This window comes from Polaribacter butkevichii, from assembly GCF_038024105.1.
Lineage (GTDB): Bacteria > Bacteroidota > Bacteroidia > Flavobacteriales > Flavobacteriaceae > Polaribacter > Polaribacter butkevichii.
Genome location: NZ_CP150661.1, coordinates 3,817,231 through 3,874,901, shown reverse-complemented (window position 1 = coordinate 3,874,901; position 57,671 = coordinate 3,817,231). Strand labels below are relative to the sequence as shown.

General features: G+C 29.9%; 56 protein-coding genes (2 of these 56 only partly in view). 20 read left to right on the top strand and 36 right to left on the bottom strand.

Annotation, left to right across the window (positions count from 1 at the left end; translation table 11 throughout):
- Both purL and WG951_RS16410 read left to right on the top strand, forming a co-directional pair.
- Window positions 1-2,990, top strand: partial view of a phosphoribosylformylglycinamidine synthase gene (gene purL, locus WG951_RS16415; protein ID WP_105048016.1) — the 3' portion only. The gene continues 682 nt to the left of window position 1, outside the view; only the last 2,990 of its 3,672 coding nucleotides appear in the window; its start codon lies off the left edge, out of view; the stop codon is at window positions 2,988-2,990.
- Window positions 2,991-3,080: 90 nt separating this feature from the next.
- Window positions 3,081-4,292: a threonine/serine ThrE exporter family protein gene (locus WG951_RS16410; RefSeq protein ID WP_105048015.1), complete on the top strand. Its 1,212-nt coding sequence runs from the start codon at window positions 3,081-3,083 to the stop codon at window positions 4,290-4,292.
- A gap of 14 nt (window positions 4,293-4,306) precedes the next feature.
- On the opposite strand, the gene WG951_RS16405 is transcribed toward WG951_RS16410, so the two are convergent.
- The 7 genes from WG951_RS16405 to WG951_RS16375 all read right to left on the bottom strand — a co-directional run bounded on the left by WG951_RS16405 (window position 4,307) and on the right by WG951_RS16375 (window position 10,985).
- Window positions 4,307-5,263 (bottom strand): hypothetical protein, encoded by a 957-nt coding sequence (locus WG951_RS16405; RefSeq protein WP_146105246.1) that lies wholly within the window; start codon window positions 5,261-5,263, stop codon window positions 4,307-4,309.
- Window positions 5,264-5,331: 68 nt separating this feature from the next.
- Window positions 5,332-6,480 (bottom strand): hypothetical protein, encoded by a 1,149-nt coding sequence (locus WG951_RS16400; protein WP_146105245.1) that lies wholly within the window; start codon window positions 6,478-6,480, stop codon window positions 5,332-5,334.
- 295 nt (window positions 6,481-6,775) lie between these two features.
- Entirely contained in the window at window positions 6,776-7,147 is a 372-nt protein-coding gene (locus WG951_RS16395) for a glyoxalase (RefSeq protein WP_105048012.1), read from the bottom strand.
- Window positions 7,140-7,619, bottom strand: coding sequence for a hypothetical protein (locus tag WG951_RS16390; protein ID WP_105048011.1), 480 nt, complete (start codon window positions 7,617-7,619; stop codon window positions 7,140-7,142). The genes WG951_RS16395 and WG951_RS16390 overlap by 8 nt, the downstream gene beginning before the upstream one ends.
- 95 nt (window positions 7,620-7,714) lie before the next feature.
- A complete protein-coding gene (gene fabV / locus WG951_RS16385; protein WP_105048010.1) occupies window positions 7,715-8,902 on the bottom strand; it encodes an enoyl-ACP reductase FabV in 1,188 nt (395 codons plus the stop codon).
- Window positions 8,903-9,023: 121 nt separating this feature from the next.
- Entirely contained in the window at window positions 9,024-9,968 is a 945-nt protein-coding gene (locus tag WG951_RS16380) for a phosphoribosylaminoimidazolesuccinocarboxamide synthase (protein ID WP_105048009.1), read from the bottom strand.
- 63 nt (window positions 9,969-10,031) lie between these two features.
- Window positions 10,032-10,985 carry a PhoH family protein gene (locus tag WG951_RS16375; protein WP_105048008.1) on the bottom strand — a complete coding sequence of 318 codons (954 nt, stop codon included), beginning with the start codon at window positions 10,983-10,985 and terminating at the stop codon, window positions 10,032-10,034.
- 129 nt (window positions 10,986-11,114) lie between these two features.
- On the opposite strand from WG951_RS16375, the gene WG951_RS16370 reads away from it, so the two are divergent.
- The 5 genes from WG951_RS16370 to gldG all read left to right on the top strand — a co-directional run bounded on the left by WG951_RS16370 (window position 11,115) and on the right by gldG (window position 15,316).
- Window positions 11,115-11,975 carry an SAM hydrolase/SAM-dependent halogenase family protein gene (locus WG951_RS16370; RefSeq protein ID WP_105048007.1) on the top strand — a complete coding sequence of 287 codons (861 nt, stop codon included), beginning with the start codon at window positions 11,115-11,117 and terminating at the stop codon, window positions 11,973-11,975.
- A gap of 4 nt (window positions 11,976-11,979) precedes the next feature.
- Entirely contained in the window at window positions 11,980-12,276 is a 297-nt protein-coding gene (locus WG951_RS16365; RefSeq protein ID WP_105048006.1) for a putative quinol monooxygenase, read from the top strand.
- A 27-nt stretch (window positions 12,277-12,303) separates the two neighbouring features.
- Entirely contained in the window at window positions 12,304-12,831 is a 528-nt protein-coding gene (locus WG951_RS16360) for a GNAT family N-acetyltransferase (RefSeq protein WP_105048005.1), read from the top strand.
- 135 nt (window positions 12,832-12,966) lie between these two features.
- On the top strand, window positions 12,967-13,683 hold the full coding sequence (gene gldF, locus WG951_RS16355; protein ID WP_105048004.1) for a gliding motility-associated ABC transporter permease subunit GldF: 717 nt from the start codon (window positions 12,967-12,969) through the stop codon (window positions 13,681-13,683).
- Window positions 13,676-15,316 (top strand): gliding motility-associated ABC transporter substrate-binding protein GldG, encoded by a 1,641-nt coding sequence (gene gldG / locus WG951_RS16350; protein WP_105048003.1) that lies wholly within the window; start codon window positions 13,676-13,678, stop codon window positions 15,314-15,316. The genes gldF and gldG overlap by 8 nt, the downstream gene beginning before the upstream one ends.
- A gap of 107 nt (window positions 15,317-15,423) precedes the next feature.
- Here gldG and WG951_RS16345 read toward each other — a convergent pair whose 3' ends face one another.
- Window positions 15,424-16,185, bottom strand: coding sequence for an NAD(P)-binding domain-containing protein (locus WG951_RS16345; RefSeq protein ID WP_105048002.1), 762 nt, complete (start codon window positions 16,183-16,185; stop codon window positions 15,424-15,426).
- A gap of 114 nt (window positions 16,186-16,299) precedes the next feature.
- Here WG951_RS16345 and WG951_RS16340 point away from each other — a divergent pair, with 114 nt between their 5' ends.
- Together WG951_RS16340 and WG951_RS16335 are read left to right on the top strand one after the other, a co-directional pair.
- Window positions 16,300-17,148, top strand: a complete 849-nt coding sequence (locus WG951_RS16340) for a DUF2911 domain-containing protein (RefSeq protein WP_105048001.1) — start codon at window positions 16,300-16,302, stop codon at window positions 17,146-17,148.
- Between the two features lie 116 nt (window positions 17,149-17,264).
- Window positions 17,265-18,530: a chloride channel protein gene (locus WG951_RS16335; RefSeq protein WP_105048000.1), complete on the top strand. Its 1,266-nt coding sequence runs from the start codon at window positions 17,265-17,267 to the stop codon at window positions 18,528-18,530.
- Between the two features lie 17 nt (window positions 18,531-18,547).
- Here the strand turns inward: WG951_RS16335 and WG951_RS16330 are convergent, their stop codons facing one another.
- Window positions 18,548-18,952 carry a DUF2721 domain-containing protein gene (locus WG951_RS16330; RefSeq protein ID WP_105047999.1) on the bottom strand — a complete coding sequence of 135 codons (405 nt, stop codon included), beginning with the start codon at window positions 18,950-18,952 and terminating at the stop codon, window positions 18,548-18,550.
- A gap of 120 nt (window positions 18,953-19,072) precedes the next feature.
- On the opposite strand from WG951_RS16330, the gene trmD reads away from it, so the two are divergent.
- Window positions 19,073-19,759, top strand: a complete 687-nt coding sequence (gene trmD / locus WG951_RS16325) for a tRNA (guanosine(37)-N1)-methyltransferase TrmD (RefSeq protein ID WP_105047998.1) — start codon at window positions 19,073-19,075, stop codon at window positions 19,757-19,759.
- Window positions 19,760-19,792: 33 nt separating this feature from the next.
- Window positions 19,793-21,286, top strand: coding sequence for a glycosyltransferase family 39 protein (locus tag WG951_RS16320; protein ID WP_105047997.1), 1,494 nt, complete (start codon window positions 19,793-19,795; stop codon window positions 21,284-21,286).
- Here WG951_RS16320 and WG951_RS16315 read toward each other — a convergent pair.
- Window positions 21,261-22,760: an ArnT family glycosyltransferase gene (locus WG951_RS16315; protein WP_105047996.1), complete on the bottom strand. Its 1,500-nt coding sequence runs from the start codon at window positions 22,758-22,760 to the stop codon at window positions 21,261-21,263. The two genes, WG951_RS16320 and WG951_RS16315, sit on opposite strands and share 26 nt — an antisense overlap.
- On the bottom strand, window positions 22,760-23,461 hold the full coding sequence (locus WG951_RS16310) for a phosphatase PAP2 family protein (RefSeq protein WP_105047995.1): 702 nt from the start codon (window positions 23,459-23,461) through the stop codon (window positions 22,760-22,762). The genes WG951_RS16315 and WG951_RS16310 overlap by 1 nt, the downstream gene beginning before the upstream one ends.
- 263 nt (window positions 23,462-23,724) lie before the next feature.
- Here WG951_RS16310 and rplS point away from each other — a divergent pair, with 263 nt between their 5' ends.
- The 7 genes from rplS to WG951_RS16275 all read left to right on the top strand — a co-directional run bounded on the left by rplS (window position 23,725) and on the right by WG951_RS16275 (window position 32,652).
- On the top strand, window positions 23,725-24,075 hold the full coding sequence (rplS, locus tag WG951_RS16305; protein WP_105047994.1) for a 50S ribosomal protein L19: 351 nt from the start codon (window positions 23,725-23,727) through the stop codon (window positions 24,073-24,075).
- Window positions 24,076-24,818: 743 nt separating this feature from the next.
- The gene (locus tag WG951_RS16300) at window positions 24,819-27,044 is read left to right on the top strand and encodes an NADP-dependent isocitrate dehydrogenase (RefSeq protein WP_105047993.1); all 2,226 of its coding nucleotides are present in this window, start codon (window positions 24,819-24,821) and stop codon (window positions 27,042-27,044) included.
- A gap of 160 nt (window positions 27,045-27,204) precedes the next feature.
- Window positions 27,205-29,583 carry a TonB-dependent receptor gene (locus WG951_RS16295; protein WP_105047992.1) on the top strand — a complete coding sequence of 793 codons (2,379 nt, stop codon included), beginning with the start codon at window positions 27,205-27,207 and terminating at the stop codon, window positions 29,581-29,583.
- A gap of 4 nt (window positions 29,584-29,587) precedes the next feature.
- Entirely contained in the window at window positions 29,588-30,418 is an 831-nt protein-coding gene (locus WG951_RS16290; protein ID WP_105047991.1) for a DUF4249 family protein, read from the top strand.
- 181 nt (window positions 30,419-30,599) lie between these two features.
- Window positions 30,600-31,412, top strand: a complete 813-nt coding sequence (gene murQ / locus WG951_RS16285; protein WP_105047990.1) for an N-acetylmuramic acid 6-phosphate etherase — start codon at window positions 30,600-30,602, stop codon at window positions 31,410-31,412.
- Window positions 31,409-31,651, top strand: coding sequence for a DUF6095 family protein (locus WG951_RS16280; protein WP_105047989.1), 243 nt, complete (start codon window positions 31,409-31,411; stop codon window positions 31,649-31,651). Before murQ ends, WG951_RS16280 begins: the two co-directional genes overlap by 4 nt.
- The gene (locus tag WG951_RS16275; RefSeq protein WP_105047988.1) at window positions 31,651-32,652 is read left to right on the top strand and encodes a DUF6695 family protein; all 1,002 of its coding nucleotides are present in this window, start codon (window positions 31,651-31,653) and stop codon (window positions 32,650-32,652) included. The genes WG951_RS16280 and WG951_RS16275 overlap by 1 nt, the downstream gene beginning before the upstream one ends.
- Here the strand turns inward: WG951_RS16275 and WG951_RS16270 are convergent.
- Entirely contained in the window at window positions 32,649-33,149 is a 501-nt protein-coding gene (locus tag WG951_RS16270; protein WP_105047987.1) for a DinB family protein, read from the bottom strand. The two genes, WG951_RS16275 and WG951_RS16270, sit on opposite strands and share 4 nt — an antisense overlap.
- A gap of 238 nt (window positions 33,150-33,387) precedes the next feature.
- On the opposite strand from WG951_RS16270, the gene WG951_RS16265 reads away from it, so the two are divergent.
- Complete coding sequence (locus WG951_RS16265; RefSeq protein ID WP_146105244.1) at window positions 33,388-34,332, top strand: hypothetical protein; 945 nt, start codon at window positions 33,388-33,390, stop codon at window positions 34,330-34,332.
- A 161-nt stretch (window positions 34,333-34,493) separates the two neighbouring features.
- Here the strand turns inward: WG951_RS16265 and WG951_RS16260 are convergent, their stop codons facing one another.
- From WG951_RS16260 to WG951_RS16245, 4 genes are all read right to left on the bottom strand, one after another.
- A complete protein-coding gene (locus WG951_RS16260) occupies window positions 34,494-34,721 on the bottom strand; it encodes a hypothetical protein (RefSeq protein WP_105047985.1) in 228 nt (75 codons plus the stop codon).
- 195 nt (window positions 34,722-34,916) lie between these two features.
- Window positions 34,917-35,585, bottom strand: a complete 669-nt coding sequence (locus WG951_RS16255; protein WP_105047984.1) for a response regulator — start codon at window positions 35,583-35,585, stop codon at window positions 34,917-34,919.
- Window positions 35,586-35,587: 2 nt separating this feature from the next.
- A complete protein-coding gene (locus WG951_RS16250) occupies window positions 35,588-37,387 on the bottom strand; it encodes a tetratricopeptide repeat-containing sensor histidine kinase (protein ID WP_105047983.1) in 1,800 nt (599 codons plus the stop codon).
- 36 nt (window positions 37,388-37,423) lie between these two features.
- Window positions 37,424-37,612, bottom strand: coding sequence for a hypothetical protein (locus WG951_RS16245; RefSeq protein WP_105047982.1), 189 nt, complete (start codon window positions 37,610-37,612; stop codon window positions 37,424-37,426).
- Between the two features lie 418 nt (window positions 37,613-38,030).
- Between WG951_RS16245 and WG951_RS16240 the strand changes: the two genes are divergently transcribed.
- The gene (locus WG951_RS16240; RefSeq protein WP_146105243.1) at window positions 38,031-38,726 is read left to right on the top strand and encodes a hypothetical protein; all 696 of its coding nucleotides are present in this window, start codon (window positions 38,031-38,033) and stop codon (window positions 38,724-38,726) included.
- 52 nt (window positions 38,727-38,778) lie between these two features.
- On the opposite strand, the gene ettA is transcribed toward WG951_RS16240, so the two are convergent.
- The 20 genes from ettA to WG951_RS16140 form a co-directional block, all read right to left on the bottom strand.
- Entirely contained in the window at window positions 38,779-40,470 is a 1,692-nt protein-coding gene (ettA, locus tag WG951_RS16235; RefSeq protein WP_105047980.1) for an energy-dependent translational throttle protein EttA, read from the bottom strand.
- Window positions 40,471-40,518: 48 nt separating this feature from the next.
- Window positions 40,519-40,701, bottom strand: coding sequence for a CAL67264 family membrane protein (locus WG951_RS16230; protein ID WP_105047979.1), 183 nt, complete (start codon window positions 40,699-40,701; stop codon window positions 40,519-40,521).
- A gap of 112 nt (window positions 40,702-40,813) precedes the next feature.
- Window positions 40,814-41,806 (bottom strand): UDP-3-O-(3-hydroxymyristoyl)glucosamine N-acyltransferase, encoded by a 993-nt coding sequence (gene lpxD / locus WG951_RS16225; protein ID WP_105047978.1) that lies wholly within the window; start codon window positions 41,804-41,806, stop codon window positions 40,814-40,816.
- A gap of 81 nt (window positions 41,807-41,887) precedes the next feature.
- Window positions 41,888-42,460 carry a hypothetical protein gene (locus WG951_RS16220; RefSeq protein WP_105047977.1) on the bottom strand — a complete coding sequence of 191 codons (573 nt, stop codon included), beginning with the start codon at window positions 42,458-42,460 and terminating at the stop codon, window positions 41,888-41,890.
- A 108-nt stretch (window positions 42,461-42,568) separates the two neighbouring features.
- On the bottom strand, window positions 42,569-44,593 hold the full coding sequence (locus WG951_RS16215) for an NADPH-dependent 2,4-dienoyl-CoA reductase (RefSeq protein WP_105049333.1): 2,025 nt from the start codon (window positions 44,591-44,593) through the stop codon (window positions 42,569-42,571).
- A gap of 119 nt (window positions 44,594-44,712) precedes the next feature.
- Window positions 44,713-45,420: a pirin family protein gene (locus WG951_RS16210; RefSeq protein WP_105047976.1), complete on the bottom strand. Its 708-nt coding sequence runs from the start codon at window positions 45,418-45,420 to the stop codon at window positions 44,713-44,715.
- A gap of 333 nt (window positions 45,421-45,753) precedes the next feature.
- Window positions 45,754-46,191: a MarR family winged helix-turn-helix transcriptional regulator gene (locus WG951_RS16205; RefSeq protein ID WP_105047975.1), complete on the bottom strand. Its 438-nt coding sequence runs from the start codon at window positions 46,189-46,191 to the stop codon at window positions 45,754-45,756.
- 311 nt (window positions 46,192-46,502) lie between these two features.
- Window positions 46,503-46,751 carry a glutaredoxin family protein gene (locus tag WG951_RS16200; RefSeq protein WP_105047974.1) on the bottom strand — a complete coding sequence of 83 codons (249 nt, stop codon included), beginning with the start codon at window positions 46,749-46,751 and terminating at the stop codon, window positions 46,503-46,505.
- 2 nt (window positions 46,752-46,753) lie between these two features.
- The gene (locus WG951_RS16195; RefSeq protein ID WP_105047973.1) at window positions 46,754-47,287 is read right to left on the bottom strand and encodes an NADPH-dependent FMN reductase; all 534 of its coding nucleotides are present in this window, start codon (window positions 47,285-47,287) and stop codon (window positions 46,754-46,756) included.
- A gap of 103 nt (window positions 47,288-47,390) precedes the next feature.
- Window positions 47,391-47,786, bottom strand: coding sequence for an OsmC family protein (locus tag WG951_RS16190; protein ID WP_105047972.1), 396 nt, complete (start codon window positions 47,784-47,786; stop codon window positions 47,391-47,393).
- On the bottom strand, window positions 47,773-48,138 hold the full coding sequence (locus WG951_RS16185) for a DoxX family protein (protein WP_105047971.1): 366 nt from the start codon (window positions 48,136-48,138) through the stop codon (window positions 47,773-47,775). Before WG951_RS16185 ends, WG951_RS16190 begins: the two co-directional genes overlap by 14 nt.
- A gap of 123 nt (window positions 48,139-48,261) precedes the next feature.
- Entirely contained in the window at window positions 48,262-49,260 is a 999-nt protein-coding gene (locus WG951_RS16180) for a lipoate--protein ligase (protein ID WP_105047970.1), read from the bottom strand.
- A 232-nt stretch (window positions 49,261-49,492) separates the two neighbouring features.
- Window positions 49,493-51,229, bottom strand: a complete 1,737-nt coding sequence (locus WG951_RS16175) for a hypothetical protein (RefSeq protein ID WP_105047969.1) — start codon at window positions 51,227-51,229, stop codon at window positions 49,493-49,495.
- Window positions 51,230-51,339: 110 nt separating this feature from the next.
- Window positions 51,340-51,852, bottom strand: a complete 513-nt coding sequence (locus WG951_RS16170; RefSeq protein WP_105047968.1) for a hypothetical protein — start codon at window positions 51,850-51,852, stop codon at window positions 51,340-51,342.
- 174 nt (window positions 51,853-52,026) lie between these two features.
- Window positions 52,027-53,268, bottom strand: a complete 1,242-nt coding sequence (locus WG951_RS16165; protein ID WP_105047967.1) for a DUF6638 family protein — start codon at window positions 53,266-53,268, stop codon at window positions 52,027-52,029.
- A 79-nt stretch (window positions 53,269-53,347) separates the two neighbouring features.
- Entirely contained in the window at window positions 53,348-53,932 is a 585-nt protein-coding gene (locus WG951_RS16160) for an NUDIX domain-containing protein (protein ID WP_105047966.1), read from the bottom strand.
- Window positions 53,925-55,883 (bottom strand): AAA family ATPase, encoded by a 1,959-nt coding sequence (locus WG951_RS16155; protein ID WP_105047965.1) that lies wholly within the window; start codon window positions 55,881-55,883, stop codon window positions 53,925-53,927. Before WG951_RS16155 ends, WG951_RS16160 begins: the two co-directional genes overlap by 8 nt.
- Before the next feature lie 154 nt (window positions 55,884-56,037).
- Window positions 56,038-56,397, bottom strand: coding sequence for a four helix bundle protein (locus WG951_RS16150; protein ID WP_105047964.1), 360 nt, complete (start codon window positions 56,395-56,397; stop codon window positions 56,038-56,040).
- A 119-nt stretch (window positions 56,398-56,516) separates the two neighbouring features.
- Complete coding sequence (locus tag WG951_RS16145; RefSeq protein ID WP_105047963.1) at window positions 56,517-57,542, bottom strand: hypothetical protein; 1,026 nt, start codon at window positions 57,540-57,542, stop codon at window positions 56,517-56,519.
- 2 nt (window positions 57,543-57,544) lie between these two features.
- Window positions 57,545-57,671, bottom strand: partial view of a type II toxin-antitoxin system PemK/MazF family toxin gene (locus WG951_RS16140; RefSeq protein WP_068449889.1) — the end only. The gene runs 206 nt beyond the window's last position; 127 of the gene's 333 nt are visible here — the last part of the coding sequence; the start codon falls outside the window, past its right edge; its stop codon occupies window positions 57,545-57,547.

Sequence of the window (57,671 nt, the reverse complement as noted above, 5' to 3'; positions counted from 1 at the left end):
ACAAACCAGACTTTTATCAAACAGAAGAATTTGAATCTGTAATCTCTTTAAAAGCCGAAACACACAATTTCCCTACAACAGTTGAGCCTTTTAACGGAGCAGCAACCGGTTCTGGAGGAGAAATTAGAGATAGACTTGCTGGAGGAAAAGGTTCTTTACCTTTAGCGGGTACAGCTGTTTATATGACTTCTTATTCTCGTTTAGAAGAAAACAGATATTGGGAACATAAATTTGAAGCTAGAGATTGGTTGTACCAAACACCTATCGATATTTTAATAAAAGCATCAAATGGTGCCTCTGATTTTGGTAACAAATTTGGACAACCCTTAATTACGGGTTCTGTATTAACTTTTGAGCATGAAGAAAATTCATCTTCTAGCTCTTCTAAACCTAGAAAATTAGGTTTTGATAAAGTAATTATGCAAGCTGGTGGAATTGGTTACGGAAAAGCAGAACAAGCTTTAAAAGAAACGCCAAAAGAAGGAGATAAAATTGTAATTCTTGGTGGTGAAAACTACAGAATTGGTATGGGTGGAGCTGCAGTTTCATCTTCAGATACAGGAGAATTTGCTTCTGGTATTGAGTTAAACGCTGTTCAACGTTCTAATCCAGAAATGCAAAAACGTGCTGCTAATGCAGTTCGTGGTATGGTAGAAAGCAATGAAAACTTTATTGTTTCTATTCATGATCATGGGGCTGGTGGACATTTAAATTGTTTATCAGAATTGGTAGAAGATACTGGTGGTAAAATCGACTTAGACAAATTACCTGTAGGAGACCCAACTTTATCTGCAAAAGAAATTATTGGTAACGAATCTCAAGAAAGAATGGGATTAGTAATTGCTGAAAAACATTTAGAAACTTTACATAAAATTGCAGATAGAGAACGTTCTCCTATTTATGATGTTGGTGAAGTTACAGGAAACGACCGTTTTACTTTTGAATCTAAATCTACAGGTAAGAAACCAATGGATTTAGCTTTAGAAGATATGTTTGGTTCTTCTCCTAAAACGGTTTTAACAGATACAACTGTTACTAGAAATTATAAAAATTCGAGATATAAAATTAAAAATTTACAAGTATATTTAGAACAAGTTTTGCAATTAGAAGCTGTTGCTTGTAAAGATTGGTTAACAAATAAAGTAGACAGATGTGTTGGTGGTAAAGTTGCCAAACAACAATGTGTTGGTCCATTACAAATTCCGTTAAACAACGTTGGTGTAATGGCTTTAGATTACAAAGGTAAAGAAGGTGTAGCCACTTCTATTGGCCACTCTCCTATTGCTGCATTAATAGATCCTGCTGCCGGTAGTAGAAATGCCATTACAGAATCTCTTACAAACTTAATCTGGGCACCATTAAAAGAAAATTTAACAAGCGTATCGCTTTCTGCAAACTGGATGTGGCCTTGTAAAAACGAAGGTGAAGATGCTCGTTTATACAAAGCTGTAAAAGCTGTCTCTGACTTTTCTATCGATTTAGGAATCAATATACCTACCGGAAAAGATTCTTTATCAATGAAGCAAAAATATGCTAATGATGAAGTAATTGCTCCAGGAACGGTTATTATTTCTGCTGCAGGAAACTGTAACGCTATTAGTAAAGTTGTAGAACCTCTTTTAAAAGTTGATGGAGGAAACATCTATTATATTAATATTTCTCAGGATGACTTTAAATTAGGAGGAAGTTCTTTTCACCAAGTGTTAAATACTATTGGAAATGAAGCTCCAGATGTAAAAGATACAACTTTTGTTAAAAATACTTTTAACACCATTCAAAACTTAATTAAAGCTGATAAAATTACTGCAGGACACGATGTTGCTTCTGGAGGATTGATTACAACTTTATTAGAAATGTGTTTTGCTGATGTTAATTTAGGGGCCAATTTTAATATCTCTGCATTAAATGAAGAGGATTCTATAAAAGTATTATTCTCAGAAAACTCTGGAATTGTTTTTCAAGCAGATGCTTCTGTAGAAACAATTTTATCAGAAAATAATATTGAATTTTTCAATATTGGTACTGCTAACAATTCAGAAACTGTAAATATTCAAAATAGTGAAGATAACTTTACGTTTGATGTTGCTGAAATGAGAGATGTTTGGTATAAAACTTCTTTCTTATTAGATCAAAAACAAACCGCTAATAATTTAGCTCAAGATCGTTTTGATAACTATAAAAAGCAACCTTTAACCTATAAATTCCCAGAGAACTTTACAGGAAAGTTACCTGTAATAGGAAAAGACAAACCTAAAGCTGCTATCATTCGTGAAAAAGGTTCAAACTCAGAGCGAGAAATGGCAAATGCCATGTATTTAGCTGGTTTTGATGTAAAAGATGTACACATGACAGATTTAATTTCTGGTCGTGAAACATTAGAAGACATTCAATTTATTGGTGCTGTAGGTGGTTTCTCTAATTCTGATGTTTTAGGTTCTGCTAAAGGTTGGGCTGGAGCATTTAAATACAACGAAAAAGCAAACACTGCTTTAAAGAATTTCTTTAAAAGAGAAGATACTTTATCTGTTGGTATTTGTAATGGTGCACAATTATGGATGGAATTAGAATTGATTAATCCAGAGCATAAAGTACATGGAAAATTAGGTCATAATGATTCTCAAAAGCACGAAAGTTCTTTTACCTCTGTAAAAGTACAAGAAAACAACTCTGTAATGTTATCTAGTTTAGCAGGCACAGAATTAGGTGTTTGGATTTCTCATGGAGAAGGTAAATTTAACTTACCTGAAGCTGAAGAAAATTATAATATTGTTGCTAAATATGGTTATGAAGGATACCCAAATAACCCAAATGGTTCAGATTTTAACACAGCTATGATGTGTGATACATCTGGAAGACATTTAGTTACAATGCCACATATAGAACGTTCTACTTTTCAATGGAATTGGGCAAACTATCCTGACGGAAGAAAAGATGAAGTTACACCTTGGTTAGAAGCATTTGTAAATGCTAAAAATTGGTTGACTAAATAATTTAATAAAAAAGTATATCTAAAAGGGCTTTTTTAAAGCCCTTTTTTTGGCGCTAATAATACATAAAATAGCCCTCTTTAATTAGTACAAATGAAAGTTCCAGAAAAATATTATTTTATAATTGAGCTTGGAAAAGCGTTACATATTTACGGTATTCCTTCCTATAAAATCCAAACCTACCTAACAGAAGTTGCTAAAACACAAGGTTTTACGGGTAGCTTTATGGACTCCCCTACATGGATTAATTATGTTTTTTATGAGGATGAAAATTCTTATAATTATATAGAATGTATTCCTCCTGGATCATTAAATTTAGGGGCATTTTCTAGAATAGCAGAGTTAACCAATAAGGTTATCGATTTAAAAATTGATAACGACTCCATAAGTAATGAATTAAAAATTATTCACTCTAAAACTAAAATAGTAAATCATTATTACTTAACGTTGGCCTATGCTTTTGGAGCAGGTTCTTTTAGTATTATGATTGGTACCAATTGGATTTCTTTTGCTTTTTCTATTTTATTAGGAGGGTTAATATACCTTTTGGTTTATTTAGCTACAAAATCTAAATATATAGAAAATGTATTCGAATCTTTAAGCGCATTAGTGGTAACCATTATTTGCTGCCTTTTAACTCTAGTTTTTCCTACCTTTAACTTAGGTTTAACCATTATTGCTTCCATTATTATTTTTATTCCTGGTTTAGCAATTACAACCGCTTTAGAAGAAATAACATCTAAAAGTTTAGTTTCTGGAGGTGCAAAACTTTTCGACTCTATCCTCTTACTATTTAAACAATTTTTTGGTGTATTACTAGGCTTAGCATTAATGACCTCTTTGGTAGATATCGATTTAACCTATCATGTATCTTCGATGCCAAAATGGACTATATTTTGTGCTGTTCCTATATTTTCAATTGCTCTTTTACCAATCTTTCAAGTACGAAAAAAAGACATGCTTTTTGGAGTACTTACAGGAGCATCTGCCTTTTTTACAACTGTTTTATTATCTGGATACGGAGTTTTAGTAAGTACTTTTTTTGGAACATTGGTTGTTGTAGGAGTCAGTCGTTTATTTGGTAGAATTTCTAAAACACCAAAAACGGTCTATTTAATTCAAGGTGTTATTATGCTTGTTCCTGGAAGTAAATCTTTTATGGGATTAAGTAACTCCTTTTTTAACCCATCTACCACTACTGGTTCTGCAAATTTATTTGAACAAGTAGCTTTTATTTTAATGGGTATTATTGGAGGACTTCTTTTTGCGGGAACATTTAGAGAAAGAAAACCTAGAAAAAACTAGTTGAAAACTAATCGTTATTTCTTTAATGTTATATGATACAATTTCTCAAAATCTTTTAGGATAATCGTGTCCTTGCTTTCATATAAAATATTTACACCATTCCCATTGTTTGAGTTTTTTGCTTTAAACTTTGTTTTTTCGTTATGTAATGAAAGTTCTACATAATTGTAGCCATAAGGAGTATAACCACCAACGTAATGATTTCCAGAGAATGAATTACCTAAAACAACCTTGTCAAATGATTTTGGACTTTTTTCTAAATTTAAAATAGGATTTAATCCATTAAGGCGTGTTTTTTCTATCACATCCTTAAACTCACCTGTATGATCATACCTTGTATATAAAGCGAATTCTTTGTCTTTGAATTTTAAAACACTTACTGAATTTGATAATGGATAAATTGAAACTAGATTCGGTTTTAATTTTTTTATTTTATCAGAAACTAAATTATTTTCTTTTTGATAAACAACATGAACTAAACTATCTATATGACTCTTAATTTTAGTATTGTATTTATCATTTATTTTACGCTTATAAACAACATTTAAAGAATCTCTGATTGTAAATGGTTCTCTAGAATTGATGATGAAATTCTTTAATTTTTCTTTTTTGAAATTATTTTCAATAGACATTTTATAAACCTCAATGAATTCAGGTTTTTCATTAGGTTGCATAAAATAAATAGTTCCATCTTTACTAATGTAATTATTAGGAACCTTTAATTCTTTTATTATATTAAATTTTCTATCTAAAATTATCAAATCACCATTTTCGTTATTGGCAAATAAATTTTTCTCATTGTATTTAATATCAATTAAATTAATAGCGAATTGTTTAATAGATATCTTATTGTTTGTATGCTCTGGAAAAATTGGAATTTCGGGATGTTTATCTTCCTCCGTTTTTTGATATCCACAAGAAATAAATATCAAAATAAAGAGTAGAGATGTTATTTTTAGAGCGTGATTCATTTGGTAATTATAGTAAATGTGTTTATGTTTTGGGAAATTGCGTCTTTTGTACTCCGAGTTAGATCTAATTATTTCAAGTTTTTTTCAAATTTAAATGACTCTTTTCCATTTGTTACTACAATTTCATAAATTCCTTTTTTTAAACCTAGATTACATTTTTCTGTTTTTTCTTGAACTTCGGTTATGTCAACCGGAACAGCTAAATCTATATTTTCTCCTTTCTTAAAAGCTAAAACCATCACAGGAAATTCAATTTTTATATCTGTTAAATCAATTGAAACATTTTCATTACCGTTTTTAAATAACCAACCAGGTCTATTATTAACGTATTTTGTATTCGGATGAAAAACAGCGATATCAGTCCACGTTTCTCTACGTTCATATCTAAACGGATTATTATCTTTATCAATTAAAACGGACGATTCTTTAATCTTTAAAGCTTTTAACAAAGGATTATTAAATTCAGATTTACTTTTCTCACTATAAACGACCTGATTAATAGTTAAAGGATTTATGTTTGTATATTCTGTAAATCTTCCCGCCATCGCTTTTTCCCAATAGCTATGCATTCCTTCTGAAGCATGATCAAAACCACAATGAATTAAAAATTTCTCATTCGGCTTCGCATTTATTACTTTTTCAATATTTTTTGCTTGCTCAATTTCTCTAAGTTTTCCATTTACATCCTCTACACTTTCATATGCGAATAAATTATATCCAATCTCTAAAGCATCTCTAACCAAATTCCCAAATTGTGGGTCTTTTATATAATGACCTGTTTTAAGAATAGGATATTTTCTATTATTAAGTAATGTGTCTAAATACTTTCCATTTCCTAATGCCTCTAAACCTAAATTTTTATATCCATTATCGAATAGCCCCTGAAGAAGTGACTTTGTAAATACTCGATGATAAGAATTGTGATGCGCTTCGTTTATAATTATCACTTGATTTTTCTTTGCAAGTTCAAAAATATAATCTGTTGCTTTAACTTTGGAGTACTTTTTATTTATAGAATCTACTTGATTTTCTGTGAATTTTCGATCCTTTGTTCCCATAGCCAAGTCCCATTGAATTAAAGCATTTCTATAATCACCTTTTGTTGCATAATCAGAAGCCGAAATTTGATATTTCCAAGATATAGTGTCTTTTGCTACTTTAGTCTCTATTTCCTTAGAAAATTTATATTCTGTTGTAAAATCAATTTTCTCAATCATTCTTTTTTCTTTTTTACAAGAGCTTACTAAAAGAATAATTGTTATTATGTATAATGCTTTATTCATAATTATTGCTAAGGTGTTTATCTTCTGGGAGATAGTGGTTTATGAGATCAACTATTTTTTTTAAGGAAATTGAAGTAAGTAAATTTGAAAAAGTCTTTACCAAATTCTAATTTTTGAAACCCTAAACTCAATAAATATGAGTTTGCTATTTTTTCGTCATCATTCACAATTTCCTCTAATTATTACTAATTAACATTATGATAAAAAATTAATTAGTCACTGTAATCTTTTATACAACCTCCAAAATACTATCTTTAATTCTTTGAGCCGTTATTTGTAAAATTCTTTTATTAATTTCTGATGAATTATCACTATAAAAAGCAAATTCATCCGTAGAAAAATGACCAATAATTACACCCAAAGTAAAGTTTTTATAATTATTGTCTGTTTTATAAATAGCCGTTACTTTACTTCTCTTTTTCTTATCTGGTAAAACAGCAAAATCAACTTTTCTTTTTAGAAGATAGTTTTTAAATGAACTAATTAACAAAGCATGTTGCATCTTTATAACTGGCCTTAAAACTTCGTTTTGAAACTTTTCCATCTCAGAAGTTCCTGCGTTTACTAAATCCGATAAAATGGGTCTTTCTTTCTTATTCATCTAATAATTCGTTTAGTTCTAATTGATAATCATACTGTAAATCTTCGTGAAAAGTAGCTATTGCTTTTTTTATTAAAAGCACCTGCCTATCAAAAGTTGCCAACAACCTTGCACTCTGCCTCATAGAAGGTTTAAATTCTTTTAAAAGACGGCAAAAGTGAAGCAGTAATGCCACTTCTGTTTCTTTCTTTTTAGAATACCTAATAAACTTTTTAGTGAGTGTTAAAATCTTTCTCACACTTTTTCTGATATAAAAATAACTCTTGGTATTTATTTCAGAAAAAAGCACCTCCATTTGGTCTTTTACACTTTGTATATATCGCTCTTCATTATCAGATTCAAACAACAAATACGTAAGTAATTCTTTATTCTCTTTCTTAAATTTAGACAAGTGTAAACACAATTCTTTTAACTCATCTGCAGATTTATAAGAGAGCTCATCTTTTAATTGTTTTAAAGTAACAGCCTTCATTTAGGATATTTTTTTTACAAGATAAAAAAGAAAACCTCACAAAGTAAAATCTGTGAGGTTTATATTTAAAATTCCGCTATCGCGGGATAAAATTCTTACTGAATACTAGGTACGTTTACCACTTCATTTACATCAGCATCATAATCTACTCCATCAACTTTAAAACCAAAAAGGTTATAAAAATCGTTGCTATATCCTTCTAAATCTCCTATTTCAGATAAATTTTCTGTAGTTGCTGTTTTCCAAAGTTTGTTAACTTCTGCTTGAACATCTTCTCTCATTTCCCAATCGTCAACTCTAATTCTTCCTTTTTCATCCAAGGCTAAATCTCCGCCAAATAAACGCTCACTATACAAACGCTGAATTTGTTCGATACATCCTTCATGAATCCCTTTTGCTTTCATCACTTTATACAATAAAGAAATATATAAAGGAATTACAGGAATTGCAGAACTTGCTTGGGTAACTAACGCTTTATTTACAGAAACAAATGCTTTACCACCGATCGATTTTAAATCGTCTGCAATTGTAAAAGCTGTTGCTTCTAAATGATCTTTTGCAGCACCAATGGTTCCGTTTCTATATACTGGTTTTGTTACTTCTGGGCCAATATAAGAATAAGCAACTGTGGTAGCTCCTTCTGCTAATAAGTTTTCAGATTGTAACGCGTCCATCCACATTTTCCAATCTTCACCACCCATTACGTTTATGGTGTTTTCTACATCTTCTCCTTCTGCCGGATTGATAGAAATTTCTGATACTTTACCTGTATGAAAATCTACTGTTTTGTTAGAAAAAACATCGCCAATTGGCTTTAAAACAGATTTATATCTTTTTCCTGTTACAGGATGTGTTCTTACTGGTGAGGCTAAACTGTAAATTACTAAATCTACTTGACCTAAATCTTCTTTAATTAAGTTTACAACTTGCTCTTTTATTTCGTTAGAAAAAGCATCTCCATTAATACTTTTTGCATATAAACCTGCTGCAATTGCTTGTTTTTCAAAAGCTGCTGTATTGTAAAAACCTGGTGAACCTGGTCTTCCTTCGGTTGCTGGTTTATCAAAGAAAACTCCAATTGTAGCTGCATCAGAACCAAAAGCACTCGATATTCTTGAAGCCAACCCAAACCCTGTTGAAGCTCCTATGACGAGTACTTTTTTAGCGCCTTCTATTTTTCCTTTTGATTTTACATATTCTATCTGATTGATCACATTTTGCTCACAACCTACTGGATGCGATGTTAAACAGATAAATCCTCTTGTTCTTGGTTCTATAATCATGGTTGTTTATTTTGTTTACTTCGTCATTACTAGGAAGTATGACGAAGTAATCTATTGATTTTTAACTAATATTGATAAGATTGCCGCGTCGTTCCTCCTCGCAATGACACAAACAAATATATTATTTTAAGAATTGAAGTACATTCTCTTCAATTCTTTGTAATACATTTTCTGTAGAAGCCTTTACAAAAGCTTCTCCAGTAATTTGTTCGTATAATTCTATATATCTATTAGAAATTTCGATGATTTTTTCATCATTCATTTCTGGAACTTGCTGCCCGTCTTTTCCTTGAAAACCGTTTTCAATTAACCACTGGCGTACAAATTCTTTAGATAGTTGTTTTTGACTTTCGCCTTTGTCTTGTCTTTCTTGATAGCCTTCTGCATAAAAATAACGAGAAGAATCTGGAGTATGAATTTCATCAATCAATACTATTTTTCCTTCTTTAGTTTTACCAAATTCATATTTAGTATCTACTAAAATCAACCCTCTTTTTGCTGCAATTTCGGTACCTCTAGCAAATAATTTACGTGTATAATCTTCTAAAACTAAATAATCTGCTTCAGAAACAATTCCTTTTGATAAAATGTCTTCACGAGAAATATCTTCATCATGATCGCCATTATCTGCCTTGGTAGAAGGTGTTATTAAAGGTTCTGGAAATTTATCGTTTTCCTTTAATCCTTCTGGCATTTCAACACCACATAAAGTTCTTTTACCTAATTTATATTCACGCGCTGCGTGACCAGACATATAACCACGAATAACCATTTCTACTTTAAATGGTTCACACAAATGCCCTACAGCTACATTTTCATCTGGGTTTGCAATTAACCAATTAGGAACAATATCTGCGGTATCATTCATCATTTTTGTGGCAATCTGATTTAAAATCTGACCTTTAAACGGAATCTGACGCGGTAAAACAACGTCGAACGCAGACAATCTATCTGTTGCAATCATCACCAAAAGTTCATCATTAATATTATAAACTTCTCTTACTTTCCCTATATAAACAGACTTCTGATTCGGAAATTTAAAATTCGTATCGTTAATTGTATTCATTATATGTTATGTTGTTGTGGGCGCAAAAATAAACTAAAGACTAGTTACTAACAACTAAAATTTTTATTCTGTTTCTATACTTTTATAAGCACTAATAATTTTTCTTACCAAACGATGTCTTACCACATCTTTATCGTCTAAATAAACTTGGGCAATTCCATCAATATCTTTTAGCGCTAATAAAGACTCTTTTAAACCAGAAACCTGCTTTCTAGGTAAATCTATCTGTCCAGGATCTCCTGTAATAATAAACTTAGCACTTTTACCCATTCTTGTTAAAAACATCTTCATTTGATTATGGGTAGTATTTTGCGCTTCGTCTAAAATAACAAAGGCATTGTCTAAAGTTCTACCACGCATAAATGCCAAAGGTGCAATTTGTATGACTCCTTTTTCTATATGAGATTCTAATTTTTCATGCGGAATCATATCTCTTAAAGCATCATATAAAGGTTGCATATAAGGATCTAATTTTTCTTTTAAATCTCCAGGTAGAAACCCTAAATTTTCACCAGATTCTACCGCAGGTCTTGTTAAAATAATTCTTCTAACTTCTCTTTCTTTTAATGCTTTTACCGCTAATGCAACAGCGGTATAAGTTTTTCCTGTTCCTGCTGGCCCTACGGCAAACAACATGTCATTTTTATTCATTAAGGTAACCATCTTACGTTGGTTATCTGTTTGGGGTTTAATTAACCTACCACCAACACCATGTACTAAAACTTCTCTCGCATTTTTTGCCGAAGCTGTTTTTTCATCATTTCCGTTAGAAGTTAAAATACGTTCAATACTATTTTCATCTAACTTATTGTAGGTATTAAAATACTTTATTAAGCGTTCTAATCTAGTTTCAAACTCATCTAAAATTTCTGGGTCTCCATAAACTTTAAGTTTAGATCCGCGAGCTACGATTTTAATTTTAGGAAAATACTTTTTTAATTGCTCTATAGTACTGTTTTGTGCTCCAAAAAAATCTTTCGGATTGATTTCTGTAAGCTCTATAATGCGTTCGTTCAAATGATTAATTTTTATTAATAGATTACATTTATATTTCAACTAAAAATAACCAATAATTTTTTTAAAATGATTAGATTTGCGTTAAATAGTTAACAACTTTTACACAATTAATTAACAGCCCATTTTTTAATGTCTATAATCACTTTAACAACAGATTTTGGAACAAAAGACCACTTTGTTGGCGCTGTAAAAGGAGCTATTTACTCAGAACTTCCGGATGCTAAAATTGTTGATATTACACACGAAATTTCTCCTTTTAACATTACAGAAACGGCTTATATTTTAAAAAACTCTTACAAAAGTTTTCCTGATGGCACCATACACATTGTTGGTGTAGACTCTGAATTAAGTAACGACAATAAACATATTACCATAGAATTAGACAATCATTTTTTTGTTTGTCCGGATAATGGCTTAATCTCTATGATTGCTTCTGAAATTAATCCTACAAAAATTGTAGAAATTAATATTCATGACAGAATAGAAAGTAGTTTTCCTGTTTTAGATGTTTTTGTACAAGTTGCTTGTTTTATCGCCAGAGGCGGAAATTTAACAGTGATTGGTAAAGAAATTAAGGATTATAAAAAATTAATTGAAATTCAACCTAAGGTAAATCAAGAAAAAAATAAAATTATTGGAGGCGTTGTTTATATTGATAATTATGGAAACGTAATTAGTAATATCAGTAAAAAAATGTTTAACTCCATTGGTAGAGGACGTCGTTTTAAAGTAAGTGCTAGTCGTTATTTTTTTACAAAAATATTTGCAAAATACAATGAAGTAACCGGAGATAATGCTCACGATAGCATACAATATGACGGCAGTAGATTGGCTATTTTTAATTCTGCCGGATATTTAGAAATTGCTATTTATAGAAGTAATTTAGAAACCGTTGGAGGGGCATCTACTCTATTAGGTTTAAACTATAGAGACTCTATAACCATAGATTTTATTAATGACTCACAGCCAGATTTTTCACCTTTAACTTAAAAATATGTTTGTAAGAATCGTAAAAATGAGCTTTCACAAAGAACATATCGAATCATTTTTATCAATATTTGAAGAGAAAAAAACATTAATTAGAGCTTCTAAAGGATGCACCTTATTAGAACTATATCAAGACAAAACAACCCCTGAAATCTTTTTTACTTATTCTTACTGGGAAAAAGAAGAAGATTTAGAAACATATAGAAACTCGCTACTTTTTAAAGAAGTTTGGGCAAAAACAAAGGCGCTTTTTAATGATAAACCTTTGGCTTGGAGCGTAGACAAAAAAGTGAGTTTACAATAAAAATTAAGACAAATAATAAACATAAAAATGGATTTCGACTTTACTACTTTCCCTGTTTTAGAAACAGAAAGATTAACATTAAGAGCAATAAACTTAGAGGATGCAAAAGCAATTTTTGGTTTAAGAGCAAACAAGGAGGTGAATGAATTTATAAGCAGAGTACCACCAAAAAATTTATCGGAATCTAGAGCTTTTATCGATGAAATTTCTAATTTAGTAGCCGAAAACAAAGGGATTTTTTGGGTATTACAATCTAATAATAGTTCTGAATTATTAGGAACCATTGGATTACGTAATTTTGATGTTGCAGATAATTATGCAGAAATTGGGTACGAAATTCATCCTGATTATCAAGAAAGAGGTTACATGACAGAAGCTTTTGAAGAGGTTTTAGAATTTGGTTTCGAAAAAATGGGATTAAAAACCATAGAAGCTTTTACACATAAAAATAATACGGCTTCTATTGCGTTATTAGACAAACTAGATTTTGATTTGCAAACAGAAAGAACAGACGAAAATTTTGAAGACAACAGAATTTACAAGTTAGAAAAATAGAAAATCTGAAAAAAATTAAAACATCAATTGTCATTTCGAATGAGGAACGAAGAGAAATCTATATTCTATACGTTTTTTAGTAAAATTTGAAATGACAATTGTTTGTATACTTTTAGAATCATAAAAATTTAACATTTGATAGCAATCCTAAAAAAAGAATTCAACTCATTTTTCGCAAGTACCATTGCCTATTTGGTTATTGGTGTTTTTTTATTGATAAACGGTTTATTTTTATGGGTTTTTAAAAGTGATTTTAATATTTTAAATGCAGGTTTTGCAGATTTAAATTCATTTTTCTTTTTTGCTCCTTGGGTCTTTTTATTTCTGATTCCGGCTATTACCATGAAAAGTTTTGCCGACGAATTTAACAGCGGAACCATAGAACTCTTAAAAACAAAACCAATTTCTGATTGGCAAATTGTTTTAGGTAAGTTTTCGGCTTCACTCCTATTAGTTATCGTTGCACTAATACCCACTTTAACCTATGTTTACACCGTTACTCAATTAGGAAACCCTGTTGGAAACATCGATTTTGGCAGCACTATTGGTTCTTATATTGGTTTATTATTTTTAGCAGCAGCCTATACTGCGATTGGTTTATTTACATCTACAATTTCTAAAAACCAAATTGTAGCTTTTATATTAGGCGTTTTTATCACCTTATTTTTATACTACGGTTTTGATGCCATTTCAGACTCACTTGGTAATGATTTAACCGTTAAACAATTGGGATTTAATGAACATTTTAAAAGTATTTCTAGAGGTGTAATTGACACACGAGATATTATTTACTTTTTAAGCATAACAGTATTCTTTTTATTCATCACTAAAACACGTTTAGATAATGAATAGGAAAATAAAAAACATCGCAATTCTAATTGTAGGCTTAATCGTTTTAAACATCCTTAGCCAATCATTTTATAAACGATTAGATTTAACAGCAGACAAACGTTACACACTTTCTAAAACTACAGAAAACATTGTTTCTAAAGTTGATGAACTTCTATTTATCACCGTTTATTTAGAAGGAGATTTTCCTTCAGAATTTAAAAGGTTACAAGTAGAAACCCGTCAGTATTTAGAAGAATTAGCAGCAACAAATACAAATATAAAAATCAATTTCGAAGCACCAGATAATCAGCGAGAAGCGTTAATAAAACGAGGTATGTTGCCAAGTCAATTAACTGTAGAAGAAGAAGGAAAATTGTCTGAAGCTATTATTTTTCCTTGGGTAGAAGTATCTTATGGTAAAAAAGCAACCATCGTTTCTTTGTTACCCAATGCCATTGTAGCATCACAAGATGAGCAATTACAAAAAGCCATCGAAAATTTAGAATATAGTTTTTCTAATGCTATTAATTCTGTTATTCAAAAGAAGCAAAAAAGAGTTGCTGTAATTACAGGAAACGGAGAATTACAAGACATTTACCAATATAGTTTTTTAAGTGAAGTTGCTAAAAAATACAGATTAGCCAAATTCACGTTAGATTCTGTAGCAACAAAACCACAACAAACGTTAAAAGATTTAACGTCTTTAGATTTGGCAATTATTGCAAAACCTACGCAAAAATTTACAGAGAAAGAAAAGCTTACTTTAGATCAGTTTATCGCCAATGGCGGAAAAACATTGTGGATGATAGACAATGTGCAAGCAGATCAAGACAGTTTATTTACAAACGGTAAAATGTTGGCCTATCCAAGAGATTTAAATTTAACCGATTTATTATTCTCTTACGGAGTAAGAATAAACACCACATTGATTAAAGATTTATATGCCGCTCAAATTCCGTTAGCAACCGGAAAAGTAGGCAATCAAACGCAGTTTAAAAATTTAGATTGGTATTTTCACCCGTTAGTTGGTGGCAATCCAAATCATCCCATAACAAAAAATGTTTCTCCGGTAAGATTACAATTTGCAAACCAGATTGATACGTTAAAAAACAACATCAAGAAAACACCTTTATTGATGAGTTCTTTATTGACCAAAAAAGTTGGAACACCTAGTTTTATAGAATTACAGTCTATTGCTGATGAAGTTGTTGAAGAAGATTATAATAATGGTCATCAACTATTTGCAGTTTTATTAGAAGGTAATTTTAAATCGGCATATAAAAACCGAGTAAAACCTTTTGAAACTCCTCTTTTTAAAGAGAACGCTATCGATAATAAAATGGTTATTATTTCTGATGGTGATGTTGGAAAAAATCAAATTTTAAAAGAACAACCTTTCGATTTAAATAGAGATAAATGGACAAACCAACAGTTTGGAAATAAAGATTTTCTTTTAAATACGGTTGATTATTTATTAGATGATGAAGGCTTAATTCAACTAAGAAACAAAACATTACAGATAAGAACACTAGACAAGCAAAAAGCCTTTAAAGAGCGTACTTTCTGGCAGTTTTTAAATATTGTTTTACCGTTAATTCTATTATTTTCTTTTGGATTTGTTTTTAACTACTTAAGAAAGAGGAAGTATTCTTAGCAGTTAGCAGTTAGCAGTTAGCAGTTAGCAGTTAGCAGTTAGCAAAAATAAAAAAATTGAAACTTTTTAACTTTAAACTTTGAACTTTGAACTTTAAACCTTAAACCTTAAATAGAAAGTAAATCATCATGAATAAGAGTATATCCTAACACTTCTTGTACTTTTTTAGAACTGATAATTTTCCATTCATACACTTCGTTCTCTTCAAATTCAGGCACCTCAAAATCGTTACTTAATTTTGCTATTGTATAAAACTCTCTTCTTGTTGGGTGATGATTAGAACAGGCATTAAACGTTTCATTCCAACAGTTTTGATCAATAATTTCATGTATAATTTCGATACAGTCTTCTTTATGAATCATGTTTACAAATCCTTTTGGCTGCGGAATTTTTCGTCCGTTTTTAAACCAATTACTAGGTTGTCTTACATCGCCAAATAAACCCGCAAAGCGAATAATTGTTGTCTCAAAAAAAGTGTTTTCTCTAAATAAGTTTTCAATTTCTGTTAACGGAGTTTTTAAAACAGCATCCTCTTCTGTCATCACTTTATTTAATCTTCCGTAAACAGATGTAGAACTGATAAAAATTACTTTTTGAATCTCAGAATTTTCTATTTGCGAAATTAAGTTTTCGAAACCATCCACATCTTTAGAGGTAATAGCTATAATTAAAATATCCGCAGATAAGAAATCATCAAACTCCTCAAATTCAGAAATATTAACAATATAAGGATCAATATTATTCATTTCTAACAACTCTAATTTATCTTCTGAAGTAGTAGAACCTTTTACAGAATACCCTTCATCTAATAATGAAATTGCTAATGATTTACCCAACCAGCCACAACCTAAAACACTTACTCTCTTCATAAAAAATGTATCAATAAAAACAAAGATACATCAGTTTATTTTAAGGTTTTGTTAACGTTATACGTTTTTTGAAATCGTAATTTTGAAAATAACTAAAACTAAAAACCAATTAGAATGAAAAAAATTATATTATCCTTATTTGTTGCGGCATGTACACTTACTTCAAATGCACAAATTAAAACACCAGCACCTAGTCCTTCTCAAAAAATAGAACAAACAGTAGGATTAACAGATGTTACTTTAGAATACTCTAGACCAGGAATGAGAGGTAGAACTATTTTTGGAGATTTGGTACCTTTTAATGAAGTTTGGAGAACTGGAGCAAACTCAAATACAAAAATTACTTTTTCTACAGATGTTACCATTGATGGTAAAGAGTTAAAAAAAGGGACATATGCTTTATACACAAAACCAGGAAAAGAATCTTGGGATGTAATTTTTTATGCTGATGCAACAAACTGGGGAAATCCAAAAAACTGGGATGACACTAAAGTGGCTTTACAAGCAAAAGCAGCGGTACAAACGATGCCTGTGAAAATTGAAACTTTTACCATGATGTTTGATGATCTAACAAATAGTTCTGCTGTTTTAGGTATTTTATGGGAAAACACGTATGTTGGTTTAAAGTTTGAAACACCAACAGAGGCAATGGTTGCCAAACAAATTAACGCCGTTATGAGTGGTCCTTCTGCAAACGATTATTACGCATCTGCTTCTTATTATTTAGAAGCTGGAAAAGATATTAAAAAAGCACAAACTTGGATTGACAAGGCTGTAGAAATGAGTTCTGACGATCCAAAATTCTATTTTTTACGCAAACAATCTTTAATTCATGCTAAAGCAGGAGACAAAAAAGGCGCAATTAAAGCCGCTAAAGAGTCTTTAAAATATGCTGAAAAAGCAGGAAATGCAGGTTATGTAAAAATGAACAAAGCCTCTTTAAAGGAATGGGGAGCAATGTAAATTGTAATCCTTTTTAAAAATATAAAAATCTCAAGCCGAAAGCTTGAGATTTTTTTGTTTCTGTATTATTTTCATCTAATTTCGCTGTTTACTGATACTTAAAAAATACATCAAAAGTGAAACTTAAAAGGAGAAGAAAATTAGTATCATATTCTAGTATACTAGACCAACCTATAAAATTTAATCCATTTGTTGTTAATCGTACTTTTTTACTTTGGGCACTGCTTGGTTTAATTGGTGGAGTTATTGCAGGAGCTTATTGGATTGTATTAGAATTTTTAATTCATAAAATTGCTTTTTTTGATGGTTGGTTGGTAATACCAACCATGGCTATTTGTGGTTTATTGGCAGGTTACATTATTCATTTTATTGGCGATCCTGGGGAAATTCATTTAATTGTAGATAATATTCGTTTTAATAAAGGAAAGCTAGACCCAAAGAACAATCCATCAATGATACTTTCGTCTTTGCTTTGTGTTGCTTCTGGAGGAAGTTTAGGCCCTGAAGCTCCTTTAGTACAAATAACAGGATCTACAGGTACTTGGTTAGGTAAAATATTTCGATTAAAAGGAGAAGAATTACGCTCTTTAAGTATTGCAGGTATGGCATCTGGTTTTACCGCCTTATTTGGCGCCCCATTAGGTGGAAGTTTATTTTCTTTAGAAATATTACATCACAAACATGCCGTAGAATATTATAAAGCCATTATACCTGCATTAGTAGCGAGTTGTTTTAGTTATATTGTATTTGCGCTAATTATTCATTTAGGATTAGGAGCAACTTGGAGTTTACCCACTTATGAGTATTCTGGTACTTTTGATTTTGGAATTGCTGTTTTATTAGCAATCGTAGCAACAATGGTAGGTTGGCTATTTATTTATTGTACAAAATTTTTAAAATCTCTTTTTAAAAAAATCAATACTCCTATTTACATTAAAACCTTACTAGGCGGAATAGTACTTGGTGTAATTTCTTATTACTTTCCTTTAACAAGGTATTTTGGGCACGAAGAAATTAACGCTTTATTAAATAATGATTTTTCTATTAACACTTTATTTTTAATCCTAATTTTTAAGCTTCTAGCTATTTCTGTTACTGTAACTTCTGGCTGGCGAGGTGGTTTTATTATTCCTTTATTTTTTATAGGGACTACACTTGGTTTAATTATACATCATTTTTTTCCGGCTATAAATGTTTCTTTAGCAATCATTAGCTGTATGGCAGCTATAAATGCCTGTGTAACAAGAACACCAATGAGCACCACCATTTTACTAGCAACACTAACAGGTTTTTCTTATTTTATCCCTATTTTATTTGCGAGTTTAACAGGTTATTTTTTAGCTCCTAAAACAGCCTTTATTGGTTCTCAAATGGATAAATAAAAAATAATTATAAATACTTATTTCTCTAAATGTTCTTCAATATCAGCAATATGATGCTGTAAAGCTTGCGTAGAAATCTGTATTTCTTTTATCAACAGAGAAAGAGAAATAATTAGTAAAATTAAGGCTAAACCAAATACCCAAACTGCCATTGTGTTTAAATGTACATAGATTAAAAACATAGTTACCACACAAAACAACAAACTAGATATTCCGAATATTTGCATCCATCTTGTTAGGTTTAGACGTAATTTTAAATTCTTAATTTGTCTTAGTAAAGAATGGTCTTGTCTTTCTAAATAAATATCATGTAAATTTCTAATTACAGCTGCATACGCTAAAAATCGATTTGTATATGCTAACATAATTAAAGAGATTGCAGAAAATAAAACGGCGGGTGTTGTTAATGTTAATTCTTCCATATAGGTATCAAATTTAAGGAATAATCAGCGGCAAGTAAAGGAAATAATTTTTAATTTTAATCGCTTAGATATCTAAAATCAAGTATTTCGAATACCCAACAAAAACATTACATTTGCCACATGCGAATAGATATTATTTCAGTTGCCCCAGATTTATTAGAGAGTCCGTTTAATCACTCAATTATTAAACGTGCAAAAGACAAAGGTTTGGCAGAAATTAAAATTCACGATTTACGTGAATATGGTTTGGGAAATTACAAACAAATAGACGACACCCAATTTGGTGGTGGTGCTGGTATGGTTATGATGATTGAGCCTATTGCAAATTGCATTAAAAAACTACAATCAGAGAGAACGTATGATGAAGTTATTTATATGACTCCAGATGCCAAAACACTAAACCAATCTACTGCAAATACACTCTCTTTAAAAGAAAACATATTAATTTTAACGGGGCATTATAAAGGTGTAGATCAAAGAATTCGTGATAAATATATTACCAAAGAAATTTCTATTGGAGATTATGTTTTAACAGGAGGCGAACTAGCGGCAGCCGTTTTAGTAGATGCTGTTGTACGGTTAATACCTGGCGTTATTGGCGATGAACAATCTGCACTTACAGATTCTTTTCAGGATAACTTATTATCTCCGCCTGTATACACAAGACCCTCTGAATTTGAAGGAATGAAGGTGCCAGAAATATTGTTATCTGGTAATTTTCCTAAAATTGATGATTGGAGAAGCGACCAAGCCTACAAAAGAACAGAAGAAATTAGACCCGATTTATTAGACGACGAAACCTCTTAGTGGTTTTTAAGTATAAATTTAAGAACCAATACTTTGAATAAAATAAAAACACTCATAACAAACAATAAAGCCATTTCTTGGGTTTTAGGTTTTCAAATCTTTAGATTGCTATTACTCCCATTTATGGGGTTAATGCCACAAGACGCTTATTACTATTTATACGGACAAAACTTATCGCTTTCTTATTTTGATCATCCAGGAATGATTGGATACATTTTAAGAATTTTTACAGAAATTTTTGGACACTCTATTTTTACCATAAAATTTGCAGATTTTGTAATTACATCATTAACTATATTCAGTTTTTATAAACTGGCTTCTTATTTTTTATCAAAACAAAAACTGCAAAGAGCCATTGTTTTATTAGCCTCAACCATTTTTGTTTCCATTTTATCTTTTAATTCTACTCCAGACGTTCCGTTATTATTATTCTGGACACTGAGTTTAATTTGTTTATACAAAGCAATATTTGAAGAAAAAAAGTGGTTTTGGATTTTAGGCGGAATTGCAATGGGACTGGCATTCGACAGTAAATACACTGCATTATTACTACAAATAGGACTAATTGCCTTTCTAGTATTTTCTAACAAATACAGAAAACTATTACTATCTCCTTGGGTTTGGATTTCTTTAATTATTTCTGCTGCTGTTACATTTCCGGTTTGGTATTGGAACTACCAAAATGACTTTGCATCATTTATGTTTCAATCATCAGACAGAACAAATTCTATTTCAGAATTTAAAATATCTCCTAAAAACTTCTTTGGCGCTATTGGTCATCAAATGTTTTTATTAGTACCTGTTTTATTTTTAGTCTTTATTACGTTTACCTATAAATATATAAAAAGAGCCTTATTAAAATTTAAAATTCCTACCGCTAAAACATTATTTTTATTAGCGTTTTTTATCCCAACTTTTGTTGGATTTTTTAGCCTTACTCCTATTTATTGGGTAAAACTAAATTGGATGATGCCTTCTTATATTACAGGAATCATTTTAGCGGGTATGTTTATCAACAAGAAATTATTAAAAATTCAAGTTGTTATTTCAATCGTTTTTCATGTACTTTTTAGCTTGCAAATTTTATTTTATTTAGTACCTATTAAAAGTGATGATACTTGGGTTGGATGGAAAGAATTGGCTTTAGAAACCAAAAAACTACAAGAAACACATCCAAATACGTTTGTTTTTTCTGATGATAATTATAAAACATCTGCTTGTTTAAACTTTTTTATGGACGAAAAAGTGTATGCACAAAACATTATCGGTTTACCTGCCTTACATTTTGATTATTTAGGAGATGATTTATCAACTTTAAACACTAAAAACGCTTTATTTATAGATTCAGACAAGCGTTTTAAAAACAGTAATAAAAAAGGCGATTATTCTACTTTATTAGATAATTATTTCGAAAAAGTAACAGAATTAACACCAATCATTATTAAAATTAACGGAAAAGAATCTCGTAAATTCTGGGTGTTTTATTGCGAAAATTACCAACCTAATCCCTTATCAACAGATAAATAAAAACATATTTTACTGTTTCTTTATTTCTAAGAATTGGTATGGTTTCTATTAATTTAAACTGATTGTATTTTTTACTATAAACTTTTGCAGGGTTTCTAAAGTTTCTGCTGTCTGTTATATACAAAACTTTATGATTTGTTAATGCTCTATTTTGACTATTAATCCAATAATATTTATGAATTTTAGTCAATGCTCCTACTCCATATACTAACATATTATTAGGTTTTGCTATATAATAATCTATATGTGCAGCAGGATACCATTGATCGGAAATTATTGGTAAATTGGTTAAATTATGAGCCTGTAAAACTTTTGTTACTTTTTTAGAAGCTTGTTGCCAACCATACAAATCCATTAACGCATCTTTTCTTCCTAAAATTTCTTTTGTTTCTGTAATTTGAACTGGTAAAACCCATCCATTATTAATTTCTAAAGCAACACCACTTAACAAAATCATTAAAAAAGCACAACCTATTATTAAATTTCTTCGAATATTTTTATTTGTGGATATATATACTGCCAATAACGGTAGTAAGGTTAAATAGGATACACTAGACCAGTGCGGTAACGTATCTCTAGATAAAGATAAGTAAATAGTTGTTGCCATTAACGGAATAGAAAACAACAAAAAGAAACGTACTATTTTTTTATCAAAAAAGAAATTTTTCTTAATAAAAGCAACAATCATTAAAATAATAGTTACAAAAATATATGGATTGTTATAGATAATTTGCCCAACAATTTCTCTAAGAAATGAAGCTTGACGGAACTTTAAATTAAAAAAAGAAACTCTTTCATTATGGAATTTGTAACTTATAAAATCATTTTGATAATTCCAATAAACAATAAGTCCAACTGCTACAAAAGGAAAAATAAAAGCAACATAAAATTGCCATTTAAGCAACCACTTTCTATTAAAAAACAATACATACAAACCAACACCTAACAATAAATAAATTGCTTGGTATTTAGAGTAGATAGCTAAACCAATACATAAAAACCCTAAAAATAGTTTTAGCAAATTCTCTTTTTTAGGTTGATATGGAACTACCTGAATCAGAAAATAAAAAGCCAACAACCAAAACAAAACCATGGGTGCATCGGGTAAAATAAATGTTCCAGAAATAATTAATCCATAAATACTAATATTATAAAGTAAAACACTTAAAAGACCTACAAAATCATTTTTTAGATACCTTCCTATCAAAAAAACAACATACATAGCAATACTTGTAGGTAAAATTGCAGCTAACCGAATGGCTAATTCTGAATCGAAATATAAATTCGCTGTAAAAAACTGAATAAAAAAACCAACCATACTCGGATGATCAAAATGACTTAAATCTGGGTATTTTGCATACAACCAGTAATACACCTCGTCGTTACCAAACTCTAACTGACTAGCCCAAAAGAGCCTAAAAATGGTGCTTATTATTATTACAAAAAAAGCAGTTTTTTTATAAGGTATGTGCATTAAACAATATTTTTGTGCTCTTTAAAAATTGCCATACTAACAATCCCTATTAAAATACCTATAAAAGAACCTACAAAAATATCAATCAAAAAATGTTGCGATAAATAAACTCTAGATAAACTCGCTATAATTGCTAAAGAAATCCATATATATTGCGATTTACATTTTGAGAAATACAAACATAAAATTGTAAAAATTGCAAAAGCAGTTGTAGTATGACCAGACGGAAAAGAGTTCATCATTGCCATTTTTACTCCCTCAATTAAATGTAAACTTTCTTCTCCCAAAGCACCTACTGGTCTTAATATTCCTTTAAATAATATCTTTTTAAAAAGATGTGTAATTAATAAAGTTAAAACACCACTTACAAGAAACACATAAGTCATTTTTCTTTTGATAAAAAAGAAGACAACGCCTAAAATAGCAAATAGAACTCCATCTCCTAAAAAAGTACTATATTTAAAAAGTAGATCAAAAAAAGAAGAATGAAATTGATTAATTTTTAAATGCAATGTAAATTTATTAAAAAGCAATACAAAAGTTAATAGCAATAAGAAAAACAAGCTATAAATAATAACTATTTCTTGTTTGATATCTAACAAAATTATAGACAGATTATCTTTTACTTTTAAAAAATTTCTTAATACTTTTTTACTTCTTTTTTTATTTAATCGTCTATTTAGAGTAATTACTTGTTCCATATTATATTGGTTAGTTGATGCCTCAAAACTATTTTACCTATATAACAATAACATTAATATATCTTTAAGCCTATATAAACGATTAGAAGACAATTATTTGAAAGACAATGTTTTCTTAATTTTAAGCGAATAAAAATTAATATAAAATAAATCTAATTTTAAGTTTTCAAATAAAAAAAATATTATAAATTTGCAACCGCTAAATTAACCTCTGACGAAGAAATCGTGAATGTTGCTTTACAAAACCAATTAAATTAAAAGATATGGAATCTTTAGTAAAATTTGTACAAGACGAATTTGTAACAAGAAAAGAATTTGCAGAATTTGCAGCAGGTGATACAATCACTGTTTATTACGAAATTAAAGAGGGAGAAAAAGTACGTACTCAGTTTTTTAGAGGTGTAGTTATTCAAAGAAGAGGAGTTGCAGCTTCTGAAACATTTACAATCAGAAAAATGTCTGGTACTGTAGGTGTAGAAAGAATTTTCCCTGTAAACTTACCTTCTATTCAAAAAATTGAAGTTAACAAAAGAGGTAAAGTACGTAGAGCTCGTATTTTCTACTTTAGAGGTCTTACTGGTAAAAAAGCTAGAATTACTGAAAAAAGAAGATAATCTCTTTTACATAAAAGTATTTAAAAAGCGTTGTGAGAAATCACAACGCTTTTTTAGTTAACAAATGTTTACAACTAAAGTTTATAACATGTTAACAACAAATATGTTATAAAAACATATATCCATTATAAAAATAATATATTTATAGTATAATTTATAATTAATTAAACCTATTGATATATAAATACCAATAAAAAGATTACATATAAATTATATAAAGTAACGTTCTTTATACCTGTTAATTTAAAAACATAACCAAAATTTCCTTTTATTAAAAAATAAAACTGAAACTAAAAATTACTGATTGTCTAAATAATTAGCAATTTAAAAAAGGTTTAATTTTTAAGATTAACAACAGAAACATTAATAAAAATTCTAAAAAAGTAAAATGCTTGATTAAAATTAAGGATGTTTCAAAAACCAGAAATAGTAGTAAGTAATTTCTTTATTAAAAAAGAAATATAAAAGGTAACTTTTATTTGATATTGTAGTAATACAAACAGTACAAAAACACTATTTTTAAGAAGCCATATCACCACAAGAGATTGTATGATATGGCTTTTATTTTAAAATACACTAACATTCACATCAATACTCATAATTTATTATTAAAAACACATAAAAACAACCTAATTAATAATAATTAATCAACAAAAGTGTCGCTTTTAATTCATAAATTTGTTCCACTTTTTTACGAAAAGCATTTCGTACAAAAAAAATAATATCTAAAATAATATCTCAAAATGAGTAAAATAGCAAAAATTGTTTATACAAAAACTGATGAAGCTCCTGCTTTAGCAACACGCTCTTTCTTACCTATCGTAAAGGCTTTTACAAAATCTTCTAACATAGAAATAGAAGTAAAAGATATCTCTTTATCTTCGAGGATACTTGCCAATTTTTCAGCTTATTTAACCCCAGAGCAAAAAGTAGAAGATGCTTTAGCTTTTTTGGGTGACTATGCTAAGAACCCAGAGGCAAATATTATTAAATTACCAAATATTAGTGCTTCTGTACCTCAGTTAAAAGAAGCTATCTCTGAATTACAAGAAAAAGGATTTGCGCTTCCAGATTACCCTGAAGAAATTAAAACAGATGATGATAAAGCTGTTTTGGCTTTATATAACAAGGTAAAAGGTTCTGCTGTAAACCCTGTTTTACGTGAAGGTAACTCAGACAGAAGAGCACCAAAAGCAATAAAGAATTATGCTCGTAAAAATCCTCATTCTATGGGGGCTTGGTCTGCAGATTCTAAAACGCATGTTGCAACAATGACAGAAGGAGATTTTGCTAATAACGAAAAATCTGTAACTGTAAAAAAAGCAACTTCAATAAGTATTGTACACATAGCTACAGATGGAACTAAAACCGTTTTAAAAGAAAAATTAGATCTTTTAGATGGTGAGATTATTGATGCTACTATAATGAGTAAAAAAGCATTAATTGCTTTTTTAGAAGAACAATATGAAGATTCTTTAGATAAAAATGTATTGTTTTCATTACATATGAAAGCAACGATGATGAAAGTTAGTGACCCAATTATTTTTGGTCATGCTGTTCGTGTTTATTTTGCTGATTTATTTAAAAAGCATGGAAAAACTTTTAAGAAAATTGGTGCAGATGTTAACAACGGTTTAGGGAACCTACTTTCTAAATTAAACGAGTTGCCTAAAGAAAAACGTGATGAAATTAGACAAGAAATAAGATATGCTATAGATCACGGACCTGAATTAGCCATGGTAAATTCTGATAAAGGAATTACTAATTTACACGTACCATCTGATGTAATTATAGATGCTTCTATGCCTGCTATGATTAGAACATCTGGTAGAATGTATAATTCTGATGGTAAATTACAAGACACAAAAGCAATTATACCAGATAGTGCCTATGCAGGTATTTACTCTGCAACTATAGATTTCTGTAAAAAACATGGTGCTTTTGATCCTACAACTATGGGAACAGTACCTAATGTTGGTTTAATGGCTCAAAAAGCAGAAGAATATGGTTCTCATGATAAAACTTTTGAAATTGCTTCTGACGGAAAAGTAGTAGCTATAGACGCTTCTGGAAAAACGCTTTTAGAACACACAGTTGAAGAAGGAGATATCTGGAGAATGTGTCAGGCAAAAGATTTACCAATTCAAGATTGGATTAAATTAGCCGTTACAAGAGCTAGAGCTTCTAATACTCCTGCAGTTTTCTGGTTAGATAAAAACAGAGCACATGATGCAGAAGTTATTAAAAAAGTAAAAAAATATTTACCAGAACATGATACTGATGGTTTAGATATTAGAATTTTATCGCCAATAAAAGCTACTGAATTTACTTGTGAAAGACTTATAAAAGGAGAAGACACTATTTCTGTTTCAGGTAATGTATTACGTGATTATTTAACAGATTTATTCCCTATTTTAGAAGTTGGTACTTCTGCCAAAATGTTATCTATTGTGCCTTTAATGAATGGTGGAGGATTGTTTGAAACAGGTGCTGGTGGTTCTGCCCCAAAACATGTACAACAATTCTTAGAAGAAAATCATTTACGTTGGGATTCTTTAGGTGAATTTTTAGCCTTAGCTGTTTCTTTAGAACATTTAGGAACCGCAAATAACAACTCTAAAGCTTTAGTGTTAGCAGAAACGTTAGATGATGCTACAGATAAGTTTTTAGTAAACGATAAATCTCCTTCTAGAAAAGTGGGTGAATTAGATAACAGAGGAAGCCATTTTTACTTAGCAATGTACTGGGCAGAAGGCTTAGCTAGTCAAGATAAAGATGCTGAATTAAAAGCTACTTTTTCTAAAATTGCGACAGAATTAAAAGCTAATGAAAACAGTATTGTTACAGAATTAAATGAAGTTCAAGGAAACGCTGTAGACATGGGTGGTTACTATTTACCTAGTGATAGTTTAGCAGACGCTGCAATGAGACCTAATTCTACTTTAAATATTATTTTAAATTCTATTTAGTTTTTAATAGAAAAACAATATATATTTTTAAAAAGTCGATGTTAAAAGCATCGACTTTTTTTTATTTATAATAGTAATACAAAAAACTTATTTACTTTACAGTATATTAAAGATTAGTATTGTATTTTTGTTTAAACTCTAAACTAAATCATTAAACAGAATGTTTCGTTTTAAAAAATTACTCTTTTTAGTATTCTTACTAAGCTTTACAGCCTTTAGTCAAGAAAAATATACAGTTAGTGGAACTATTTATGATGATAGTAATAATGAAACTTTAATAGGAGTTTCTATTTACTTTCCCGAATTAAACACAGGCACCACAACCAATGAATACGGATTCTATTCTGTAACTTTCCCCGAAGGCACTTACAAAGTACAAGTAAGTTACTTAGGCTATTCTACCCTTGTTGAAACTATCAATTTTAAAGAAAAGGGAACTAAAAACTTTAAATTAAAAGAAGAAGCAGAAAGTTTAGATGAAATAGTAATAGAAGGCAATGTAGAAAACCTTAATGTTAGAACGCCACAAATGAGTGTAAACAAACTAACCTCCGCAACCATAAAACAAATACCTGTTGTTTTAGGAGAAGCAGATATTATTAAATCTCTAATTCTATTACCTGGTGTTACAAGTGCTGGCGAAGGAGCTTCTGGCTTTAATGTTAGAGGTGGCGCTGCAGACCAAAATTTAATTTTATTAGATGAAGCCATTGTTTTTAATTCTTCTCACCTTTTTGGTTTTTTCTCTATTTTTAATCCAGATGTAATTAAAGATGTAAAATTATATAAAGGAGGAATTCCTGCAAAATACGGAGGAAGATTATCATCCGTATTAGATATTTATCAAAAAGAAGGAAACAGTAAAGAATTTAATGTTACAGGTGGTATTGGCTTGGTTTCCTCTAGATTATTAATAGAAGGTCCTATCAAAAAAGAAAAAATTTCATTCTTAGTAGGTGGTAGATCTTCTTATGCACATTTATTTTTACCGTTATTTGATAATGATAACACCGCTTATTTTTACGATTTAAATACAAAGGTAAATTACCGTATTAACGATAGAAATAGCCTTTTCTTTTCTGGATATTTTGGTAAAGACGTTTTTGGCATTAGTGATAACTTTGTAAATACCTACGGAAACAAAGTAGGTAACTTACGTTGGAATCACCTTTTTTCTGACAAGCTATTCTCTAACTTATCTTTAATTTATTCTGATTATTTCTACGGATTAACTTTAGACTTTGTTGGTTTCGAGTGGGATTCTGGTATAACTAATTACAACCTTAAATACGATTTTAAGCACTACCTTAACAATAAAATAAAACTAAGTTATGGTATTAACAATATCTACAACAAGTTTAATCCTGGAGAAATTATTCCTAACAGAGATGACTCCGGAATTGTGCCTGAAAAATTAATTGATAAATATGCCAACGAATTTGCCGCTTATATAGATGCAGAACACAAAATAAACGACAAACTGAGATTGCAATACGGAATTCGCTACAGCAACTTTACAAGATTGGGGCAAGATGAATTAAATATCTACACCAATGATGAAGCTGTAATTTATAATAACGAATTTAAAAAATATGAATCTGCAGAAGCAATTGGCACAGAATCGTTTAAAAGAAGTGATGTAATAAGTAGTTTTAACAACTTAGAACCAAGAGTTTCTATGTCTTACATTTTAGATGATAATACCTCTGTAAAAGCCAGTTATAATAGAATGGCACAGTACTTACACCTGTTATCTAACACGTCATCCCCTACTCCATTAGATGTTTGGACACCAAGTGGAAAATATATAAAACCTCAACTATTAGATCAATATGCTATTGGTTATTTTAAATCTTTAAAAGGAGGAGATTATTCAATAGAAACCGAAGTTTTCTATAAAGACATTCAAAATAGAATCGATTATATAAATGGTGCTAATTTAATTGCCAATAATGAAATTGAAACCGTAATTCTTAACGGAAAATCTAGAGCTTACGGTTTAGAACTTTTATTAAAAAAGAATTCTGGAAAACTAAATGGTTGGCTTGCCTACACCTTATCTAGGTCAGAGCAATTAACACAAGGTAGAACAGCAGATGAACCAGGAATTAACAGTGGTCAATGGTATAATACTCCCTATGATAAAACACACGATTTTTCTATAAATGCCAGTTACGAGCTAAATGAAAAATGGAAATTCAATACAAATTTTGTTTTTCAAACTGGGCAACCTACAAATTACCCCGTAGGTCAATACTCAATACAAGGTTTAAATGTACCTATTTATGATGATAATAGAAGAAATGCAGACAGATTACCTACGTATCATAGATTAGATGTTTCTGCTACATTGACTCCCGAAAAAAATAAAAATAGAAAATGGCAAGGAGAATGGGTATTTGGTATTTACAATCTATATGGTCGTCAAAATGCTGCTTCTATCAACTTTACTCAAAATAGAGAAACCTACAAAAACGAAGCCATACAAACTTCTATTTTCGGTCTAGTGCCTTCTGTTACTTATAATTTTAAATTTTAGATTGATGAAAAAGATATATATACTTTCTGTTTTAATGGTATTACTTTTTGCTAATTGTGAAAAAGTGGTAGATATTAACGTTCCTTCAATTGAACCGAAATTAATTATAGACGCTTCTTTTGATGTTTTATTTGATGAAAGCCCAGTTACCGCAAGTACTATTGTAAGGTTAAGTTTGTCTGCAGATTATTTTGATGAGGAAATACCTAAAGTTACCAATGCAATTGTCTTTGTAACAAACCTATCTAATAATACAGTAATTAATTTTTATGACAACAACTTAGATGGAAATTACAAACCATTATTTTCGTTTATTCCTGAGGATGACGTTCAGTATGAATTAACCGTAATTTATAATAATGAAACTTATAAAGGCAAAGCAACCAAGGTAAAATCAACTCCACTTACAAATGTTGTTCAGGGAGATGAAACCTTATTCTCTGGTGAAGAAACTGAATTAAAAGTAACTTTTAAAGATGAACCTATCGTAGAAAATTACTATTTATTTAATTTTGATAGAAGCTTATTTTTATCAATTGATGATCGTTTTTTTAATGGATCTGATTATAATTTTTCTTTTTTCTATCAAGAAGATGATATAGAATTACCAACCACCACAACCATTAAAATGTCTGGTATTACAAAAGATTATTATACGTATTTCGAAGTTTTAAGCAGTCAAAGTGGTCAAGGTGGCGGTGGCCCTTTTCAATCTATTCCCTCATCTCTTTTAGGAAATATGATTAATACAACGAATGAAACTAATTTCCCTTTAGGCTATTTTCACATTTCAGAAACAGATACTTATACCATAGACTTGGTTGAAAAAAACTAAAATTTAATTTTTAACGAGTCTATGCGTTAGGGATAGAAACGGCATCCTTTTTCTATCAGTTCGAGTGAATTTTGAAGAATGAAAAATTTGTATCGAGAACAGAAGAAAAAGATATAGTGTAAAGCCCGTTAAAACGCCCAAAAATAATTGAGTATAAACTAGAATTCTGTATTTTTGGACAATGACTTTTATAAGAACAACAGAGCAAGATTCTAACTACAATCATTTAGAAAAAATGACTGTAAAAGAATTATTAAGCAACATTAATAACGAAGATAAAACAGTGCCTTTTGCTGTAGAAAAGGCTTTACCACAAATTGAGGCTTTAACAGAACAACTTGTAATGAAGTTACAAGATGGCGGAAGATTGTTTTATTTAGGAGCTGGTACTTCTGGTAGATTAGGTGTTGTAGACGCCTCTGAATGTCCGCCAACTTTTGGCGTACCGCATGAACTTGTTGTGGGTATTATTGCAGGTGGAGATATTGCTATTAGAAAAGCCGTTGAATTTGCAGAAGATTCTACAAACCAAGGTTGGCTAGATTTGCAAAAACATAACATTACTAATAAAGATGTTGTTGTGGGTATTGCTGCATCGGGCACAACGCCGTATGTTATTGCAGCTTTAGAAGAATGTAATAAAAACAACATTACTACAGGTTGTATTGCTTGCAATAAAAATAGTCCTTTAGGGCAGGTTTCTCAATTTCCGGTAGAAGTTGTTGTGGGACCAGAATTTGTTACAGGAAGCTCTAGAATGAAAGCAGGAACAGCACAAAAGCTAGTTTTAAACATGCTTTCTACCGCTACAATGATTCAATTAGGAAAAATTAAAGGCAATAAAATGGTAGACATGCAGCTTTCTAATAAGAAATTAGTAGAAAGAGGTGAAAAAATGTTAGCTAAAGAATTAAATATCGACCTATCGGAAGCAAGTAAATTGTTAGCTGAATTTGGTAATGTTAGAAATGCTATTACAAACTATAAAAAATGAGTACTAATTTAAATTTATTAGGTAAAGGTTTAAAATACTTAGGTCTTTTAATTTTTCTTTTTATAGCCTCGCCAATAACACTAACTATGGGGTTTAAAGCTTTAAAAAAGTTTAACAATACCCCTCAAGAATATGTAGCTTACCTAATTCTTTTAGCAGCAGCTATTTTAATAATTTTTACTATTTACTTTGCTTTTAAAACTTTTAATATACTACTAAAAGCTATTTTTAATAATTAATGAGCGTACAAAATACCGACGGAATTATAGTAATACTATCTTACCCAGACACCATTGTAAGGCCCGCTTATTGGGAAACCTTAAGTAATTTTTGGCCAATGATTGGTATTGGCGGTAAACATGCGGTACAAGCGGGTCATGCTGCTTTATTACTGATTAAAAAAGGATGTTCTGAAATTAATTATTTTGATTTTGGACGCTATATTACCAGTTACGGAAATGGTAGAGTTCGGTCTAAAGAAATAGATCCGGATGTTGCCATTTCTATAGAAGCTAAATTTAAAGATGATAAGCTAAACAATCTTAAAGAAATTTTACTTTGGATAGAAAATCATCCAGAAAAAACACATGGTGATGGTAGATTAGTGGCTAGTATTCACACAGAAATTGATTTTACCAAGGCTTATAACTTTATCCATCAATTAATTAATCAAAAAGAAATTCCTTATGGTGCTTTTATAAAAAATGGCACCAATTGTGCACGCTTTGTAACGGATACTATTATTGCATCTTCAGCTAATAAAAAGATTAATAAGTTGTTAAAAAAGTCGAACTTATTTACGCCTAGCCCTATTGGAAATGTAATTAAAGGAAATACAAACAATAGTATTTACAACATCTACAAACAAGAAATTACAACGTACAAAAATAGGTCTATCGTTAAAGAATATAGAGCTTCCTTTTTTAATAAGTTTGAAGGAGAACCGAATTTAATTGGTACAGAATTACCAAATAAACAGGTGTTTGAGCTTAACAACGGAACTTGGTTAGGCGGAATTGGAAGTGGCGCTTGGTTTAAAATAGAAGCAAAAGTAAATACAGCTACTTATAAAATAGCGAGATATACTGCAGATGGAAAAAAAGATTTTGAAGGTGTTTTCTCTATTAATAAAACATGTTTTAATCCGTTAACAGCACATCAATTTATGCACCCTACAAATTGTAAAGAAGTTTTTATTCAACAAAAAGATAAAACATACCACTTAAAAAGATTTCATTAATTTTTTAAACACATACCTTTTTTAGGAGTAGTTGGGTTGTAACCAAAATCTGAATTTGGCAACTCAATACCTAATTGATAAATAAGGTAACCAATACTTGCATAATGATGTATTGCATGGCTTTGTGCTTGCATTAGTGCTGCTGCAAGACTATAATTAGCCGTTTCTTTACCCAAGCCCATATTGTCAGAAACTTTAATAATTGTATTAAAATCTTCTTGTTTTATTTTTTTAAGTTGATGAATTACAGATTCAAAATATTCGATTCCTACACGTGTTTCTTGTTCTGCGCATTCATTTCTTTCTCTTATAGAAAAATCGACACTTTTGGCGTCTAAACCTTTTAAAAGACAAGAAAAAACATCTAAAACATGACGCATATGGCAACCAATACTAGAATTGTAAGGTGCTACTGTTTTGTTTGAATATTGTTCGTCAGAAATATTTTTTAATAGTTGAATTCCTCTTTGTAAGTTTTGCTCAATCGCTTCAATCATAAATTATCTGTTTGGTACTTTAGGTCGTTAAAAGAGTAACAAATTTACGAGTTCTTTACTATTAATGCTAAAATATTTTTAAAACACTATTTATCAAACAAATAGAATAAAATATTCAATAACTTATAAACTTATATAACACTCTTTTAATTTTATGGCACGTTGTTTGAATATATCATAATCAAATACGATAGCCGAAAAGTATATTAGAGTAGGCAAAACCCTAAAACCATACATTATGAAAAAAGGTTTACTTATAGTATTAGGCATGTTCCTAATGACTTCTACAATTGAAGCAACAAACAGCAAAGAATCAGCAACCAACATTAGATATAATTACGCATACGAAAACGCCGTAAATTTTGAAGAACGTGGTATCGAATTTTTTATTTTTACCAATGGTGAATTTGATTTTAATACTCAATTTAATGATTCGTATTATGATTACAACGGAAATCGTATAAGAAGAGAGAGCAACATACGTATATACAGAGATTACAGAGGTAGAATTGAAAGAATAGGAAACTCTTCTGTAAACTATGATCATTACGGAAACGTAACCAGAATTGGAAACGTTTTTATGAGATACCATAGAGGTAGGTTAACAGAAGTTGGGCATTTAAAAATAAGATATGATGCTTGGGGAAATCCTAATTTTTACGGGAATGTAAAAGACAATTATTATAGTTATAATGGTCTTAGAATTAATCTTAATATTGGTGATATTTTTGATTATAATCATGCTTATTTTTCTCACAGAGATTTTTCTAGAAATTATTCTAAAATTAGAGAAGACAGAAATTATTACTACTACAGAGCTAACCCAAACTCTAAAATTGGTAGTAGAAGTAAAATATTAAGAAGAAGAAAATCAGTTGCTAGTATTTTACACAAAAAACCAACGATTAGAAGAAATGTTACAACTTACAGAAGACCTAGTACAGTAAACACCAAGAGAATAACATCAAATGGAAAAAGAACAAATAATACTACTTATAGAAGGCCTTCTATTGTAAATAAAAAAAATAATACCTCAACAAAAAGACCATCTAAAGTGACTAAAGGTAGAGTTATTTCGGAAAAAAGAAATGCAAAGAGTAGCTCTACTAGAAATGCTACTACTAAAAGAACTATTGATAAAACAAAAAAAGAAAAAAGAACTACAGGTAATAGAAGAGGTTAAAAACAGGTATTAATACGGGTACATAGTGAAATTTATTTTTTTACCTTGCAACCTACTTATTTAAATTAAGTAACAGTTAACTAATTCATTGTGATAGAAAAAGGAGAAGTTAAAAGCCTCATTTCTTTATAGAAATGAGGCTTTTGTATGCTTATAATATTTTAATTCGTTTTTTTTGATTCTAATTTACACCAACCCCTTCCTACTCTTTCTGCTTTAGACTTTGTTATTTTTTTAATTTCAGACTTACATTTTTTTAAACCAATACAGTCTTTTTTTAAATGATAGGTTTTACTTGATTTAGTTGTACAAATAAAAACGTCTTTTTCTTTTGTTTGAAATGCTGTTAAAAAAGTAAACAGGATAAGCGATAAAATCAATTTTTTCATAATTATTTTTTATACTATAAAAGTACTTTATAATTTATTGTTTAAAAAAAAAACCTTACGGAATTCCGTAAGGTTTAAATTTTCACTTTTCTTTTTTCATAGTTTCTTCCCGAAATTATTACTTCAAATGTAAAGTAGTAAAACAACAAAAGTTTACGGAAAACCATATTCTAACTAAATAAATATATAATTTATCTAAATAAGCCCAAAATCTTTAGCAATAGCTACCAAATGCGCAGGATTATTTGCGTTAAAATGTTCTTTTAAAATTTTTAATCTTTTTTCAATAGCACTAATACTAGAAGGAGACATTCCTTTTTCTTTTAAATTCTTACTAATAGCTTCTTGAACCAGTCCTTTAGATAAGGCATCTATTATAAAAATATCAAAATCTGTAATTTCAATCGTTTTTTTAGGATGAATTGCAACATTTAAATCGGGTGAAATGTAAAATTGATCTGAACTAGATACTATTTTAATAGCGTTTTTTAATTCTTTTAATCCGTTTCTACTTTTCCAAACATAACCCTGAATTTTTAAATTCTTGTATAAATTTTGAATTCGGTAAGATTTGTCTTCCACAGAAAAAACTATAATTTTTAAATCAGGAAATTCTTCACGTATTTTTTCTATAAGTTCATCTCCAGAATTTAACTCTTGTGGAGTACCATCATTTTTAAAAGATAAATCAGAAATAACTAACTGGTAAGGTTTACCATCTAAATTGGCTTTTTTAATTTTTAATAAAGCTTCATCACAATATGAAATAAAATCTACTTGTTTAATGTTAAGCTCGTCTAAAGCAATTTTAATTCCGCTATTAATAACATCAAAATCTTCTACAACTAAAATTTTTTCTAACATTTTTAATTTTTAAAATGGATATTAACTTTTAAACCTTTATTGGGCTTATTTTCAAAATTAATGGTTCCTTTAATAGTTTTTATACGGGTTTCCATATTTTTAAGTCCATTTTTTAAAATAATGGTATTCTCGTTAAATCCTATTCCATTATCAGCATAAATCATTTCTATATTATGCTTTGTTTTCTTACAAGATAAAACCACTAAACTCGCTTTACTGTGCTTTTTCATGTTTACAAACAACTCGTTAAAAACTCTATAGATTACAACTTGTTTCTCTTTCTTTAAATTATTTAAATCTAACACGGATAAATCTTTTAAAATAATTTTACAGGTGTTAGAATTATATCCTGCTACAAGGTTTCTAAAATAATTTTCAAAATCAGATCCTGTTTCAATGCAATCGTTCTCATGTGAAATTGCCCGAGTTTGTAAGTATATTTTATCTAAATCGTTTATAATTTCTGCTTTTTTAATTTTAGCATTTTGCACCTTTGTAAGGGTATTAAAAATATCATTACCAAGTTCATCATGTAATTTTTTTGCAATTCTAGTTTCCGTATCATACGTCTCTTGCAAAATTCTTTTTTGGTATTGATATTTTCTTCTATAAATTAAAAATATGAATCCAAAAGTTAACAAAACTCCTATAATAATAATGTTTTTTTTCTCATTACGTTGTTGTTCTACAACTAATTTACTTTCTGTAGCTAGGGTTTTAAATTTTTGTTTTTGCTTTTGTTCTTCTTCGTAATTGTATTTAATTTTAGCAAATTTATATTGACGCTTAGTTTCTTCTTCCTGTAAACTATCTCTTAAATGAATGCTTTCTTTATAATACTTTATTGATTTTTCTGGTTTTTGAAGTGATACAATTATATCTATAGATTCTAAAAGCCCATTGGTAGCTTTTTCCTTTTTAGCAACTTCATACATCTTATTTGCATAAAAAAGTGATTGTAATTTATTATTGTCTCTAAAATAATCTGATAAATGATTATAACTGGCAATTAAACCAGAATTATCATTTAGTTTTTCTCTAATGGATACTGCTAACAGTAATTCTTTTAAAACATTTTCTTTTGATTTATTTAACCATTTAATATGAGCTAAATTATCAATAATTCTAGCTTTTGTTTTTTGATCGGTAATTGAATCTTTTAATAAATTTTCTAGAATTAAAATTGATTTGGGATAGTTTTTAAGTTCTTTATAAACATTAGCCAAGTTATTTTTATAAATGTTTTTTGAGCTTTTTTTTGTTGAAAACTCTAGCGCTTTATTGTAATAAGTAATTGCATCGGTATATAAAAACCTATCTTTTGCATTTATGGCTAAACAATTATAAGCAGAAGCCATGGTTCTATCTCTTTTACCTTTTACATATTTTATAGACTCCACCAATGTAGAGTCACTTGCAGAATAGCTTCCATAATCAGACTCTATAATACCTATATTTAATAGATTCATACCTATATTTATACTGTCGCCTAATTGTATATATAGTTCTTTAGATTTTCTATAATAATAGAACGCGCTATCATTAAAATTTTCTCTATAATTATAAATTGCTAGTTTGTTATATGACTTAGCTTGTTGCTTTATATTTTTATTCTTTTTTGCTTCTATAAGCAATTGATGTGCATAAAATAAAGCCTTGTTATTTTGTCTTTTTTTACTGTGATGAAGAACTTTTTTATAAATACTATCAAAAGTGCTATTTATTGATTTATCTTGAAAAGAAAAAAGATTATTATTTAGAAAAATAATAAAATAAAAGAGGAATAAAAATTTTAATTTCATTCCTCTAAAATACTATAATTATTAAAAATAAAACCCTTAATTCTTTACAAGAATATCACCTTCTTCTTCATCATCACCCTCATCTGGATCTTGCCCGTCTTCTCCTACAGTTACTAAAATCTCAGATTTTACGGGTTCATTTTCTAAATTTTCATCTAAATCTGTACAAGATGTAAAAACACTATTTGCAAGTAATATTGCAAATACTAAACATACTTTTTTCATGTTACTTTCCTTTAAAAATTAAACAAAAGTGTTGCTCTCCGAATTTTAGAATTCAGCTTTTTATAATTAGCAACACATTAAAATTTAAAAGAGTCGCGCGCCTCTTTTGCGGGAAGTTGTAGAATGAAATAGTGGTATAATCTTGTTTTCCCAATAAAAAAAACACTACTAGGTCATGCTATTTTTTAGTAATAATTTTCTTTCTATTTTTAGAAAACTATTGCTTCTGCAAATATCTAAAGAGAAGAAAACCTATCAGTAACCAAGGTTTAGACAATTTAAAATCAACTATAAATTGTCTATTTTTAGACAGTTTTATAGCTATTTTGTCTAAAATGTCTACTTTTAGACAACCAAACAACTAACAATGATTAAAGTACTTTTGACTGATTTTTTCAATAAAATTGAAAAAAAAGAAATGAAGAAAAATAAAAATGCCCAAGCTACTTTTTGGGTAGAAGAATTACAAGAAGTTACCCCTACTGATAAAAACTATATTAGTGTTAGAAAGGCAACCCGTTTGTATAATAAATATATTGAAGAAAGAGAACAGGTAATTGTTAAAGAACCTAATAAATATCTTTTAGATTTTATGTCTCAATATTTGGGCTACAATGGGTTTGAAGAATACCTAACTAAACAAGAATCTACAAATGAAAATACTGGAAAAAAAAAGACTATTATTCCTAAAAAAATCGAAAAAAAATCATTCTTAAAAAGAAATAAAAAAATGGTTGTTATTGGGCTAGGTTTCATCTCTTTTCTATTACTGTTTTCCCTAGTTAAAAACACTGCAAATAAATCTGAAACCTGTATTATTTGGAAAGAAACTCATTTTGAAAAAAGCAATTGTACTTTAAATAAAACAATAGATAATTCTTTATATAAGATTGATATCGAAAATTTTAAAAAAGTTAAAGTTACTAAAGAAACTCCTTTTTTTAAAAATGGAAAACCTCAAATTTGGTATGGAAAATCATCTAAAAGAAAAATGGAATACTTTACACAAAGAGGAGTTCATCCAGAAACCTTAAAAGAACTAGATCCTATTACAGAATATATCATTAATAAATATGTATTCACGGAAAAAACAGATAAAACTATTTTAAACTAAAAAAGCAGCTAATAAAATTAGCTGCTTTTTATAAAATATAATTTAAAGAAAATTATCTAATTAACTTTCTATATTTAATACGTTTTGGCATTAAATCTCCACCCAAACGTTTCTTTTTATTTTCTTCATATTCAGAGAAACCTCCTTCAAAGAAGTACACCTCACTATTACCTTCAAAGGCTAAAATGTGTGTACAAATTCTATCTAAAAACCATCTATCGTGACTAATTACAACTGCACAACCTGCAAAGTTTTCTAAACCTTCCTCTAAAGCTCTTAGAGTATTTACATCCAAATCATTTGTTGGCTCATCTAAAAGTAAAACGTTTCCTTCTTCTTTTAACGTCATTGCTAAATGCAAACGGTTACGTTCTCCACCAGAAAGTGTGTTTACTTTTTTATTTTGCTCGCTTCCAGAAAAATTAAAACGGCTTAAATATGCACGAGAATTTACTTGCTTACCTCCCATCATTACTAAATCTTGTCCGTCAGAAAAATTTTCCCAAATTGTTTTTTCTGGATCAATATCTGAGTGTGCTTGATCTACATATGCAATTCTAGCGGTTTCACCTACCTTAAAGCTTCCTGCATCAGGTGCTTCTTCTCCCATAATCATTTTAAAGATAGTGGTTTTACCAGCACCATTGGGACCAATAATACCAACAATTCCTGCTTGTGGAAGATTAAATTCTAAATTATCGTATAATAACTTGTCTCCAAATGCTTTAGAAACCCCACTTGCTTCAATTACATTTGTTCCTAAACGTGGTCCATTTGGAATATAGATTTCTAATTTTTCATCTACTTGCTTTTGGTCTTGACTCATTAACTTGTCATAATTTTTCAAACGCGCTTTTTGCTTTGTTTGACGACCTTTTGCTCCTTGACGAACCCAATCTAACTCTCTTTCTAAAGTTTTTTGACGCTTAGAAGCTGTTTTACTTTCTTGTGCCATTCTCTGAGATTTTTGATCTAACCAAGAAGAGTAATTTCCTTTCCAAGGAATTCCTTCTCCTCTATCTAATTCTAAAATCCAACCAGCAACGTTATCTAAGAAATATCTATCATGCGTTACAGCAATTACGGTTCCTTTATATTGTGCTAAATGATGCTCTAACCAGTGTACAGACTCTGCATCTAAATGGTTGGTAGGCTCATCTAATAATAAAATTTCTGGTTCTTGTAATAATAATCTACACAGTGCAACACGTCTTTTTTCTCCTCCAGAAAGTACTCCAATTTTTTTATCAGAATCTGGAGTTCTTAAAGCATCCATGGCAATTTCTAATTTGGTATCTAATTCCCAAGCATTAGCTGCATCAATTTTATCTTGCAACTCAGCTTGTTGTGCCATTAGTTTTTCCATCTTGTCTGCATCAGAATATACTTCTTCTAACCCAAACATGTCGTTTATTTTATTGTACTCATCTAAAATTGCAACAGTTTCTGCAACTCCTTCTTTTACAATTTCTAAAACGGTTTTTTCTGGATCTAACTGTGGTTCTTGTTCTAAATATCCTACTTTATAACCTGGTGAAAAAGTAACATCTCCTTGATAGTTCTTTTCTACACCTGCTATAATTTTTAATAAAGTTGATTTACCAGATCCATTTAAACCTAGAATACCAATTTTTGCTCCATAAAAGAAACTTAAATATATATCTTTTAAAACTTGCTTTCCGGTTGATTGATAAGTTTTAGACAACTTATTCATCGAAAAGATTACTTTCTTATCGTCGCTCATTATTTTTTTATTTTATTTTTTGAAAACTATTACTAAAAACTGTAGCCTTTATACTCTTCCTTTTAAGGCATTAAACACCCATGCAATACAAAAGAAACCAATACCTACAGTTGCAAAACCCCAACCAGCAACATCTTCATATCTATAAGCTCCTAATAAAATTAGAACAATCCCCATTAATAGCATTAACATGGTTGCCCATCCTAACACTGTATTTTTATTCATTCCCATAATTCGTAATTCGTTAGTTTGATTGGCAAATATCGGTATTTATTTGGTATTGTCAAATTATACCCATTAGTAAAAAGGGTATAATTTTAGTATCTTACAAAGTATTAAATGCTTAGTTTCTTCCTAGTTTGCGCAAAGCCACCCACTGTTTCATTTTTTCTCTAGAATTACAAGCCGGATAACCAACTACCGATGTACCTGCTGCTACATCACTAATAACACCAGAACCTGCACCAACTTTTGCGCCAGAGTGTATGGTAACATGATCTTTTATAGAAGCACTTCCGCCAATAATTACACCATCTCCTAAAGTAACAGACCCCGCTAAACCACTGTGTCCTGCCATAATACAACACCTTCCTAACACACAATTATGACCTATTTGTACCAAGTTATCAATCTTGCAACCATCTCCTAAAATTGTAGAACTAAATTTACCTCGATCTACACAAGAATTTGCGCCAATTTCTACCGCATTACCAATAACTACATTACCAATATGTATTATTTTAACCAAACCTCTACCATCATTACTTGGTCTATAACCAAAACCATCTGCACCAATACTTACATTGATGTGAAAAATACAATGACTTCCTATTTTACTGCGTTCTCGAATAACAGTACCAGACCAAATAACCGTTTCGTTTCCAATAGTAGTGTCATCAAAAATAGATACATTTGGGTAAACGGTTACATGATCACCTAAAACTACATCTTTACCTATATAAGAATTCGCGCCAATTTTACATCCTTTTCCTAATTTTGCTGTTTTATCTATTACGGCTGTTGGATGAATGTCTGTTTCAAAATACGGTGGTTCTGGTTCAAATGCCTCTAATAAAACGGCCATTGCCAAATCTGCATTTTTTACTTTTATAAATGCTTTTCCTTCTCCCGGTAAAATTTTTATTCCATCGTAAACAATAGCTAAACTCGCATTTGAGTTTTCCCATAAACGCGCATATTTAGAACTTCCTATAAAAGTTATATTACCTTTAATGGCATTTTCTATTTGCGCTGGAGCATTAATGATATCTTTACAATGACCAATTTGCTCACCGCTTACAAGTGTTGTTATTTCTTCAATGGAAAATAATTTCATAAATGTTTTTTATATTTTTTCTAAATGTACTCTTTTATTATTGATCTTAAAAAAATCCTATAAACATAGGATTTAATTTACTTACTGTCTTCTCATTCCGTCGCCTCTATTGGGTCTAGAACCTTCTTTATTATTTTCAGCCTTTTGGGGCTGTAAACTTTCTATTTTATTTTGTTGATATTTTAACCACTTCTTATCTTGTTTTTCTGATAAAATACCTTTTAAAATGCCATTAAGTTCTTTTTCATTTTTATGAACACTATCTTTTATTGGACGAATAACCTCCCTAACCTTTTCTCTAATATTTATACTACTCTCATTATCTTTACCTTTAGAAATTGAGTTCATTAAAAGATCTAAATCCGTAAATTTTGTAGTATTTAAGAATAAAATTTCTTTTATTTTAAAATTGTAATTTCTTAATGCTCTTGTTAGCGAATATTGTTTGTCATCATCTTTAACCTTTATTTTTTTTATTACTTCATCAACATCATAATAAAAAATACCAGCAATTTCTTTTGCACTCAGTTTTTTTATCTCTTTTGTTCTATTCGCTTCTGGGTTTTGTCCCTGTTGTCTTCCGCCACCTCTAGATCGTTGTGCTAAGAGATTAAACGTAAAAAAAAGGATTGTAATAAAAAGTATTTTCTGCATTATGAATTTTATTTATAGATATATACTTTTATTTAGATGCTAGCTACCTAAAAAACTTGTATATTTATTTTTTTAGAATAACCACCTCAACTAAAATATTCTTTAAACTTACAGATTTGCAGCTAATCTTGCCCCTTGGTTTATGGCTCTTTTTGCATCTAATTCGCTTGCAAAATCTGCTCCACCAATAACATGTACGTTTTTGCCTGCATCTAATAAAGGTTGATATAATTCTTTAAAAGGAACTTGACCAGCACAGATAACAATATTATCTACTTCTAAAATTTTTGCTTCTTCATTTTGAATATAATGCAAACCTTTGTCATCAATTTTTGTGTAAGAAACTTCGCCAATAAATTGGACTTTCTTTTTCTTTAAAGTAGATCTGTGAATCCAACCGGTAGTTTTACCAAGATTGCCTCCAAACTTTCCTTTACTTCTTTTAAACATAAAAACTTCTCTTGGCGATGGATGAAATTCTGGCTTTACATCTTCAATTCCTGCTCTTGCTTCTAAAGATTTATCTATTCCCCATTCTTTTAACCAAGCATCTATATTTAGTGATGTAGATTCGCCTTCATGTGTTAAATACTCTGAAACATCAAAACCAATTCCTCCTGCTCCAATTACGGCAACTCTTTTTCCTACTGGTTTTTTGTATTTTAAAACATCAATATAACTCAACACTTTTGGATGCTCAATTCCTTCTATTTTTAATGCTCTTGGTTTAATTCCTGTTGCAATTATAATTTCGTCAAAATCAGACTTCAATAAATCATCTGTTGCAACTCTTGTATTTAATTTTACAGTTACCTTATGAATTTCAATTTGTTTATTAAAGTATCGTAACGTTTCATAAAACTCTTCTTTACCAGGAATTTGTTTTGCAATGTTAAATTGACCTCCAATTTCTTTTTCTGCATCAAACAAAGTAACAGCATGACCTCTTTCTGCCGCAATGGTAGCTGCAGCTAATCCTGCAGGACCTGCTCCAATTACCGCTATTTTCTTTTTAAACACAGTTTGATAATACACCAATTCTGTTTCATGACAAGCTCTTGGATTTACCAAACAACTGGCTACTTTTTGTTGAAATACATGATCTAAACACGCCTGATTACAACCAATACAGGTGTTTATTTCATCACTTTTATCTGCTGCTGCTTTATTTACCCATTCTGGATCTGCTAAAAAAGGACGTGCCATAGAAACCATATCTGCGTCTCCTTCTGCTAATATTTTCTCTGCAGTTTCTGGCATATTTATTCTATTAGAAGTTATCAAAGGAATGGATAATTCTTCTTTCATTTTTTTTGTAACCCAAGTAAATGCAGCTCTAGGAACTGATGTGGCAATGGTTGGTATTCTTGCTTCGTGCCAACCAATACCCGTATTAATAATGGTTGCTCCTGCTTTTTCTATCTCTTTTCCTAATTGAACCACCTCTTCCCAAGAAGAGCCATTTTCTACCAAATCTAACATCGATAATCGGTAAATAATAATAAACTCTTTACCAACAGCTTCTCTTGTTTGCTTTACCAACTCAATAGGCAAACGCATTCTGTTTTCATAATTCCCACCCCAAGCATCTGTTCTTTTATTAGTTCTTTTGGCTATAAACTGATTGATTAAATAGCCTTCGGACCCCATAATTTCTACACCATCATAACCTGCTTCTTTTGATAATCTAGCAGAGTTTACAAAATCTCTAATGGTTCTATTAATTCCGGATTGGTTTAATTTAAAGGGTTTAAAAGGTGTTATGGGTGATTTAATTTTTGATGGAGCAACATTAAACGGATGGTACCCATAACGGCCAGCATGTAATATTTGCATACAAATTTTACCGCCTTCTTTATGCACTGCTGCAGTTATTTTCTGATGTTCCTTTGCGTGTTTTTTGGTAGACATTCTAGACGAAAAAGGAGCGGTCCAACCTTGTATGTTAGGTGCAATTCCTCCTGTAACAATTAAACCTACGCCACCTTTTGCTCTTTCTGCATAATATGCTGCAATTCTATCTAATCCATTTTTTTCTTCTTCTAAACCGGTATGCATAGACCCCATTAGAATTCTATTTTTTAAAGTTGTGAATCCTAAATCTAATGGTTCAAAAATGTGTTTATATTTCATAAGCTTGGAATTAAATTTACTATGCATGCATAATACTTTGCAAGATATGTTTATTTTTTGAAAAGAAAAAGCCAAAGAAATTCATTCTTTGGCTTTTAAATCAATAATTATGGTAACTTTTAAAACATAGGTACATCTACAACTAACAACTTACTTGAACTATTTGCCTTAATAGAAATATTTTTTGCATCTGTAATTCCTATAGCATCTCTTTTTTCTAGAATCTCGTCTGCTACAATAACTTCTCCTTCAATTAAGAAAAAATAGACTCCTTTTTTTGGTTGATATGTAATTTCTGAATCTTTATCTAAATCTACCAAAGAAATATAACCTTGCTGGTTTATAGGTAAAGAACCTTCTACTAGCTTGTCTTTTGGAGAAACCAAAACTTGAAATTTATCTTTTCGTTCTGCTTCATCAAACATTTTTTGATTGTAATATGGTGTTACATTTTCTGCTTCAGGAATAATCCAAAGTTGTAAAAAATTAACTTCATCTGTTTTACTATCATTAAATTCTGAATGCGTTAAACCGGTTCCGGCACTCATTACTTGTACTTCTCCAACTTCTATTGAGCGTTTATTATCCATACTATCTTTGTGAGATAAGCTTCCTGAAATGGGTATAGAAATGATTTCCATATTTTTATGAGGATGTGTGCCAAACCCCATTTTTGGTTGTACAACATCATCGTTTAAAACACGTAACATACCAAAATTCATTCTTTCTGGATTTTGATAATTTGCAAAGCTAAATGTGTGATGAGATTTTAACCAACCATGGTTTGCATATCCTCTTGTTGCTGATTTGTGAAGTATTTTTTTCATAATTTTATTTTTAAAAAACCTTAAAGTATCTTGTTATTATCTGTTGTTTTTTTTTGCGTTAGGGATTGAAACGGCATCCTTTTTTCTGTCAGTTCGAGTAAATTTTGAAGAATGAAAAATTTGTATCGAGAACAGAAGAAAAAAGATATAGTGTAAAGCCCGACCTTTTTAGGGAACGCCCTAATATAAATTCCCTATTTTACCTTGATTAAAATAGCAAATTACTACTAAAATATCTCCCACTAACACATACATAAAGGTTAATGGTTTTCTGGAATATTAATTTCTAGCTATTTTAAATATTTTCCATGGAAAATATAAGTGTAATTTTTTTTAGCGTAATTTATCTAACAAATTACTTAATGTTAAAGCTTCTTCATCGGTAAGATTATCTAAAAAAGACAACGTTTTATTTTCATCGATATTTGTTAATAATTCTAAACCCAACTTTGTTATTCTAACATATACGACTCTTCTGTCTTCTTCGCAACGCTCTCTTTCAATTAAGTTTTTATCGTAGAGCTTATCCATTAAACGTGTTGCATTTGGCGCTCTTTCTATCATTCTATCTTTTACTATCTGTACTTTAATTCTGTCTTTTGCACCACGTAAAATTCTAAGAATGTTATACTGTTGTGGCGAAATAGCATACGGTTTAAAGAACTCATTTTCTCTACTGCTAATCCAATTTGCCGTGTATTTTATATTGATAAAAGCTTTTAATTTATTGCTTTTAAACGTAGATTTTATGTCTTTAGAAATATCTCCCATGTATTCAGTATTTAGTAATCAGTAATCAGTAATCAGTAATCAGTAATCAGTAATCAGTAATCAGTAATCAGTAATCAGTAATCAGTAATCAGTAATCAGTAATCAGTAATCAGTAATCAGTAATCAGTAATCAGTAATCAGTAATCAGTAATCAGTAATCAGTAATCAGTAATCAGTAATCGAAAATTAAAAAAATTAATTGAAATAATTGATTTTATAATAAACTTATTAACTCAAAAAAATATTTTTTTTCACTTTTCACTTTTCACTTTTCACTCTTTATTCTCTTTTCTTAATCCCAAAATAAAAACTTACGCTCTTAAATTTAAATCTTGCATAATTTTATTAAACTCTTCCGTTGTTGGTGTTAAATAGACTTTATCATCTACAAACAATGTTGGAAATTTAGCTACGCCACCATACAATTCTTTGCTGTGTTCTCTTGCTTCTGCATCTTTAGAAATGTCTTTGTAAACATAAGGTTCATCGGTTGAGTTTAAGAAATTTTTAAAAGCAACGGTGTATGCATGTCCTTGTTTACCGTATAATACAATCTTCATTTTTATGAATTTACAGATTCTTCAAATTGACTTACTTGTAATTTTAAAGCCGTTAAAAGTTCTTCATTTACAATTTTACCTTCTTTAAAATTATCATAGAAACTTGGTAACGAAAAAGAGATTAATTCTTTTGCGCCTTGTCTCGGAAATCTAGAAATTGCAGTTTCTAAAACTGATTGTCCGCCTCTAGCTCCTGGCGACGTTGCCATTAATAATAAGGGTTTGTCTCTAAAAACGCTTGCTTCTACTCTAGAACTCCAATCAAAAATATTTTTAAAAGCCGCTGCATAAGAACCATTATGTTCTGCTAAAGAAAGTATAAAACCATCGTAATTGTCTAGTAATGCAGAAAACTTTATTGCATCTTCTGGAAAACCATTTTTCTCTTCGTCTTCACTATAAATTGGCAATGTAAAATCTCTTAAATCGATGATATCAAATTCAGTCTCTTTTAAATTTTCTGCTGCAAAAGTTGCTAATTTTTTATTGATAGAAGTAGAACTTGTACTTCCTGCAAATGCTAATATTTTTTTCATAATTATTTTGTTTTATTTTGCTAATTTGTTCTCGATACAATTTTTCAAAAAAAGAAAAATCACTCGAACTGACAGACCTTGAATAGAGATACTGCAAACTGATTTATTGAATATTACTAACAATTTCAGTTTCTCCTTTTATCATTTTTGCAACAGGACATTTGCCTGCAAATACTAATAATTTCTTTCTTTGTTCTTCTGTTATTTCTTTTTCAAAGGATATTTCTTCGGTTAAGTATTTGCCACTTTCATCTTGTTGTTGCGTAACAGTTACTGTTATTTCTCCAATATCCCAACCTCTTCTTTCTGCATACGTTCTTAACGTCATAGCAACACAACCGCCAATTGCCGTTAATAAAAATTCTACCGGTGTTGCGCCACTATCATCACCTCCAGCAGCAACAGATTGATCCATTGTTAAAAAGTGATTTCTTGTTTTTGCTTCGGCTAAATAGTTTCTGTTTGTTAAAACTACTTCAGATTTTTTAAGCTCTGCCATTTGTTATTTTCTTATGAGTAATATAAGAGGTAATTAAAAAAACCATGGCTGCTATAGCTGCACCTTGTTCTCCATCATTAATCATAATATGTGCAAAAAAAGCAAAAATAAATGCAAAGAAAAAACCTGCATATGCCCACTCTTTTATCGTTTTATTAGCTACAAACCACAACGCTACTAAACCTAATAATTTTGCTATTGCATACGGATAAATAATATACGTTGGATAGCCGAAATTGGTAAACATACCTGCTACTGCTTCGTGATTAAAAATATACATACCGGCAGAAAAAAGCATGATTAATGTTAATAACCCCGTAGAAATGAAATATATAATTTTTGTAGTTTTCATCTTAATTAGTTTTAAATTCTATGCAAAGTTACATATTAAAAAACTATTTACCAAGGAAAATAAATCCAAGGAAATATTTTTAAATAAAAACACCTATTTTATTACCAGAATGATTAAAAAAAATTAATCATTGCCATATACAAGGTCTATAAATTCTGAATTTTCTAATTTTCCAAAATAGTCAGAAATAGTTATTTGACGTAACTTCTTGGTAATTTCATTTTTATCATAAGGAACTCCTATTAACAAATTTTCAAGATGAACAACGGGTTGCCTACCAAAGAAGTCTCCATAAATTTTAAAGTCAGAAATATGCCCTTTTTCAACAAAAATACGCAGATCTATCTCTCCTATTGAAAATCGTTTGTTACGTTGAATATTAAACTTTGGCGAGTTTCCAAAATTCCAATCCCACAAATCGTATTTTGCTTCTTTTAATTCTTTTACAGCTTTCCATTCGTCTTCGGTTAATTTATGAATTTCAAAATCTTCCTTAGCTTCATACAACCCCGTTAGTAATTGCTTTTTAAAATGATCCATTGTAATTGGTTCTTTTAAAAATTCACTAATATTTGCTACACGACTTCTAACCGATTTATGTCCTTTTGATTGAATTTTACTCATTTTTACATGAAGTGCTTTTCCTACTTCGCTCATATCTGTATCGAACAATAAAGTACCATGACTAATCATTCTTTTTCCTGTAGAGAATTGGGCTGTTCCAGAAATTTTCTTTTCATCAACCAAAATATCATTTCTACCTTTTAACTCGGCAGTAACCCCCAACTCATTTAAAACACGAATTACAGGTTCTGTAAACTTTTTAAAATTACTGATACTTTTTCCGTCGTGATTGGTTATAAAACTAAAGTTTAAATTACCTAAATCATGATAGACTGCTCCTCCGCCAGAAATACGCCTCACTACTTTTATATCATTTTGATCTACATATTCTTGGTTAATTTCTTCTAAAGTATTTTGATTACGACCAATAATTATAGATGGCGCATTAATATAAAATAATAAATAATCTGTTGAAGCATCAAAATTTCTTAATGCATATTCTTCTAATGCTAAGTTTAGTTTAGGATTTGTACACCCCTCATTATCAATAAAAATCATAGGTTATATCTATTAATTGTAGCTAACAAATATAAAGATATTCTAATCCTGTTTTAAGTATTTAAACCTAAAATAAAAGCATAAAATGGCTATTTAAAAAAGTTAGAAATAGCTTTTTTAAATATGAATTGGCAAACAAGTTTAGCCCCGATTGAATGGCATGTTTGAGCTCTTTTTTGTTTTATTAACAAAAAAAGCGAGTAATGAAAGCGGGAAATAGCTACAAAAACTATTAATTATTCTTTAAAGAATCTAATTGCTTTTGAAGTTTTTCTATTTCCATTCGTTTTTTATCTTGTGCAGAAAGCAACTTAATAGAATCTAAAATTTGCTTATTTTTATCTAAATTAGAAATTAATTTTATAGAATCTAAAACTTGTTTGTTCTGTTCTAAAATAGTTTTCTCTTTTTCGAAATATAGGTTTTTTCCTTCACTGGTTCTCCAAGCTTCATTTAATTGGTTGTACACTTCCTCGTTCCAAGTACTTGGTTTTTTAGCGTTTATCCAAACTACATCTCTGTATTCGCTATCTACCAAAGCTAAATCTGGCGTAGCAGAACCATCAAATTGTTCTGGGTTATCATCACTAATTGTAGAAACGGTACCTAGAAAAAACATACGTTTTCTACCAGCTATGTTCTTAATATAAGGTCTAAATTCTACTGGAGTATTAGAACTCCAATCGTATTCTTTTTTAGATTCTTTTACTTTTAAAGGCATTGCAGAAACACCCGCATATCCTTGTTTTTTAGATGCGTGATCGTAATAATATAATTTATCGGTTCCGTCTGCAGGAATAAACACACTAAAGCTTAAACTGGTTCTTTCCATACCCACTGGCTCTAAACCAAACCAATGATACAAACCACTAAAAGCATCTGTTTTAGAGTCTGAAAAATCGAAATCGGTTACATAAGGTTGTGCATTTTGATCTTTTGGTGCCGTAGGAATCTTTACAGCACTTTCCATGTTCCAAGGCAAAGGATCTGAAAAACCTGCCAAAAACTTTAAACTTTCTGCTTGCAAACGAGATATTTTCTCTGCCAACGTATTTTGTTTTGTTAGATATGCATAGTTTTTCATTTCATCGGGTGAAATATAAGTTCCTTTTCCGATGGTAATTCTTTCTATATAATCTTTTATATCGTGTTCTCCGTTTTCAATTACCATTACACCTCCAAAACTTGGATACGGAAAAAAGAATCCTTTCCATTTAATTAAACTCACCACTTCTACCCAAGCGCCTTTATCATTTTTCATGTAATAGGTATCACTTGGCTCGTAATTAAACAGCATCCACGGGTTTAAACGTTGCACAACAGCATTGTAAGTATTTCTACTAAACTTTAAAGACTCACCAATAGAAAACGTAACTGCAATTCTATTTTCTGATGAAAAACGAGGAAAAGGAGTTGTACTCGATACTGAAAAAACTTCTTCTGTGTTGTCTTTTAATCCTTGCCAATAGTATTTTTCTGTAGGCTGAATCGCCATCGTCCATTGATTATGCCCATCCACTCTTACCAAATGAGGTAAGGAGACATCTTTGGTTTCACCTACAGATTCGTTTGCCATAGAAAAAATGTTTCTTAATGGTTGAATTCTTTCGTTTTGAGTAAGCGGTAATTCGTTAATTTCTATTTTATTTAAATCGTTAAAAACATTATAGGTTTTCATATAATCGTAGAATTTTAAATTCCAACCTACATAATATAAGATTCCGAAAAAAACGGATAAGAAAAATAAAATTCCGATTCTTTTACCCACACTTGCTGATTTTCTAAAACTTCTTACCCCTAAAAACAACACCGAAAAACATAATAAAATTATGAAAATAAATTTTCTAACAAATATTAATGCAGGCTGATAATCGTCTCTAAAAAAGAATAATAATGCCAATAATATTATAAAAAATAGAATGACTCTTTTCTTTTGCTTTGCACCTTTACTCCAATAATTTTTTAACATAATATACATCTGTCATTGCGAGACTTTTGATAAAAAGTCGTGGCAATCTGTTAATTTTTAGTTTTCATTTAAAAGATTACTTCGTCTAAAACTCCTCGTAATGACGTTTTTTATAATAACCCTTTGTCTTTCAATCGTTCTCTTGCACTTTTCTCGTTTACTTTAGGAACTTCTTTAGTTACCTCTACATCTTTAGTTTCTTTTGATTGAAAATCCTCAATAAAATCTTTTCCTTTTTCTACAACCTCATTAAACTTTTCTTCGATAGATTCTGTTTGTTCTTCTATCATTTCTGATGATTTAAAAATAGCTCCTGCAATATAAGTTCCTATCAAAGTTCCGAAAATCATAGACGCAAACAATGAAATTGTTGCATAATTTATCGGAATTAAAAATTGCACAATTAAAATTCCGAGTAGAAACAAAACAGCAATATAAACAAACCTTAAAACAAAATTTTGCTGAAACACAAATCCTTTTGTGTCTGTATCTTTCATTTGTAATTCTTTCGAATTCATTATTTTATTGAAAAATAAATAGATTTTATTTCCTCTAGATTCTCTCCAATAAATGACAACTCCCAATAAAATTGCTGCGATAAATATGATAATTTCTATGGTCATTTTTTATAGATTTCTACTGCAAGGTCTTTATTTTTTTGACTTTACAAGTTAATTGATTAACTAGTATTTTTATACCTACAAGGTTTTTAAAACCTAGCAAGATTTTAAACTTATTTTTCTTATTATAAAGATACAATTTTCAAACTTTCTAATCTAAACTTCTTACTTCAATCCTCATGCTTCAAACCCTTTTAAAATTGTCTCAACAACCCAATCTTGTGTTGAATCCTCTAAAGTTTTAAAAAGCGTATAAAACTGCTCTTTATCATACCAATACAAAAATAACACATCTTTCGGAGCAATATTAACTAATAAATGCCAAATTAAATCTTGATGATTAGGTTTTAATGATGAATGTGGTTTGTGCAAGGCAATATACATTTCTTCATCAATAAGATCTTTTGGATTTGTATTTTTCGAAATTTGCTGTTTTTCTAAAAAACGTTCTAAACCCATCACTTTTTTTCTTGATGAAATATCTATTTTATTCAAATAGCTTTTAAATAAAATTCCGTCTTGTAAAATTTCTTTTATAGGATGCGCTGTTTCCTTTAAAAAGGATGAAAACATAAATTTCTGAATTCTCTTATATCTTTTTTTAGTGGTTTCCTCTTGTAAATCTAATTCTAGAACGTTATAACTCAATAATTTTTCAATCATTTCTGAGTGAGAAATATGATACATCAAAACATCGTATGTTGTATCTTTTATCGCTTCTTTATAAGTTGCTTCATTCTCGAAAATAAGCACAGGTGTTACCAAATCTCTTAATAAATAAATACCCCCAAAAGCTTTTGTATAAAAAGAATCTGTGGTAAAAATAATTTCTTCTATCGTTAGATTTCTTTCTCTTAAATCTCCATATTTTTTAGCCGAACGTATCAGTTCTTTATGAATCTCTTCATCAATAAAATTATATTCATAATTAAATTGCTCTATTAACTTTAATTGGTCTTCCTTGGCTTTATTTAAATTATCAATTAAATGAAATCTAATGATAATATCTTTATATCGTAAAACATCTAAAGGCTCGTAAAAAGCATCTATTTTTTGATCAAACTCAATACAAATTGCAGAATCTCTTGTAATCTCATTGATGGTTTTTTCGTGATGTTTAAACACCAATTTCATCAATTCTCTATCAAAAGAATTAAACGGATTGTAAACCGGTAATCCTTTTTGCTTTGGCGTAATAATTATTGCGTGCGTATTTGCCTCTCCATTATTTAGATAAAAAGGCTCTCCTTTTTCTTCGGCTATTTCTGGACTCCAACCTACTCCATCAATAGAAAAAGAAGTCAATTTAGTTTTTGTAAACCCTAGTTTTACCAAACATTTATTATAACGCTCTACCAATTTTCCACTCACGGAAATTGACTCACTTCTATATAAATTGGATTGTATTAATTTTTGCATTTTTTCTTTTTGTCATGCCCGTAAAAACAGGAACCTATTTTAATTATTATGGATTCCTGCCTACGCAGGAATGACAGATTTATTCTACTAATTTATGAATAATAGCATATTGCAATAATACAATAGTTCTTGTATCTACAATTTCTCCTTCATTTAACATTCTTACTGCTTCTGTAAACGGAATTTCTAAAATTTCAATATCTTCTGTTTCACTTTCTAAACCGCCACCTTCACTCACTTTCATATCGTCTGTATATTCGCCAATAAAAAAGTGCATTTTTTCTGTTAAAACTCCTGGTGATGAATATCCTTCGTAAATCTTTTTTACCGATTTTAAACGAATTCCAACTTCTTCTTCAGTTTCTCTAATGATGCATTGCTCCGGATTATCTGCATCTAATAAACCTGCAGGAATTTCAATTATAAAACCGTCTTTATTATCATGTAAAAAAGTAGGCAATCTAAATTGTTTGATTAAAACCACTGTTTTTTTTGTGGTATTGTATAACAAAATACCAGCTCCATGTCCACGTTCATACACTTCTCTCATTTGATGTACCCAACTTCCGTTAGACATTAGATATTTAAAATTGAATTTATTTAACGTGTAATAATTGTTGGACAGTAATGTCTTTTCGATATCTTTTATTCGCTTGTTACTCATTATCAAATGTTTTTCTAGCTTCTAAATCAATATTCATTTGGTTGACTCTTGCATCTACTTTTCTCTTAAAATCTGTGTCTGCAATGGTAGCAACATTATCTAAGTAACGCACCACTTCTTGTCTTCTAACCTCAGAGAAGTTTAAACCTTTCATATTGCTTTTCATTAATTCTTGCAACATGTTAAACTTTGTTTGATAGTCTTTTTTGAAATACGTTTCAGGATTTTCGAACCAATCTTGTTCTAAATCGAAATCTGTTAATCGCAACGATATTGCAGACTGAATATTACGCACATCTCTTGATGAAAAGAATGGAAATATTTTCTGAATTTCTTTATATAAAATCGCAAAGAATAAATGCTCATTAGATCTATGGTTTTTCTCTGCTCTATCATATGCTTCTAAAACTCTTTCTTCGGACGGTTTTTCTACAGAACTCAAAATTTCTCCCATACTTTTCGCCAATCCTTGATCTTTTAAAAACTCATAATTAGACGGGGTTTGCATGTTTACAAAGTCGGGCATGGTTTTTTCAAACTTTTTCCACCAAATATAATCCTGATCTAAAAAATCGTGTTCTGTTCTTGCTCCATCAATTTTAAACCTTCCTTGTACACGAGAAATAACCGCTTTGTCTAGCATTTCTGGCAAATTGGTAAATAAACCGATAGAAGAATTTCCATAATTTACCGCATAAGCGCCTTCTGTGTATCTTAAGAAAACTCCAATAACTTCTTTAACTCCGGCAGAAACGCCTTGTGTAGTTCTTTCTTGCAAGTTGTTTTCTGCATCATCTATAGGTGCAAAAATTAATTTTGTTGGGTCTTGCATGGGTTTCATCCATTCTACCATTTTTTCTGCAGAACCTCCTTGAAAAGTAGAAATCAACGTATCTGGCATTGGATGAAATAAAAACGGAATGTCTAAATGATCTGCGTGCTCTTTCAGCCGTGTAGCAATCGCTGCAATTAACATCGATTTTCCTGTTCCTGGAATTCCGTATCCCATAAAAACTGGCATAAAACCACCCAATTCTTGAAACGGATTTTTCTTTGCCTCAAAATCGTAACTCAACATTCTTTCTGTTAATCTACGTGCAAAATGTTTGGCGTCTTTATTACCAACAATTTGCTCGAACTGAATTTTATTAAACTCAATACTTTTTGCGGTTCCTGAAAATGCATTTTCCCAACCTGATACTGCAAAATCAGAATTTTCTAATTTATAGGTTCTATCAACTATGGTTTCTGTATATTCTAAACTGCTTTTACGTAATTGAATTTCATCAATTAAAGCTTCAAAATAAACCATAGTAAAATCAATAACATCTTTGTCTGACTTTACTATATCTGGATGTCCTAAATATTTATCAAAATAAAATAAAGTACAGGCAATTCCTTTTAAAGGTGATAAAAGAGAGACTTCTGGAATGCCTGCAAACTTTTGCTTCATTACAGATAAATCGTCTGAAGCATGTGGTTTTAAATCGTGTAAAATTTTATACGAAATTGCAAATAATTGAAAAGCGGTTGCGGTTTGCATTTTGCTTTCAAACTCTCGTTTTCCTTGGGTATCTAATGCCGATTTTCGCTCATGTAAACTAGACAATCCCGAAGAATCATAATAATTGTCTTTAATCCAAATTCCTAAAGTCAATCCTTCTTGAACGGCGTATAAGGTCTGATTCAAATAGACAGGAATTGCAATAGAATCTGGCAATAATCTCTTTTTTAAAGCTAAAATAGTTTTAGATACAGAGGTAACTTCTACATTGCTTCCATTATTAGCTCTCGATAAATACAATAAAATTGATGCGTCTTTTGCATCTTTATCTTTATTCTTTGCTCTATTACTTTGCTCCCACTGAATACTTTTTAAATAACCAGAAGCTTCATCTCTGAGCATATCTAGTTCATTCTGTTTTATAGGAAAAGTTGAGTTATGATTCATAGTTTTTCAGTATGCAGTTGGCAGTCTTCAGTTGGCAGTTTTACGCTGCTGTTCCTATTCTGCTTATTATTTATTTTATTTTTCTTCTTTCTCTTTTTTTTATTTCACAAATTTGCTGACTGTAAACAGCCTACTGAAGATAGTTTACTTATAATTATCTAAATTTATCAGAGTTATTCATCATATAATTTAGAAGTTTACCTACTTCTTCACTTTTATTTTGTAATACAATTTTCTTTTCTTCTGAAATATAATCACATGCTAGTGCAAAATCTAACCATAACTGAGTTTCTGAATTTTCACTATCAGCATCTGATATTTTACTTTTAAAATGCTTTTCATATTGTCTTTTTCTATATCCTTCAGAAATATTAGAACAAACAGACCTACTTGAACGAACAATTTGTGAAGTCAAACTAAACAATTCAGACTTTGGAAACGTCTTTGACAAATGAAAAATTTCCATAGCCAAAGCAAATCCTTTTTTATAAGCTAATAACGTTTTAAAACTCATTTTATAATGTTTAGTCCACAGTTTACTCTGCTTATTTATATTTCTATTTTCTTATTTTTCTCCTTTTATTTTTTATCCACTAACTTGATAACTGCAAACTGCCTACTGAAGACTGCTCACTAAAGTGAACTTACTTCAATCGGAGGTTTTGCCAATTTATCTAACGTTCTTGGTGTTTGATTATGTAATAATTGAATAATTCTGTGAGGTGCAAAAACATATTTTTGTGGAATAACATCACTCCATTTTTGTAGGGTTTGTTTAGAGAAAAAACTTCCTTCTGTAAACGTATCTCCAGAAAAAACTTCGTCAATTTTTAATGATAAAGCGTACGATTCTAAAGCAATTTCTTTTTTAGCAATTCCACTTAAAATAGCATGAGTAATTTCATTTTCGTCTTTTGCAAATACATTATGAAACGGTCCTAAATCTATTCTTTTAAGATGTTTTGGCTGAATATCTGGTAATTTTCGATCGATATTGTAGGCCATTGTATCTAAAGACATTTCTCTATCAGCAGTTTCTTTTAAGACTTCATAAATTTTCTCTTTGTCTATTTTTCCATCATAATTAAAATACATATAACATATAAAAGGTCGGTTATGACTTACGTCGTAAAAACTCCAACTTGTCATATATTGATAATTCTGACCTTCTTTAGCGGTTAGAATTTTACCTTGTACAAATCTGTTAAAAATGTATTTTTTTTCTACAGAAGTATAATAAACAAAAGAAGATGCTTTAAATAAATCTAACCTTTTAATGGGTTGTTTTTTTACTAAAAGTGTGTTTAAAAATTCTGCTTTTAGAGTATCTACATCTTTTAATTTATCTAAATACTGATTTCTTAACTCTAAATCGTTGTACAAAAATCGAAATTCTAAATAATTAGGAAACCCCGAATCTGTTAAATCGACTTTCATATGATCTTCTTCGTCATACATATATTTAATACGCATGGCTTCGATAGAATATAAAAGTAAATCTGAATATTGTTTAAAAAGCAACAGTTCTTGATGTGTACATAATTTTTCTTGTTGCACACTTACAATGAGTTCTTTTAATACAAAATCTACCATTTTATGATAAAAAACATATTGTTCTTTTGAATCTAAAAGTGCAGAATCTAAAGGTGTTGTAATCATTTTTAAAATTTAAGAATATCGTTTAAAGTTTTTTTAATTACTTCAATATCTTTTAAAGGAATTTTACCTATTTTTTTATCCAACCTTGTTTTAGAAACAGAACGAACATGAAAAGTCAACACTTCTGAA

What these genes read in the sequence shown, in the direction of transcription:
- WG951_RS16410 (WP_105048015.1), top strand. Translation starts at nt 3,081, where the DNA reads ATGAAAGTTCCAGAAAAATATTATTTTATAATTGAGCTTGGAAAAGCG.
- WG951_RS16405 (WP_146105246.1), bottom strand. Translation starts at nt 5,263, where the DNA reads ATGAATCACGCTCTAAAAATAACATCTCTACTCTTTATTTTGATATTT.
- WG951_RS16400 (WP_146105245.1), bottom strand. Translation starts at nt 6,480, where the DNA reads ATGATTGAGAAAATTGATTTTACAACAGAATATAAATTTTCTAAGGAA.
- WG951_RS16395 (WP_105048012.1), bottom strand. Translation starts at nt 7,147, where the DNA reads ATGAATAAGAAAGAAAGACCCATTTTATCGGATTTAGTAAACGCAGGA.
- WG951_RS16390 (WP_105048011.1), bottom strand. Translation starts at nt 7,619, where the DNA reads ATGAAGGCTGTTACTTTAAAACAATTAAAAGATGAGCTCTCTTATAAA.
- fabV (WP_105048010.1), bottom strand. Translation starts at nt 8,902, where the DNA reads ATGATTATAGAACCAAGAACAAGAGGATTTATCTGTTTAACATCGCAT.
- WG951_RS16380 (WP_105048009.1), bottom strand. Translation starts at nt 9,968, where the DNA reads ATGAATACAATTAACGATACGAATTTTAAATTTCCGAATCAGAAGTCT.
- WG951_RS16370 (WP_105048007.1), top strand. Translation starts at nt 11,115, where the DNA reads ATGTCTATAATCACTTTAACAACAGATTTTGGAACAAAAGACCACTTT.
- WG951_RS16365 (WP_105048006.1), top strand. Translation starts at nt 11,980, where the DNA reads ATGTTTGTAAGAATCGTAAAAATGAGCTTTCACAAAGAACATATCGAA.
- WG951_RS16360 (WP_105048005.1), top strand. Translation starts at nt 12,304, where the DNA reads ATGGATTTCGACTTTACTACTTTCCCTGTTTTAGAAACAGAAAGATTA.
- gldG (WP_105048003.1), top strand. Translation starts at nt 13,676, where the DNA reads ATGAATAGGAAAATAAAAAACATCGCAATTCTAATTGTAGGCTTAATC.
- WG951_RS16345 (WP_105048002.1), bottom strand. Translation starts at nt 16,185, where the DNA reads ATGAAGAGAGTAAGTGTTTTAGGTTGTGGCTGGTTGGGTAAATCATTA.
- WG951_RS16340 (WP_105048001.1), top strand. Translation starts at nt 16,300, where the DNA reads ATGAAAAAAATTATATTATCCTTATTTGTTGCGGCATGTACACTTACT.
- WG951_RS16330 (WP_105047999.1), bottom strand. Translation starts at nt 18,952, where the DNA reads ATGGAAGAATTAACATTAACAACACCCGCCGTTTTATTTTCTGCAATC.
- trmD (WP_105047998.1), top strand. Translation starts at nt 19,073, where the DNA reads ATGCGAATAGATATTATTTCAGTTGCCCCAGATTTATTAGAGAGTCCG.
- WG951_RS16315 (WP_105047996.1), bottom strand. Translation starts at nt 22,760, where the DNA reads ATGCACATACCTTATAAAAAAACTGCTTTTTTTGTAATAATAATAAGC.
- WG951_RS16310 (WP_105047995.1), bottom strand. Translation starts at nt 23,461, where the DNA reads ATGGAACAAGTAATTACTCTAAATAGACGATTAAATAAAAAAAGAAGT.
- rplS (WP_105047994.1), top strand. Translation starts at nt 23,725, where the DNA reads ATGGAATCTTTAGTAAAATTTGTACAAGACGAATTTGTAACAAGAAAA.
- WG951_RS16300 (WP_105047993.1), top strand. Translation starts at nt 24,819, where the DNA reads ATGAGTAAAATAGCAAAAATTGTTTATACAAAAACTGATGAAGCTCCT.
- WG951_RS16295 (WP_105047992.1), top strand. Translation starts at nt 27,205, where the DNA reads ATGTTTCGTTTTAAAAAATTACTCTTTTTAGTATTCTTACTAAGCTTT.
- WG951_RS16290 (WP_105047991.1), top strand. Translation starts at nt 29,588, where the DNA reads ATGAAAAAGATATATATACTTTCTGTTTTAATGGTATTACTTTTTGCT.
- murQ (WP_105047990.1), top strand. Translation starts at nt 30,600, where the DNA reads ATGACTTTTATAAGAACAACAGAGCAAGATTCTAACTACAATCATTTA.
- WG951_RS16280 (WP_105047989.1), top strand. Translation starts at nt 31,409, where the DNA reads ATGAGTACTAATTTAAATTTATTAGGTAAAGGTTTAAAATACTTAGGT.
- WG951_RS16275 (WP_105047988.1), top strand. Translation starts at nt 31,651, where the DNA reads ATGAGCGTACAAAATACCGACGGAATTATAGTAATACTATCTTACCCA.
- WG951_RS16270 (WP_105047987.1), bottom strand. Translation starts at nt 33,149, where the DNA reads ATGATTGAAGCGATTGAGCAAAACTTACAAAGAGGAATTCAACTATTA.
- WG951_RS16265 (WP_146105244.1), top strand. Translation starts at nt 33,388, where the DNA reads ATGAAAAAAGGTTTACTTATAGTATTAGGCATGTTCCTAATGACTTCT.
- WG951_RS16260 (WP_105047985.1), bottom strand. Translation starts at nt 34,721, where the DNA reads ATGAAAAAATTGATTTTATCGCTTATCCTGTTTACTTTTTTAACAGCA.
- WG951_RS16255 (WP_105047984.1), bottom strand. Translation starts at nt 35,585, where the DNA reads ATGTTAGAAAAAATTTTAGTTGTAGAAGATTTTGATGTTATTAATAGC.
- WG951_RS16250 (WP_105047983.1), bottom strand. Translation starts at nt 37,387, where the DNA reads ATGAAATTAAAATTTTTATTCCTCTTTTATTTTATTATTTTTCTAAAT.
- WG951_RS16245 (WP_105047982.1), bottom strand. Translation starts at nt 37,612, where the DNA reads ATGAAAAAAGTATGTTTAGTATTTGCAATATTACTTGCAAATAGTGTT.
- WG951_RS16240 (WP_146105243.1), top strand. Translation starts at nt 38,031, where the DNA reads ATGAAGAAAAATAAAAATGCCCAAGCTACTTTTTGGGTAGAAGAATTA.
- ettA (WP_105047980.1), bottom strand. Translation starts at nt 40,470, where the DNA reads ATGAGCGACGATAAGAAAGTAATCTTTTCGATGAATAAGTTGTCTAAA.
- WG951_RS16230 (WP_105047979.1), bottom strand. Translation starts at nt 40,701, where the DNA reads ATGGGAATGAATAAAAATACAGTGTTAGGATGGGCAACCATGTTAATG.
- lpxD (WP_105047978.1), bottom strand. Translation starts at nt 41,806, where the DNA reads ATGAAATTATTTTCCATTGAAGAAATAACAACACTTGTAAGCGGTGAG.
- WG951_RS16220 (WP_105047977.1), bottom strand. Translation starts at nt 42,460, where the DNA reads ATGCAGAAAATACTTTTTATTACAATCCTTTTTTTTACGTTTAATCTC.
- WG951_RS16215 (WP_105049333.1), bottom strand. Translation starts at nt 44,593, where the DNA reads ATGAAATATAAACACATTTTTGAACCATTAGATTTAGGATTCACAACT.
- WG951_RS16210 (WP_105047976.1), bottom strand. Translation starts at nt 45,420, where the DNA reads ATGAAAAAAATACTTCACAAATCAGCAACAAGAGGATATGCAAACCAT.
- WG951_RS16205 (WP_105047975.1), bottom strand. Translation starts at nt 46,191, where the DNA reads ATGGGAGATATTTCTAAAGACATAAAATCTACGTTTAAAAGCAATAAA.
- WG951_RS16200 (WP_105047974.1), bottom strand. Translation starts at nt 46,751, where the DNA reads ATGAAGATTGTATTATACGGTAAACAAGGACATGCATACACCGTTGCT.
- WG951_RS16195 (WP_105047973.1), bottom strand. Translation starts at nt 47,287, where the DNA reads ATGAAAAAAATATTAGCATTTGCAGGAAGTACAAGTTCTACTTCTATC.
- WG951_RS16190 (WP_105047972.1), bottom strand. Translation starts at nt 47,786, where the DNA reads ATGGCAGAGCTTAAAAAATCTGAAGTAGTTTTAACAAACAGAAACTAT.
- WG951_RS16185 (WP_105047971.1), bottom strand. Translation starts at nt 48,138, where the DNA reads ATGAAAACTACAAAAATTATATATTTCATTTCTACGGGGTTATTAACA.
- WG951_RS16180 (WP_105047970.1), bottom strand. Translation starts at nt 49,260, where the DNA reads ATGATTTTTATTGATAATGAGGGGTGTACAAATCCTAAACTAAACTTA.
- WG951_RS16175 (WP_105047969.1), bottom strand. Translation starts at nt 51,229, where the DNA reads ATGTTAAAAAATTATTGGAGTAAAGGTGCAAAGCAAAAGAAAAGAGTC.
- WG951_RS16170 (WP_105047968.1), bottom strand. Translation starts at nt 51,852, where the DNA reads ATGACCATAGAAATTATCATATTTATCGCAGCAATTTTATTGGGAGTT.
- WG951_RS16165 (WP_105047967.1), bottom strand. Translation starts at nt 53,268, where the DNA reads ATGCAAAAATTAATACAATCCAATTTATATAGAAGTGAGTCAATTTCC.
- WG951_RS16160 (WP_105047966.1), bottom strand. Translation starts at nt 53,932, where the DNA reads ATGAGTAACAAGCGAATAAAAGATATCGAAAAGACATTACTGTCCAAC.
- WG951_RS16155 (WP_105047965.1), bottom strand. Translation starts at nt 55,883, where the DNA reads ATGAATCATAACTCAACTTTTCCTATAAAACAGAATGAACTAGATATG.
- WG951_RS16150 (WP_105047964.1), bottom strand. Translation starts at nt 56,397, where the DNA reads ATGAGTTTTAAAACGTTATTAGCTTATAAAAAAGGATTTGCTTTGGCT.
- WG951_RS16145 (WP_105047963.1), bottom strand. Translation starts at nt 57,542, where the DNA reads ATGATTACAACACCTTTAGATTCTGCACTTTTAGATTCAAAAGAACAA.